Origin of the sequence: Solirubrobacter phytolaccae, assembly GCF_027587195.1 — a bacterium.
GTDB classification, from domain to species: Bacteria; Actinomycetota; Thermoleophilia; order Solirubrobacterales; family Solirubrobacteraceae; genus Solirubrobacter; species Solirubrobacter phytolaccae.
This window is the reverse complement of the sequence record NZ_JAPDDP010000058.1, coordinates 1-48910: the sequence shown is the minus strand read 5'-3', so window position 1 is coordinate 48910 and position 48910 is coordinate 1. Positions and strand designations below refer to the sequence as shown.

Annotated in this window: 47 protein-coding genes and 1 riboswitch; of the genes, 27 read left to right on the top strand and 20 right to left on the bottom strand. The window is 71.8% G+C overall.

Annotated features, from left to right (window positions below):
• The first annotated feature begins 141 nt into the window (after nt 1–141).
• Together OJ997_RS25500 and OJ997_RS37830 are read left to right on the top strand one after the other, a co-directional pair.
• Nucleotides 142–1068 carry a universal stress protein gene (locus OJ997_RS25500; protein ID WP_270028112.1) on the top strand — a complete coding sequence of 309 codons (927 nt, stop codon included), beginning with the start codon at nt 142–144 and terminating at the stop codon, nt 1066–1068.
• A gap of 231 nt (nt 1069–1299) precedes the next feature.
• Complete coding sequence (locus tag OJ997_RS37830) at nt 1300–2658, top strand: S8 family peptidase (RefSeq protein ID WP_270028111.1); 1359 nt, start codon at nt 1300–1302, stop codon at nt 2656–2658.
• Here OJ997_RS37830 and OJ997_RS25490 read toward each other — a convergent pair.
• Nucleotides 2655–3017 carry a response regulator gene (locus OJ997_RS25490; protein WP_270028110.1) on the bottom strand — a complete coding sequence of 121 codons (363 nt, stop codon included), beginning with the start codon at nt 3015–3017 and terminating at the stop codon, nt 2655–2657. The genes OJ997_RS37830 and OJ997_RS25490 overlap by 4 nt on opposite strands.
• 34 nt (nt 3018–3051) lie before the next feature.
• Entirely contained in the window at nt 3052–5643 is a 2592-nt protein-coding gene (locus OJ997_RS25485) for an EAL domain-containing protein (RefSeq protein WP_270028109.1), read from the bottom strand.
• A gap of 147 nt (nt 5644–5790) precedes the next feature.
• Between OJ997_RS25485 and OJ997_RS25480 the strand changes: the two genes are divergently transcribed.
• Nucleotides 5791–6516, top strand: coding sequence for a phosphotransferase family protein (locus tag OJ997_RS25480; protein WP_270028108.1), 726 nt, complete (start codon nt 5791–5793; stop codon nt 6514–6516).
• A gap of 13 nt (nt 6517–6529) precedes the next feature.
• Here the strand turns inward: OJ997_RS25480 and OJ997_RS25475 are convergent, their stop codons facing one another.
• Nucleotides 6530–7600 carry an ROK family transcriptional regulator gene (locus OJ997_RS25475; RefSeq protein ID WP_270028107.1) on the bottom strand — a complete coding sequence of 357 codons (1071 nt, stop codon included), beginning with the start codon at nt 7598–7600 and terminating at the stop codon, nt 6530–6532.
• A gap of 87 nt (nt 7601–7687) precedes the next feature.
• Here OJ997_RS25475 and OJ997_RS25470 point away from each other — a divergent pair, with 87 nt between their 5' ends.
• Nucleotides 7688–8971: a DUF1479 domain-containing protein gene (locus OJ997_RS25470; RefSeq protein ID WP_270028106.1), complete on the top strand. Its 1284-nt coding sequence runs from the start codon at nt 7688–7690 to the stop codon at nt 8969–8971.
• Here OJ997_RS25470 and OJ997_RS25465 read toward each other — a convergent pair.
• Nucleotides 8925–9788 carry a class II glutamine amidotransferase gene (locus OJ997_RS25465; protein ID WP_270028105.1) on the bottom strand — a complete coding sequence of 288 codons (864 nt, stop codon included), beginning with the start codon at nt 9786–9788 and terminating at the stop codon, nt 8925–8927. The two genes, OJ997_RS25470 and OJ997_RS25465, sit on opposite strands and share 47 nt — an antisense overlap.
• A 69-nt stretch (nt 9789–9857) precedes the next feature.
• Between OJ997_RS25465 and OJ997_RS25460 the strand changes: the two genes are divergently transcribed.
• The gene (locus OJ997_RS25460) at nt 9858–10547 is read left to right on the top strand and encodes an SDR family oxidoreductase (protein ID WP_270028104.1); all 690 of its coding nucleotides are present in this window, start codon (nt 9858–9860) and stop codon (nt 10545–10547) included.
• On the opposite strand, the gene OJ997_RS25455 is transcribed toward OJ997_RS25460, so the two are convergent.
• Entirely contained in the window at nt 10544–11635 is a 1092-nt protein-coding gene (locus OJ997_RS25455; RefSeq protein ID WP_270028103.1) for a helix-turn-helix transcriptional regulator, read from the bottom strand. The genes OJ997_RS25460 and OJ997_RS25455 overlap by 4 nt on opposite strands.
• Nucleotides 11636–11799: 164 nt before the next feature.
• On the opposite strand from OJ997_RS25455, the gene OJ997_RS25450 reads away from it, so the two are divergent.
• The gene (locus OJ997_RS25450; RefSeq protein ID WP_270028102.1) at nt 11800–13134 is read left to right on the top strand and encodes an FAD-binding oxidoreductase; all 1335 of its coding nucleotides are present in this window, start codon (nt 11800–11802) and stop codon (nt 13132–13134) included.
• Nucleotides 13135–13137: 3 nt separating this feature from the next.
• Here the strand turns inward: OJ997_RS25450 and OJ997_RS25445 are convergent, their stop codons facing one another.
• The gene (locus OJ997_RS25445) at nt 13138–14382 is read right to left on the bottom strand and encodes a hypothetical protein (protein ID WP_270028101.1); all 1245 of its coding nucleotides are present in this window, start codon (nt 14380–14382) and stop codon (nt 13138–13140) included.
• A 90-nt stretch (nt 14383–14472) separates the two neighbouring features.
• Here OJ997_RS25445 and OJ997_RS25440 point away from each other — a divergent pair, with 90 nt between their 5' ends.
• The 4 genes from OJ997_RS25440 to OJ997_RS25425 are packed head-to-tail and all read left to right on the top strand — an operon-like array spanning nt 14473 to nt 16916.
• On the top strand, nt 14473–15006 hold the full coding sequence (locus OJ997_RS25440; protein WP_270028100.1) for a YceI family protein: 534 nt from the start codon (nt 14473–14475) through the stop codon (nt 15004–15006).
• Between the two features lie 4 nt (nt 15007–15010).
• Nucleotides 15011–15556, top strand: coding sequence for an NADPH-dependent FMN reductase (locus tag OJ997_RS25435; RefSeq protein ID WP_270028099.1), 546 nt, complete (start codon nt 15011–15013; stop codon nt 15554–15556).
• The gene (locus OJ997_RS25430) at nt 15553–16011 is read left to right on the top strand and encodes a MarR family winged helix-turn-helix transcriptional regulator (protein WP_270028098.1); all 459 of its coding nucleotides are present in this window, start codon (nt 15553–15555) and stop codon (nt 16009–16011) included. The genes OJ997_RS25435 and OJ997_RS25430 overlap by 4 nt, the downstream gene beginning before the upstream one ends.
• Nucleotides 16008–16916, top strand: coding sequence for a VOC family protein (locus OJ997_RS25425; protein ID WP_270028097.1), 909 nt, complete (start codon nt 16008–16010; stop codon nt 16914–16916). The genes OJ997_RS25430 and OJ997_RS25425 overlap by 4 nt, the downstream gene beginning before the upstream one ends.
• Here OJ997_RS25425 and OJ997_RS25420 read toward each other — a convergent pair.
• Entirely contained in the window at nt 16913–17461 is a 549-nt protein-coding gene (locus tag OJ997_RS25420; protein WP_270028096.1) for a TetR/AcrR family transcriptional regulator, read from the bottom strand. The genes OJ997_RS25425 and OJ997_RS25420 overlap by 4 nt on opposite strands.
• Before the next feature lie 42 nt (nt 17462–17503).
• Here OJ997_RS25420 and OJ997_RS25415 point away from each other — a divergent pair, with 42 nt between their 5' ends.
• Complete coding sequence (locus tag OJ997_RS25415) at nt 17504–18226, top strand: SDR family oxidoreductase (RefSeq protein WP_270028095.1); 723 nt, start codon at nt 17504–17506, stop codon at nt 18224–18226.
• On the opposite strand, the gene OJ997_RS25410 is transcribed toward OJ997_RS25415, so the two are convergent.
• Nucleotides 18223–19488, bottom strand: coding sequence for a branched-chain amino acid ABC transporter substrate-binding protein (locus tag OJ997_RS25410; RefSeq protein WP_270028094.1), 1266 nt, complete (start codon nt 19486–19488; stop codon nt 18223–18225). The genes OJ997_RS25415 and OJ997_RS25410 overlap by 4 nt on opposite strands.
• Before the next feature lie 11 nt (nt 19489–19499).
• Nucleotides 19500–20810 carry a histidinol dehydrogenase gene (gene hisD, locus OJ997_RS25405; RefSeq protein WP_270028093.1) on the bottom strand — a complete coding sequence of 437 codons (1311 nt, stop codon included), beginning with the start codon at nt 20808–20810 and terminating at the stop codon, nt 19500–19502.
• Nucleotides 20811–20881: 71 nt separating this feature from the next.
• Between hisD and OJ997_RS25400 the strand changes: the two genes are divergently transcribed.
• The 4 genes from OJ997_RS25400 to OJ997_RS25385 are packed head-to-tail and all read left to right on the top strand — an operon-like array spanning nt 20882 to nt 23841.
• Complete coding sequence (locus tag OJ997_RS25400) at nt 20882–21808, top strand: LysR family transcriptional regulator (protein WP_270028092.1); 927 nt, start codon at nt 20882–20884, stop codon at nt 21806–21808.
• Between the two features lie 17 nt (nt 21809–21825).
• Complete coding sequence (locus tag OJ997_RS25395) at nt 21826–23187, top strand: hypothetical protein (RefSeq protein ID WP_270028091.1); 1362 nt, start codon at nt 21826–21828, stop codon at nt 23185–23187.
• 24 nt (nt 23188–23211) lie between these two features.
• Nucleotides 23212–23667: a Fur family transcriptional regulator gene (locus tag OJ997_RS25390; RefSeq protein WP_270028090.1), complete on the top strand. Its 456-nt coding sequence runs from the start codon at nt 23212–23214 to the stop codon at nt 23665–23667.
• Nucleotides 23668–23682: 15 nt separating this feature from the next.
• The gene (locus OJ997_RS25385) at nt 23683–23841 is read left to right on the top strand and encodes a hypothetical protein (RefSeq protein ID WP_270028089.1); all 159 of its coding nucleotides are present in this window, start codon (nt 23683–23685) and stop codon (nt 23839–23841) included.
• Here OJ997_RS25385 and OJ997_RS25380 read toward each other — a convergent pair whose 3' ends face one another.
• Nucleotides 23842–24615 (bottom strand): TIGR03943 family putative permease subunit, encoded by a 774-nt coding sequence (locus tag OJ997_RS25380; RefSeq protein ID WP_270028088.1) that lies wholly within the window; start codon nt 24613–24615, stop codon nt 23842–23844.
• Nucleotides 24612–25919: a permease gene (locus tag OJ997_RS25375; protein ID WP_270028087.1), complete on the bottom strand. Its 1308-nt coding sequence runs from the start codon at nt 25917–25919 to the stop codon at nt 24612–24614. Before OJ997_RS25375 ends, OJ997_RS25380 begins: the two co-directional genes overlap by 4 nt.
• A 186-nt stretch (nt 25920–26105) precedes the next feature.
• Here OJ997_RS25375 and OJ997_RS25370 point away from each other — a divergent pair, with 186 nt between their 5' ends.
• The 5 genes from OJ997_RS25370 to OJ997_RS25350 all read left to right on the top strand — a co-directional run bounded on the left by OJ997_RS25370 (nt 26106) and on the right by OJ997_RS25350 (nt 31969).
• Nucleotides 26106–26909: a metal ABC transporter permease gene (locus OJ997_RS25370; RefSeq protein WP_270028086.1), complete on the top strand. Its 804-nt coding sequence runs from the start codon at nt 26106–26108 to the stop codon at nt 26907–26909.
• Nucleotides 26910–26923: 14 nt separating this feature from the next.
• Nucleotides 26924–27913, top strand: a complete 990-nt coding sequence (locus OJ997_RS25365) for a metal ABC transporter substrate-binding protein (protein ID WP_270028085.1) — start codon at nt 26924–26926, stop codon at nt 27911–27913.
• Nucleotides 27910–28560 carry a metal ABC transporter ATP-binding protein gene (locus OJ997_RS25360; protein ID WP_270028083.1) on the top strand — a complete coding sequence of 217 codons (651 nt, stop codon included), beginning with the start codon at nt 27910–27912 and terminating at the stop codon, nt 28558–28560. Before OJ997_RS25365 ends, OJ997_RS25360 begins: the two co-directional genes overlap by 4 nt.
• Before the next feature lie 68 nt (nt 28561–28628).
• Nucleotides 28629–29450 (top strand): metal ABC transporter permease, encoded by an 822-nt coding sequence (locus OJ997_RS25355; RefSeq protein WP_270028081.1) that lies wholly within the window; start codon nt 28629–28631, stop codon nt 29448–29450.
• Nucleotides 29451–29530: 80 nt separating this feature from the next.
• Complete coding sequence (locus OJ997_RS25350; RefSeq protein ID WP_270028079.1) at nt 29531–31969, top strand: M6 family metalloprotease domain-containing protein; 2439 nt, start codon at nt 29531–29533, stop codon at nt 31967–31969.
• Nucleotides 31970–32282: 313 nt separating this feature from the next.
• Here OJ997_RS25350 and OJ997_RS25345 read toward each other — a convergent pair whose 3' ends face one another.
• From OJ997_RS25345 to OJ997_RS25335, 3 genes are read right to left on the bottom strand one after another with little or no spacing between them, the layout of a single operon-like run.
• The gene (locus OJ997_RS25345; protein ID WP_270028078.1) at nt 32283–32918 is read right to left on the bottom strand and encodes a bifunctional 4-hydroxy-2-oxoglutarate aldolase/2-dehydro-3-deoxy-phosphogluconate aldolase; all 636 of its coding nucleotides are present in this window, start codon (nt 32916–32918) and stop codon (nt 32283–32285) included.
• Between the two features lie 50 nt (nt 32919–32968).
• Nucleotides 32969–33916: a M48 family metalloprotease gene (locus OJ997_RS25340; protein WP_270028077.1), complete on the bottom strand. Its 948-nt coding sequence runs from the start codon at nt 33914–33916 to the stop codon at nt 32969–32971.
• Nucleotides 33913–34293: a BlaI/MecI/CopY family transcriptional regulator gene (locus OJ997_RS25335; protein WP_270028075.1), complete on the bottom strand. Its 381-nt coding sequence runs from the start codon at nt 34291–34293 to the stop codon at nt 33913–33915. Before OJ997_RS25335 ends, OJ997_RS25340 begins: the two co-directional genes overlap by 4 nt.
• Nucleotides 34294–34491: 198 nt before the next feature.
• Here OJ997_RS25335 and OJ997_RS25330 point away from each other — a divergent pair, with 198 nt between their 5' ends.
• Nucleotides 34492–35640: a putative RNA methyltransferase gene (locus OJ997_RS25330; protein WP_270028073.1), complete on the top strand. Its 1149-nt coding sequence runs from the start codon at nt 34492–34494 to the stop codon at nt 35638–35640.
• A gap of 83 nt (nt 35641–35723) precedes the next feature.
• Here OJ997_RS25330 and OJ997_RS25325 read toward each other — a convergent pair whose 3' ends face one another.
• The 3 genes from OJ997_RS25325 to OJ997_RS25315 all read right to left on the bottom strand — a co-directional run bounded on the left by OJ997_RS25325 (nt 35724) and on the right by OJ997_RS25315 (nt 38782).
• Entirely contained in the window at nt 35724–36935 is a 1212-nt protein-coding gene (locus OJ997_RS25325; protein ID WP_270028071.1) for an MFS transporter, read from the bottom strand.
• Nucleotides 36932–37675, bottom strand: a complete 744-nt coding sequence (locus tag OJ997_RS25320; RefSeq protein WP_270028069.1) for a DeoR/GlpR family DNA-binding transcription regulator — start codon at nt 37673–37675, stop codon at nt 36932–36934. The genes OJ997_RS25325 and OJ997_RS25320 overlap by 4 nt, the downstream gene beginning before the upstream one ends.
• 102 nt (nt 37676–37777) lie before the next feature.
• A complete protein-coding gene (locus tag OJ997_RS25315) occupies nt 37778–38782 on the bottom strand; it encodes a DUF892 family protein (RefSeq protein WP_270028067.1) in 1005 nt (334 codons plus the stop codon).
• A gap of 237 nt (nt 38783–39019) precedes the next feature.
• On the opposite strand from OJ997_RS25315, the gene OJ997_RS25310 reads away from it, so the two are divergent.
• Both OJ997_RS25310 and OJ997_RS25305 read left to right on the top strand, forming a co-directional pair.
• Nucleotides 39020–39784, top strand: a complete 765-nt coding sequence (locus OJ997_RS25310) for a SigB/SigF/SigG family RNA polymerase sigma factor (RefSeq protein WP_270028065.1) — start codon at nt 39020–39022, stop codon at nt 39782–39784.
• A gap of 10 nt (nt 39785–39794) precedes the next feature.
• Nucleotides 39795–40181: a Na-translocating system protein MpsC family protein gene (locus OJ997_RS25305; protein ID WP_270028063.1), complete on the top strand. Its 387-nt coding sequence runs from the start codon at nt 39795–39797 to the stop codon at nt 40179–40181.
• Here the strand turns inward: OJ997_RS25305 and OJ997_RS25300 are convergent.
• Nucleotides 40150–40554 (bottom strand): Na-translocating system protein MpsC family protein, encoded by a 405-nt coding sequence (locus OJ997_RS25300; protein WP_270028061.1) that lies wholly within the window; start codon nt 40552–40554, stop codon nt 40150–40152. The genes OJ997_RS25305 and OJ997_RS25300 overlap by 32 nt on opposite strands.
• On the bottom strand, nt 40541–41287 hold the full coding sequence (locus tag OJ997_RS25295; protein ID WP_505011402.1) for an STAS domain-containing protein: 747 nt from the start codon (nt 41285–41287) through the stop codon (nt 40541–40543). The genes OJ997_RS25300 and OJ997_RS25295 overlap by 14 nt, the downstream gene beginning before the upstream one ends.
• 445 nt (nt 41288–41732) lie before the next feature.
• On the opposite strand from OJ997_RS25295, the gene OJ997_RS25290 reads away from it, so the two are divergent.
• Nucleotides 41733–42662, top strand: a complete 930-nt coding sequence (locus OJ997_RS25290; RefSeq protein WP_270028058.1) for an alpha/beta fold hydrolase — start codon at nt 41733–41735, stop codon at nt 42660–42662.
• On the opposite strand, the gene OJ997_RS25285 is transcribed toward OJ997_RS25290, so the two are convergent.
• The gene (locus OJ997_RS25285; RefSeq protein WP_270028057.1) at nt 42659–43150 is read right to left on the bottom strand and encodes a beta-class carbonic anhydrase; all 492 of its coding nucleotides are present in this window, start codon (nt 43148–43150) and stop codon (nt 42659–42661) included. The two genes, OJ997_RS25290 and OJ997_RS25285, sit on opposite strands and share 4 nt — an antisense overlap.
• A 277-nt stretch (nt 43151–43427) precedes the next feature.
• Between OJ997_RS25285 and OJ997_RS25280 the strand changes: the two genes are divergently transcribed.
• From OJ997_RS25280 to OJ997_RS25270, 3 genes are all read left to right on the top strand, one after another.
• On the top strand, nt 43428–44351 hold the full coding sequence (locus tag OJ997_RS25280) for a DUF559 domain-containing protein (RefSeq protein WP_308213589.1): 924 nt from the start codon (nt 43428–43430) through the stop codon (nt 44349–44351).
• Between the two features lie 9 nt (nt 44352–44360).
• Nucleotides 44361–44476: riboswitch (cobalamin riboswitch) on the top strand.
• An 88-nt stretch (nt 44477–44564) separates the two neighbouring features.
• Nucleotides 44565–45653: a ribonucleotide-diphosphate reductase subunit beta gene (locus OJ997_RS25275; protein ID WP_270028054.1), complete on the top strand. Its 1089-nt coding sequence runs from the start codon at nt 44565–44567 to the stop codon at nt 45651–45653.
• A gap of 3 nt (nt 45654–45656) precedes the next feature.
• A complete protein-coding gene (locus tag OJ997_RS25270) occupies nt 45657–48830 on the top strand; it encodes a ribonucleoside-diphosphate reductase subunit alpha (protein ID WP_270028052.1) in 3174 nt (1057 codons plus the stop codon).
• Nucleotides 48831–48910: the final 80 nt, after the last annotated feature.

Genomic DNA, 48910 nt, shown 5'->3' with positions numbered 1-48910 from the left:
CGGTATCCCGGCTCGGCGATTCGACCTTGCCGCGCGGAGCCCGGGAGGCGCTGAGCCCGGGCGTGCGGGCGGCGCCCCAGCTCCCTTCCCCCTCGATGGCCGTCCGTCTCAGCCCGCCCACCTCCGTGTAGGTTGAAACCAATGCTCGCCATCGCCTTCGACGGGTCGCCCAGCGCGGCCCTTGCCGTCCGCGCAGCGGCCTCGTTCTTCCCCAACGCCACGGCGACCCTGATCACCGTCCCGGCACCCCCACCGCCCGGCGCAACGAGCGCCTCGCGCTGGCTGATGAACGTCCCTTCAGGCACGCTCGAGCACGCCCTCGCCGAGATCAACGCCGAGGCGACCGAAGAGGCGAGCGAGCTCGCTGCCGAAGGCGCCGCGCAGGCCGGCGCGTCCGGCCTCACCGCCACCCCTCTCGTCACCAAGCCCCACGCGCCCTCGTGGGAAGCGCTCCTCAACGCGGCCAAGACGGCCGGCGCCCAGGCCCTTGTGTGCGGCGCACGCGGCCGCGGCGAGATCGCCCGCGCGGTCCTCGGCTCGACCTCGATCAGCCTGCTGCACCACGCCGACCTGCCGCTCCTGATCGTCCCGGACGACGCCGTGCCCAGCGACGGCCCGGTGCTGATCGCGTACGACGGCTCACCGGCCGCCGATCACGCCATCGACGTCGCGGGCGCCCTCCTGCCCGGCCGCACCGCGACCGTCGTGCACGTGTGGGCCTCCCAGTACCGGCGGAGCCGCGCGGTGTCGGCGATCGCGCGCGGTGAGATCAGCGACGTGGTGTCCGTCCTCGACCAGGCCCTCGCGGACGAGGCCGCTGCGATCACCGCCCAGGGCGCCGAGCGGGCATCCGCCACCGGCCTCGACGCGATCGGGGAGACCGTCGAGTCGCGCTCCGGCGTGTGGCGCACCGTGCGCACCCTGGCGGCCGACAAGCGAGCTTCGCTCGTGGTCACCGGCGCGCGGGGGATCGGCGGAGCGCGGTCCGCGCTGCTCGGATCGGTGTCCTCGGGGCTGGTGCACAACGCGGACACCCCAGTGCTCGTGGTGCACGCCGAGGCACCCTAGGCACCCCAACATAGGGGTAAGGATTGGGGTAGTCCCTGATGTAAGGGGCGCCCTGGGGCACCAGTATCCGGGTCATGCTTTCGCTGCCCACCCGGATGGTCCCGCCGCGCCGCCTGCGCACGCCGGGTCATCGTGTTCCGGAGCCCTCGGACGAGGCGCCCGTCATCACCCCAACGTCGCGCCAAGAAGCGCCCAACCGGACGCCAAGGCGTTGACGACAGGCTGCCCACCGTGACCAGGCGACAGAACATCCCGGTGGGCCAGCAGATCGTGCGTCGTGTCGTGCTTGCAGCGGCGGTGATCCTCGCCGCGCTCGGCGTGAGCACCGGTGCAGCCTTCGCCGCGGAGCTCCCGAAGCAGTGGGACCCGAGCAAGGTCGCAGTCAACCATGACCCCAGCAACACGTTCCTCCTGCGCCCCGGCCAGGTCCTCGTCGGCCCGGGCGACGCGGCTGACGTCCAGCGCGTGCTCAAGGACTACAAGGCCGCCGAGCAGCGCCCGTTCGGCCTGACGCTCCTCATCACCAAGCCGCGGACCACGGACCCGGCGCGTGAGGTGCTCGACGCGCTCGCCCGCGTGCGCAAGGCCACCGCCGGCCGCCCCGAGGGGCCCGCGCAGGTCGCGCCCAACTACGTCTTCGTCGGCGAGGCCGCCGGTGACGCCATCAACTTCCACGGCGAGCCCCGCATCCAGGGCGGCCCCGGCTCGACCGTCCGCCCCGCCACGCTCCCCGCTACGCTCCCGCAGCGCGGCGCCCTGTCCACCGACGGCGCGGGCGCGAAGATCGCCGTCCTCGACACCGGCCTGTTCGACCACGAGTGGCTGCGCACCGTCCAGCGCGCTCCCGGCAGCGCCGACACGTGGGACGCGGACGCTGACGGCTACGGCGACGCCGAAGCCGGCCACGGCACGTTCATCGCCGGCCTGATCCGCCAGGTCGCGCCCGCCGCGGACATCTACGCCGTCAAGGTGCTCGACTCGCACGGCGTCGGCGACGACTTCGGCGTCGCCGCCGCGATGGCGCAGCTCCCCACTGATACCGACGTGGTCAACCTCTCGCTCGGCGGCTACACCGACCGTGACCAGCCGCCGCTCGCGATCCTCAACGCCATGCGCCAGATGGGCGGCAAGCGCGCCGTCGTCGCGGCCGCCGGCAACCACGCCTCCAGCCGCCCGTTCTGGCCCGCCGCGTTCGGTCCGGTGCTCAGCGTCGGCGCGGTCGAAGGCGGCGAGACCAAGTGGGCCCGCGCGTCGTACAGCAACCACGGCAAGTGGGTCGACGCCACCGCCCGCGGCACCAACCTGCAGTCCACCTTCACCCGCGCGAAGACGCTGCTCGCCCTCGGCAGCGCGCCGAGCCCCGCCGACCCGACGATCGCGTTCGACGGCTGGGCGCGCTGGGACGGCACCTCGTTCGCCACCCCGATCGCCGCCGCCATGATCGCCCGCACGATGTCCCGCGCCGGCCTGGCCTCGGGCGCCGAGGCCGAGTACAAGCTCGTCGCGAGCGCCCCGCCCGTGCCCGTCTCGGAGTTCCCCCGCGCCGTCCTGCTGGACGAGCTCGAGGGCAAGGCCGAGCCGAAGAGCTAACCGGCCGAGGCCGCGACCGCGCGGAGCACGCTCGTGACCCGCGCGGACTCGCCCTTGCCGAACCAGTGATCGGCGTCGTGCTCGTCCTCGGGCGGGTGGCTGGAGACGACGATCACCGGGATCGTGCTCAGCGCGACGTTCTCCCGCACGCGCTTGATCAGCCCGAGGCCGTCGAGCTTGGGCATGTCGATGTCGGTGACGATCACCGCGGGCCGCAGGCCGGAGAGCAGGATCCGGTGTGCCGCCAGGCCGTCGGCGGCCGGGGCGGGTTTCAGGCCGGCGCCGCTCGCCCAGGCGGACAGCAGCATGAGGGAGACCGGGTCGTCGTCGACGACCAACGCGGACGGGAGCTCGGGCATGCCCGATGCATCGTCAGCGGACCTCGCGGTCCGCTCAACCGCGGGTCAAGACACGGTCAAGCCGCGGCGCGGCGGCGCGCGGCATCGGCTCGGGGCGGCCGTAGTGGTAGCCCTGGGCGTGATCGACGCCCAGCTCGCGCAGTCGCGTCGACGTCTCGGCGTCCTCCACGAACTCCGCGATCGTCTTCAGGCCGAGCCCCTGCGCGATGTCGACCATCGCCTTGACGACCACCTCGTCGGTGACGCTGCTGGTGAGGCTCTTGACGAAGTCGCCGTCGATCTTCAGGTAGTCGAGCGGCAGGTGCTTGAGGTAGTAGAAGGACGCGAAGCCGGCGCCGAAGTCGTCGAGCGCGAACCGGCAGCCGAGCTGCTTGAGCCGCTCCGCGAACGCCTGCGCGTCGCGCATGTTGGTGATCGCGGCGGTCTCGGTGATCTCGAACACGAGCCGCGCCGGGTCGATCCCGGTCAGCTCGATCTCACGCTCGATCAGCTCGGGCAGCTCCGGATCGCCGATCGAGCGGCCGGAGAGGTTGACCTCGATCCGCAGCCCGTCGGCGACGCGGCCGTCGGCAAGTGCGTGGATGGCGTTCTTGACCACCCAGCGGTCCAGCTCGCCGATCAGCCCGAAGTGCTCGGCGGGCTCGATGAACGCGCCCGGCGGGATGATCTTCCCGTCGGGCGAGACCATGCGCAGCAGCAGCTCGTAGTGCGTGGCCTTGCCGCTGCACAGCTCGACGATCGGCTGCCAGTACAGGACGAAGCGGTCCTCGTCGAGCGCGCGGCGCACCTGGTCGGCCCAGTCGAGTCGGGCCTGCATGCCGGCGACGCGCTCGTCGTCGCGGTCGGTGACGTGGAAGCCGTCACCGCCGAGTTCCTTGGCGGCGTACATCGCGAGGTCGGCGGCGGCGAGGATGCCCTCCGCCTGCAGGTCGTCGTCGCCGAACGGCACCACGCCGACCGAAGCGGTGATCGAGACGGCGATCGTCCCGAGCGTGAGGCGCTGCTCGCGCACGGCGCTGACGACCGCCACGGCGGCGCGTTCGGCGGCCTCGCGATCGGCGCTGTCGAGCAGGACGGCGAACTCGTCGCCGCCCAGGCGCGCGACGACGTCGGTCTCGCCGACCACGGTCCGCAGCGCGGCGCCGATCGTGCGCACCATCTCGTCGCCCGCGGTGTGGCCGTGGACGTCGTTGATGTACTTGAAGCGGTCGAGGTCGAGCAGCAGGACGGCGCCGGGGTCGCGCCGCTTGGTGTAGAGGGCGAGCTCCTCCTCGAAGCGGCGGCGGTTGAACAGCCGCGTCAGGTGGTCGTGGTCGGCCTGGTGACGCAGCTGGGCCTCGAAGCGGCGGCGCTCGGTGACGTCGCGCAGGATGCAGGTGGCGACGGCGTCCTCACCGTCGGCGACCGGGCCGAACGTGATCTCGAGCGGGAACTCGTGCCCGTCCTTGCGCCGGCCGGTCAGGTCGACGCCGGGGGCCAGCGGCAGCTCGCGTGAGTTCGGGGCGAAGAGCTCCTGCACCGGACGGCCGACGAGCTCGCTGCGGCCGTAGCCGAACAGCTGCTCCGTGCGGGCGTTGGCGAGCACGATGTTCCCGTCGGCGTTGACCTCGACGATCGGGTCCGGGGCGGTCTCGAGCGCGCGCGCCTGCTCCTCCGCCCGGGAGCGGTCGGAGATGTCGCGGATGATGCCGCCGAAGAAGCGGCCCTCGTCCTCGTCCCACGAGGAGATCGAGAGCTCGATCGGGAACTCGGTGCCGTCGGCGCGCTTGCCGACGACCTCGACGGTGCGGCCCATGATCCGCGCCGACTCGGGCTTGGCGACAACGCGGCGCAGGCCGGCGTCGTGCGGCGCGCGCAGACGCTCGGGCATCAGCACCGACAGCGGGCGGCCCATGACCTGCTCGCGGTCGTAGCCGAACATCCGCTCGGCGGCGGAGTTCCAGGAGACGATCAGGCCCGCGCTGTCGGCGGTGATGATCGCGTCGCTGGTGGACTCGCGGAAGGAGGTGAAGCGGTTCTCGGCGGCGCGCAGGGCGGTGGCGCTGCGCATGCCGGCGAGCCGGCGGCCGACCTGGCGGCCGATGTGCGAGGCGACCTCGAGCAGGCGGTCGTCGGGGGCGACCGTGCGCGTCGAGAAGCACTCGATCACGGCCTCGATCTCGCCGGCGCTGGAGATGGGGAAGGAGAACGCGCCGCGCAGCCCGGCCTCGGCGGCGACGGCGTTGCGGGGGAAGTTGGCGTCACCGCTGAGGTCGACGATCCACTCGGCGCGCTCGCTCTCGAGCACGCGGCCGGGGAGGCCGACGCCGCGGGTCATCGGCATCCGCTCGGTCTCGGTGCGGAAGCCGGCGTAGCGCGCGACGTCCCCGAGGTACCAGAGCGAGGAGGACAGCAGGCGGTCGCGGTCCTGCGGGTCCGCGATGTAGACGTGCCCGACGGGCCAGCCGGTCCAGCGGCAGATCTGGTCGACGCAGGCGCGCAGCACGGCGTCGGTGCTGTCGGCGCGGTCGGTCGCCTCGGCGACGCGTTCGATCAGGCCGACGAGCGCGGAGTCGCCGGACACGGGCGGCGTCGGCGTGGACTTGCGGGTCCGGCTGAGCGAGATCGCGGCGGCCCCCGCACTCACCGCGGCCGCGAGGGCAGCGACACGGGCTTCTGGGGCGGGGGACCGAGGCATTGCTCTCTGACATCGGCAGCTGAGCACACGCCTGAAGCGGTGATATGTCTTGTGTTTGACCGATTCACGCCTTACCGATGCGTAGGCTCGAGACCGGTGCGCGAACACTTCGAGGTGATCCGGAGGCTGGTCGGCGAGGTGCCGGTGACGCCGCTCGCGACCGGGCTGGACCATCGCGTCTACGCCGTCGGGGACGGCCTGGTGGCGCGGTTCGGCCCTGGAGCCGGGGAGGAGGCGGCGCTGCTGGCCGCGGTCGCGCCGCGGGTCCCGCTGCCCGTCCCCGTGCCGCTCGCGGTCGACGCGGCCGCCGGCTGCCTCGTCCTGCCCCGCGTGTGCGGCGTGTCACTGCTCGAACGTCCATCCCCCGAGCGGGGGAGGTTTGCGAGCGCGATGGCAGATTTTGTTGCGGCCGTGCACGTTCTCCAGTGGCCGGCGCCGCTGGACGAGACGCCGCCGAGCGCGTGGCTGGCGGAGGCCCGCGAGACGTGGCCGCGCGTCCGCGATCTCGTCCCAGGGTGGGTCGAGGCGTTCCTGGAGAACGATGCTCCGGCCTCCGTGGCGCCGTGCTTCATCCACGGCGACCTCGGCGCCGAGCACGTCTTCGTCGACGGCGACGAGATCACCGGCGTGATCGACTGGGGCGACGCCGCACTCGGCGACCCCGCGGTCGACCACGGCCGCCTGATGCGCGACTTCGACCTCGACTTCGGCGAACGCGCACGGTTCTACGCGATCTGCACCGCGCTGGAGGACGTCGCGTACGGCCGCGAGCCGTACGTCACGAACGCGGTCGCGGCGCTCGAACGGCTCGCCCGAACCTAAAGCCCCAGGGCCTTTAGGTTCGTTGCCTCGCCGCGGCGACGATCGCGTCGCGCAGCTGCTCGAGCGCGGACGCGCGCGCGGCCGTGAGCGCCGGCTCGTCCGTGACCGTGGCCGGCTCGATCGGGACCGCGCGCGGCGTGGCGGCGACCACGTCCGCCAGCGCGGGCAGGATCGCCGCGCCCCACGGGCCGCCGACGCGCACGGCGCGCGGGTTCACGAGCGCGACCACCGCCGACAGGACGCCGGCCAGCGCGCGGGCGAGCGCCGCGTGGCTCTCCAGGCCGGCCAGCAGCTTGGGGACGTCGATCGCGGTCGTCCCCGCGCGGCGCAACCCGAGCGCGGCGAACACGTCGGTCAGGCGCATCGCCGAGCCGTCCGGGCCGGTGGTCAGCACGTGCGCGATCTCGCCCGCCAGGCCCGCGTGGCCGCGGCGGACCTCGCCGTCGCTCACGACCGCGAGGCCCAACCCCTCGCCGAGGTACAGGTAGGCGAAGTCGCGACCGGCATCCTCGGCGCGCGCGGCCCAGTTGACGTCGTTGTCGACGACCACCGGGCCGTCCACCAGGTCGGCGAGCACCGCCGGCGCGTCCAGCGCGCCGAGCAGGAAGGGGAGATCGGGCAGCTCGACGAGGCGGCCGGTCTCGCGGTCCACCGGGTCGGCGGCGCTGACGACCGCGAGCCGGAACGGCCCTTCGGCCACCTGCGCGGCGACGTCGCGCAACGCACCCTCGACGCCCGTGGGCGGCACGTCGGCCACTACCCGCGCGACCACGTCGCCGTACGCGTCCACCGCCTCGGCCACGAGCCCGGACGGCGCGAGGCTGACGACCAGCGCCCGGCCGCTCGTCGGCCCGAGCGCGTAGTAGGTCCCGACGCGGCCACGGCCCGTCGTGCGCTCGCCCGTGTCGATCACCGCGCCGGCCTCGCTCAGCCGTCGCACGGATTCCGACACGGTCGGCTTGGACAGCCCGGTGAACCCCGCGAGCTCCGCGCGCGTCGCCCGCTCCGCCTGCATCAACGCGCGCAGGATGTGCTCGCTCGACAGGGAGCTGAGCAGCTCGAGGGTCGGCTTCACCGGGGCCACGCGAACATTTTAGGAAGGAGCCTTGCCTAAAGCGAGCGTGATCGCTATCTTGCCGTTCTAGTAAGTAGTCCTGCCTAGAGGAGAGACATGACGACCGCCACTGAGCTCCCGCACTGGGAGGCAACGCCCGAGGACCTGAAGGCCGCGACCCGCGAGATCAAGGCCGCGATCCGCGCGCGCATCGAGGCGTCGGGCCGCACGGTGGAGGAGATCTGGGAAGTCGTCACCGCCCAGCTGACGGAGAAGGTCGAGGAGATCGAGGCGGCGAAGGCGCGCGGCGAGAACGTCTGGCCCGTGATCGAGTACACCGACATCGAGGCCGGCACGGTCACGCCCGAGCAGCTCGCGTATTTGAAGTCGCGCGGCTGCGTCGTCATCCGCGGCCACTTCCCGCGCGAGCAGGCGCTGCAGTGGGACCAGGACATCGTCGACTACGTCGAGCGGAACCACTTCTTCGAGGACTACAAGGGCCCGGCGGACGACTTCTTCGGCAGCGTCGGCTCCAAGCCCGAGATCTTCCCGGTCTACTGGTCACCCGCCCAGATGCAGGCGCGCCAGAGCGACCGGATGGCGAACGTGCAGTCGTTCCTGAACCACCTGTGGACCTACGAGTCCGAGGGCAAGCAGTGGTTCGACCCGGACCGTGACTCGCTGTATCCGGACCGGATCCGCCGCCGTCCGCCCGGCGCGAGCTCCGGCGGCCTCGGCGCGCACCTCGATCCCGGCACGCTGGACCTCTGGATGACCGAGGCCTACCAGCAGGCGTTCCGGCACCTGTTCGACGGCTCGGTCGAGGCCTACGACCCGTGGGACGCGTCCTTCCGCACGGACGGTCCGCAGTACCCGGGCACGACGATGTGCTCGGTGTTCCGCACCTTCCAGGGCTGGACGGCGCTGTCGGACATGGCCCACGACCAGGGCGTGCTGCACACGGTGCCGATCCCCGAGGCGATGGCGTACCTGATGCTGCGCCCGCTGCTGGACGACGTCGCCGAGGACGACATGTGCGGCACCACCGTCAACCAGGTCTTCCCGGCGATCGAGCAGTGGCACCCGCTGCTGATGCGCGCCCTGGTCGGCATCCCGGACGTGCAGGCCGGCGACTCGGTGTGGTGGCACTGCGACATGATCCACAGCGTCGCGCCGGTCACCGACCAGCAGGGCTGGGGCAACGTCATGTACATCCCGGCCGCGCCGTGGTGCGGGCGCAACGCGCGCTACGCCGACAAGGTCCGCGCCGCCTTCGAGGCCGGCGAGAGCCCGAGCGACTTCCCGGAGGAGCACTACGAGCGCACGTGGCCGGACCGCTTCCAGCCGTCCCAGCTCAATGCGACGGGCCGGCGTGGGCTAGGGATGCCGCCACAGGGCTGAACGGCACCTGCTCGTCGGCGCCGGGCTGGATGATCAGCGCGGTCGCCTCGGGCACCTCCTGCCACACCCCGGGGAGGTCCTCGTTGAGCGGCTCCGACACCACGATCCGGTCCTCGTCCGTGAGGTGCTGGAAGCGCGCGTTGTCCGGGTACAGCGCGCGCACGGCGGCGGCGTCGCAGGACACGTACAGCGTGCGCGACTGCCCGAGGCTCGAGTACCGGATCGCGTAGAGGCGCTCTCCGTCGCTGATGCCGAGCGTCATCTGGATCGGATGCTCGATGCCGTGCGCGTGGCCGACCTGCTCGACGAACCCGACCGCCCGCTCGACCGCGCCGAGCGGATCCGTCTCGAGCCCGAACGTCAGCGCGAGGTAGAACAGCGTCTCGGAGTCGGTGGAGCCATGGATGCCCTCGAACAGCGTCGGGTCCACGGCGAGCAGCAGCTCCCGGCGGGTCGTGTGGAAGTCGGTGATCACGCCGTTGTGCACGAACAGCCACTTGCCGTGCTTGAACGGGTGCGAGTTGACCTGCTGCACCGGCGTGCCGGTGGTCGCGCGGATGTGCGCGAGGAAGAGGGGAGACCGGATCTCCGCGGCCAGATCCTGCAGGTTCTGGTCGCTCCACATCGGGTTCAGGCTGCGGTAGCGGCGCGGAGCTCCGCCGTCCGCCGGGTACCAGCCGATCCCGAACCCGTCCCCGTTGGTCGTCTCCACGCCCCGCGTCGAGTGCAGGCTCTGGTCGATCAGGCTGTGCTTCGTCTTGAACAGCAGCTCCTCGATGGCGAGCGGCTGTCCGAAGTAGGCATTCCAGCGGCACATGCGCCGAGCCTCCCGGCGCGGCGGGCGGGCGCGCATCACCCGCTCCGGGTGATGCGGTAAGACGGAGGCATGTCCGACTCCCGTGTCTTCGTGATCACCGGCGCCAGCTCCGGCATCGGCGCCGCCACCGCGCACCGCGCCGTCGAGGCGGGCTACCGCGTCGTGCTCGGCGCGCGCTCGAAGGACAAGCTCGACGCGCTGGTCGAAGCGCTCGGCGGCGCCTCGCACGCGCTCGCCGTCACCACCGACGTGACCAAGTGGGAGGACAACGAGGCGCTGATCGCCGCCGCGCAGGACACGTTCGGCAGCGTCGACGTCGTCTTCGCCAACGCCGGCTTCGGCGCCGCCCGCGGCTGGCTGAACGAGACGCCCGAGCACTGGCACGACATGGTCCTCACCAACGTGCTCGGCGCCGCCTACACCGTGCGCGCCGCGATTCCGGCCCTGAAGGCGACGAAGGGCCACGTGCTGCTCACGGGCTCGGTCGCCGGCCGCAAGGCGCTCCCCGGCAGCCTGTACTCGAGCACCAAGTGGGCGGTCACTGGCATGTCGGAGTCGATCCGCCAGGACCTCAACGGCACCGGCGTCCGCACGACGCTGATCTCGCCGGGCGGCGTCGAGACCCCGTTCTTCGACAACCCGTCACAGGACCGCCTGGAGCCCGACGACATCGCGCGCGCCGTGCTGTACGCCGTGTCACAGCCGCCTCACGTCGACATCAACGAGATCTTCGTGCGGCCGATCGCGCAAGAGGGCTAGGCCGCCGCGGCGTGGATCGCCGCGTTCAGCCCCTCCTGGTAGTGGTCGGCGAACATCTTCGCGACGAGCTCGCCGCGGGTGGAGACGCCGGCCTTCTCGTAGACGGACTTCAGGTGGTCGGCGACGGTGTAGCGGGAGAGGTGCAGCTCGGCGGCGATCTCGGTCGTCGCGAGCCCGCGCGCGAGCGCGCGCGTGACGTCCACCTCGCGCGGCGTGAGCTCGTAGGCGTCGACGATCAGCGGCGCGATCTCGCTCGCCTTGGCGGGCTCGATCACGACCGCGGCCTCTTGGCCGTCGTGCAGGCAGGACGCGTGGATCAGCAGCCACACGCCGCTGTGGGTGCGGACGCGCGTGCGTGTGGCGGTGCCGCGGGAGCGAGCTTCCTGCGCGGCGATCGACACCTCGCACGGCACGTCCAGCCCCAGCCTGGGGTCGGGGAGGCGGTACGTGGACTCGATCTCCTCGAACCACGACAGCGCCTCGGGGGTCGCCGAGACGATGCGGTGCTCGGCGTCGACGATCGCCATCCCGGGCGCGCGCCCGGCGGTGTCGCGGCCCGGGTGCGTGACGAGCGAGGCCCGCAGCGCCCGGCCGACGACCGGCGCGATGGTGGCGACGAAGTCCTGCTCGGCCGCGTCGAACCCGTGGGATGCTCCGGCTCGGTTCATGTGCAGGATGCCCCAGCCGCGGCCGCCGGCGTTGAACGTCGCGCGCAGCTCGGCGTCGGAGTCCATCAGCGTCCGCAGCTGGCGCCAGCGCGCGCTGCGCTCCGGCCGGCCGCCGGTCGCGGCGTGCAGGTCGGCCACCTGGCGCGGGCCGCGCGCGAGGTCGGTGAACTTGTTGAAGTCCGGCACCTCGAACTCGTACTCCCAGAACGGCGAGCAGACGGTGTGCGGCATGTCCTGCGCGACGCCCGCGCCGAGCCCCAGCATCGTGTCCGGGTCGGTCGCGGCCAGCACGAGCGCGTCGACCGGCATCGCGGCCCGCAGCTCCGTCGCCACGCCCTCGATGAGCTGCTGGGCGGGCAGCTGCTCGGCGGCGAGGGCATCGATCCGTCGCGCCGCTCGCGCGAAGGGGAACGCTGTCATGGCGCGACGTTACGGCGCGCGACCCCACCCGGGCGATGCGGGTACCTCGACAGCGCGGGGTGGTTGACCGAACGACCCCCCCTGAAATGCGGGGGGAAGCTCGCGTGAAGTCCCCGCGATCGCGGGATCGACGCCGGGCCGCACAAACCGCACCATCCCGGCCCATGCTCTCCGCGACGCTCCCCTCGCTCTCCGCCGCCTTCCTCTATCCGGGTGACCCCGGCTGGGACGAGGCCCGCTCGGCCTTCAACGTCCTGCTCGACCAGCACCCGGCCGCGATCGCCCTGCCCGCCACGGCGCGCGACGTCGCCGCCGCGGTGAGCTACGCCCGCGCCGCCGGCTGGCGCGTCGCGCCGCAGGCCACCGCCCACAATCAGGGCCCGCTCGGCGACCTGTCGGACACGCTGCTGCTCAACGTGCGCGGGCTCCAGGAGGTGCACGTCGACCCGGGCGCGTTGCGCGTGCGGGTGGGGGCGGGCGTGAAGTGGGAGCGGGTCGTGGGGCGGCTGAACGCGTACGGGCTCGCGGCGCTGCACGGCTCCTCGCCCGACGTCGGCGTCGCCGGCTACTCACTGGGCGGCGGGATCGGTTGGCTCTCGCGCAAGTACGGGATGCAGGCGAACGCCGTCACGGCGCTCGAGGTCGTGACCGCCGACGGCACGCTCGTCCGCGCCGACCACGAGCATCACGCGGACCTGTTCTGGGCGCTGCGCGGCGGCGGCGGGAACTTCGGGGTCGTCACCGCGATCGAGTTCGCCGTCCACCCGGTCGAGGACCTGTACGCGGGCGCACTGTTCTTCCCCTACGAGCGCTCGGCCGAGGTGCTGCACGCGTGGACGCGGATGCTCCCGCAGCTGCCGGAGGACCTGATGACGTGGGTGACGCTCGGGCACTTCCCGCCGATCCCGGACGTGCCCGCGTTCGCCCGCGGGCGCTCGTTCGCGATCGTCCAGGGCGCGTTCCTGGGGCACGAGGTGGACGCGTGGGACCTGCTGCGCCCGCTGCGCGAGCTCGGCCCGATCCGCGACACGTTCGCGATGGTGCCGCCGATCGTCCTCGCCGACCTCGCGATGGACCCGCTCGACCCGCTCCCGTTCCACCTCACGCACCACCTGGTCGACGCGCTCCCGGTCGACGCGCTCCTGGAGAACGTCGGCCCGGACCTGTCGCTGATGCAGTTCCGCCACATGGGCGGCGCGCTCCACCGCGCCGAGCCGGGCGCCGGCGTCCGCGCCACGCTCCCGGGCGAGATCTGCGCGATGGCGCTCGGCGTCGTCATGGACGAGCACTCCGACCGCGCCGTGCGGGCCATGCTGAGTGCGTTCGACACGACGCTGGAGCCGCACCGCGCCGGCGACTACGCGAACTTCGTCGAGGCGCCGTCCGACGCGAGCCGCTTCTTCTCACCCGACGACTGGGCCCGGCTGCGCGCGATCAAGCACCGCTACGACCCGACCGACGTGGTCGCCGGCAACCACCACATCCCGCCCGCGAGCTGAGGATCAGGCGCGCACCTCGTCGAACCGCTGCGTGAGCCAGTCGCCGACGGCCTCGTCGAACGGGTGGAGGCCCGGGCCGTCCGCCTCCAGCGCCTGCACGGCCGCCGCGACCATTAAGGCGCGGGTGAGCTGGATGTCGCGCGCCGCGACGCAGTTGACCTGACCGTCGAAGTTGACGGGGAAGCCGCCGTTGAGGAACGACACCTCGCGGTCGACGAACTGCAGGTGGATCGTGGCGTGGAGGTTCTCCCGCGCGAGATCCGGGTTGAGCACGCGGATGTCGTCGTGCTCGTGGGCGTCGGCCAGCTCGATGAACTCCTCGCGTGAGAGCTCGGCGGCCCCCGAGGACGCGCTGATCAGCTGGGCGCCGTCGGCGAGGTGCAGCCGGTCGCCCACGCCGAACGACGTCGTGCCCGAGCAGCCGATGACGACGTCGTAGCCGCCGGGCGGCGGCGCGCTCCGGTCCCAGGTCGCGAAGCCGTGCTCGCGCGCCCGCTCCAGCGGCTCGGCGGCGATGTCGCCGACGTGGAAGTCCTCCCGCGCGAGGCCGAACTCGTCCACGAGCACCTCGCCGATCGGCCGTCCGATCGCGCCGTAGCCGAGCAGGAGCGCGCGGCGGGCCGAGAGGTCGCGGCCGCCGAGCGCGGTCCGGATGCCGCGCACCACCGAGTCGCCGATGAACCGCGGCTCTACGTCCAGCTTCGCCCGGGACTCGGCGACGTTGACGAACGGCACGCCGGCCGCGAACGCGTGGGCGGCGCCGTTGTGGCGCAGCTTGATCATCCCGCGCCGCGTCTGCTCGACCAGCGCGACCCGGAACGGCAGCGCGGCGAAGCACGACGCGGCTTCCGCGAAGTAGCTGCCGTCGTCGAGCACGAGCAGCCGCTCACCGTCCGCGAGCGTCTCGCGCAGCTCCGCCACGAGCTGCGTGACGCGCCGGTGCTGGTAGGGCGCGTAGCGCATGGTCAGGTCGTAGTCGCCGGTGCGCGCGAAGTTGGCCTCCGGGATGCCGAGCTCCTGCAGCGCCCAAGCGACCGTCGCGTTGGCGGTGTAGGGGATGTCCACCCAGTACACCCGCGCCGGGTCGAGCCCGAGCTCCAGGAGCGTCCGCGTCATCGGGACGATGCTGCCGAGCTGGTGCTGGAGCAGGACGGCGGCGTCGGCCCCGAGCCGGTAGCCCGCGGGCAGGTAGTCGGCGACGTAGGCGTCGAGGAGGGGGAGACGAGCCGGGATCGACTGGTCGAGCATCGCTTCCGCGACCGTAACCGAGAAGAGGTAGTTGCATCCGCAAACAGTTGCGCTATAGTTGCTGTCACAACAACTTTGGGAAGGACTTCCATGAGCACCGCAACCACCCCGTTCACCGGCACCTACACCGTCGACCCCGTCCACTCGAGCTTCGGGTTCGCCGTTCGCTACCAGGGCGTCTCCGTCTTCAAGGGCACGCTGGCCGAGGTCGACGCCAAGCTCGTCGACGGCAAGCTCGAGGGCGCCGCGCAGGTCGAGTCGATCTCGATCAAGTCGCCGGCCCAGTTCCGCGCTCACGTGCTGAGTGCCGAGTTCTTCGACGCGGAGAACCACCCGCAGGTCAAGTTCGTCTCCGACGACATCCAGCTGGGTGAGGACGGCACGGCCAAGGTCGACGGCGAGCTGACGATCAAGGGCATCACGCAGCCCGTCAGCGCCACCGGCACCTACGTCGCCCCGGCCGCCGACGCGTTCGGCAACACCCGCGGACACCTGAACCTCGAGGCCCAGGTCGACCGCACCAAGTACGACATGAACTGGAACGCCCCGCTGCCCTCCGGTGGCAAGGCGCTCGCCAACGACGTCACCCTGATCGTCGAGCTCTCGCTCGTCGCGGAGGCCTAATCACATGCGGATCCTGGGGATCTCCGGCAGCGCACGCCGGGACTCGCACAACACCAAGTTGCTTCGGGCGGCGGCGGAAGCGCTGCCGGCCGGGGTGGAGCTGGTCGAGTGGGAGGGTCTGACCGCGCTGCCGATCTTCGACGAGGACCTCGAGGCCGAAGGCCACGAGGCGGTGACCGAGCTGCTCGACGCCATTGCGGGCGCCGACGCGGTCATCATCGCCACGCCGGAGTACAACCACTCGATCCCGGGCGGGCTCAAGAACGCCCTGGACTGGGCCAGCCGTCCGTACGAGACGAACCCGCTCCGCAACAAGCCGGCGCTGGTGATCGGTGCCAGCACCGGCCTGTTCGGCGCCGTCTGGGCGCAGGCCGAGACGCGCAAGGTGCTGGCCACGACCGGCGCGAAGGTGCTCGACACCGAGTTCCCGCTCGGCCTGGCCGACGACGCGTTCGCCGACCACGGCGGGCTCGCCGACCCGGACGCGCATGAGCGCCTCACCGCCGCGCTGGCGGAGCTCCACGAAGCGCGGGAGCTGGTCGCCGCATGACCGCCGTGACCGGCGACCGCCTGACGTCCCTCGAGCTGGCCGCCTGGCGCGGCCTGCTCGAGGCGCACGCCCGGGTGACCCGCGCGCTGGACGCCCAGATGCGCAGCGAGCACGGCCTGCCGGTCTCGTCCTACGAGGTGCTGATGTTCCTCGCCGACGCGCCCGGCCACCGGCTGCGCATGTCGGACATCGCGGACCGCGTGCTGCTCAGCCGCAGCGGGCTCACCCGGCTCGTGGACCGGCTCGAGCACCTCGGCCTCGTGAGTCGCTGCGGCGTCGAGACCGACGGCCGCGGCGCGTACGCGCAGCTCACCGACGCGGGCCTGGAAGAGGCGCAGGCGGCCCGCCGCACGCACCTCGAAGGCGTGCGCACGTTCTTCCTCGACCACTTGACCGAAGACGATCACCAGGCGCTCGCGCAGGTCTGGGAGCGTCTCGACAGGAGCCACGAATGACGCTCGACGGCATGCACCACATCACGATGATCACCGGCGACGCGACCCAGAACGTCGCGTTCTACGCCGACGTGCTCGGGCTGCGGCTCGTCAAGAAGACGGTGAACTTCGACGCGCCCGAGGCCTACCACCTGTACTTCGGGGACGAGACCGGCGCGCCGGGCACGATCCTCACCTGGTTCGAGTTCGCGGGCGCCCAGCCGGGCCGCGCGGGCGCCGGGATGATCCACACGATCGACCTGGGCGTCCCGTCCACGGAGTCGCTCGACTTCTGGTCGGAGCGCCTCGCCGCGAAGGGCTACACGAGCGAGCGCGTCGAGGACACCCTCACGTTCACCGACTACGACGGACTGCGCTTCCGCCTCGTGGTGACCGACACGCCGCGCGCCGGCGCGATCCACCCCGAGGTCCCCGCCGAGCACGCGATCCGCGGCGTCGTCGGCGCCCGCGCCTACCGCGCCCGGGACCTCGACGCCGACCGCGCGCTGCTCACCGACACGCTCGGCTTCACCGAGACCGGCGAGGGCGAGTACGACCTCGGCGGCTTCCGCTGGGCGTATGACCCCGCGACCGAGTACGGCTACCAGGGCGCCGGCACCGTCCACCACATCGCCTGGCATTCCCGCGACGAGGACCACGTCGCGTGGCAGCAGCGGGTGGCGCAGGCCGGCATGCAGGTCACGCCCGTGATCGACCGCGACTACTTCGACGCGATCTACTTCCAGCAGCCGCAGGGCGTGCTGTTCGAGATCGCCACCACCTCGCCCGGCTTCGCCGTCGACGAGGACCCGGATCACCTCGGCGAGGCGCTGCGCCTCCCGAAGCAGCACGAGTGGCTGCGCTCGCAGCTCGAAAAGCAGCTCATCCCGCTGGTCAACCCGCGCGCCGCCGCGCCGACGGCCTAGCGGACCGCCACGAGCTGGCCCCGCACCTCGGCGACGCGCTCGCGCAGCGAGCCGTCGCCGGCGGCCAGCCAGCGGTCGAACGCCACCCGCAGCAGCACGATCGCGACCTCGGCGGACACCTCGGCCTCGCCGGCCGCCACGCCGCGCTCGCGCAACGCGTCCGCCAGCACCTCCGCCGTTGCGGCCTGCTTGATCAGCTCACGTTCCCGCAACGCCGGGTGTGAGGCGATCAGCGCCGCACGCCGGCGCAGGTCGTCACGCCGCGGCTCGAGCTCGTCGGCCACCGCCTCGAGGCCGGCGCGCACGAACTCGTCGCCGGTTGCGTCGGCGACGCCCGCGACCAGCGCGGCCTGCATGGCCGCCTCGCCGGCGAACAGCACCTCGCGCTTGTCGGTGAAGTGGCGGAAGAACGTGCGCTCGGTCAGCTCGGCGCGCGCCGCGATCTCCGCCGCGGTCGTCTGCTCGTAGCCGCGCTCGGCGAACAGCTCGAGCGCGACCTCCTGCAAACGTTCACGGGCGTTGGGCTTCCAGCGGGCGATTCCCACATGATGACAGCGACTGTCATCGAGCGCGCTACCTTGATGTCTGTGACTGACATCAAGAACAGGGTCGTAGCGATCACCGGGGCGAGCAGCGGGATCGGGGAAGCGACCGCGGGGCTGCTTGCGGAGCGCGGGGCGAAGGTCGTGCTCGGCGCGCGCCGGGAGGACCGGCTGCGGGCGCTGGCCGAGGAGCTGGGCGGCGCCTACGCCGTGACGGACGTGAGCAAGCGCGAGGATGTGCAGCGCCTCGTCGACGTCGCGCAGGAGCGCTTCGGCCGGCTCGACGTGCTCGTGAGCAACGCGGGCGTGATGCCGATCGGGCCGTTCGACGACCTCGACGTGGACGCCTGGGAGCGGATGGTCGACGTCAACGTCAAGGGCGTCCTGTTCGGGATCGCGGCCGCGCTGCCCGTGTTCCGCGCCCAGGGCGAAGGCCACTTCGTGACCACCGCCTCCACCGCGGCGTACCGGGTCGTCCCGAGCCAGGCGGTCTACGCCGGCACGAAGGCGGCGGTGCGGATGATCTGCGAGGGCCTGCGCCAGGAGGCCGACGGCACCGTGCGCGTCACGACCGTCTCGCCCGGCTTCGTCCACACCGACTCACCCGGGCACGTGAGCAACCCCGCGGTGCGCGAGCAGATCCGCGAGGCGCGCGACCGCATGGCGATTCCGCCGGACGCGATCGCGCGCGCCATCGCCTTCGCCCTCGAGCAGCCGGGCGAGGTCGACGTCAATGAGATCGTGGTGCGACCGACCGCGCAGACCTAGGCCTTGGCCTCCACGCTGCGGTCGAACACCATCTTGCCGTCGGCGACCTTGTAGACGCCGTACGGGGTGAGCGTGATGTCGCCGTTCTTGTCGATCGAGTACGTCCCGAACACGCCCTCGCGGTCCTTGGTCGCCAGCAGCTGCTCGGCGACGGCCTTGCGATCGCTCCCGTTCTCCCCGGCGCGCTTGATCGCGTCGAGCAGCAGCATCATCGACTCGTAGCCGTAGACGGCGTAGCGGTCCGGGTTCTCCTCGCCGAACTTCGCGGCGTAGGCGGTCAGGAACTCCTTGCCCGCGGGCGGGTACTCCTCGGGCGCGACGCCGGGGATCGTGATCAGCACGCGCGAGGCGACGTCGGCGGGGAGGCCGCCTTCCTTCGGGTCGAAGAACCCGGTCTCACCGACGCCCTCCGGGCCGAGCAGCGGCGCGTCCGGCAGCGCGACGGCGATGTCCTTGAAGATCTGGACGGCGTTGTTGGCCGTGATCCCGCTGTAGATGAAGCACTCGGCGCCGGTCGTCTTGATGTTCGCGGCGACCGAGCGGTAGTTGGCGGCGTTCTTGTCGATGCCCTCGTTGCCCTTGATCTCCAGCCCGACCGTCTTGGCCGCGAGCTCGACGTTCTTGGCGAGGCCGGCGCCGTAGACCTCCTTGTCGTTGAGGATGAAGGCCGAGGCGCAGCCCTCTTCCTTGGCGAGCGTGGCGAGCGCGGCGCCCTGGTAGGTGTCCTTGGGCAGGACGCGGGCGTAGGTGCGTACGCCGGTCGGGTAGTACTTGTCCGGCTCGCCGGGCTCGGCGCCGGGATCGTCGGACGTGATGCCGACCGCCGTGTTGCCGGGGCTGACCTGCGCGATCCCCGCTTCGTTGAGGATCGGGAGCGAGACCGCGGTCGCGCCGGAGTTGAACTCGCCGATGTAGCCGATCGCGGAGTCGTCGCCCGCGACCTTGAGCGCGTTCGCGGACGTCACGCCCGGCTCCCAGCCGCCCTGCTGCGCGGTCGAGTCGTCGAGCGACTCGTACTTGATCGTGAAGTTGCCGGCCTTGCCGCCGGCCTGCTCGAGCGCGAGCTTGGCGCCGTTGACCGCCGCCAGCGACTGCGTGCGCGCCGCGCCCTGCAGCGGCAGCGACGAGTAGATCGTCAGCGTCTCGGCGGACCCGCCGCCGTCCCCTTCCGCGCTGCCGCTCCCGCTGCTTCCCTCGTCGTCGCCGCAGGCGCCGAGCGCCAGCGCCGATCCTGCCAGTAGAACCGCGAACGTCCGCTTCATGTCCTCCCCTTTCATCGCACGCCAACGCGCGCGAGACGCTTCGCCGCCGTCGCCCCGTGCGCGGCCAACCCCTCGGTCGCCGAGATCGCGACGACGGCTTCCGCGATCGGCGTGGTCGCCGCGTCGTCCTCGATCCGCTGGTACGTCAGCGGCTTCAGGAAACGCGCGACCGACAGCCCGCCCGTGTATCGCGCCGCGTGCCCGGTCGGCAGCACGTGGTTCGTGCCCGTCACGCCCTTGTCCGAAAACGCGACGGTCGCCCGCTCGCCCAGGAACAGCGAGCCGTAGTTGCGCAGCCGGTCGTGGAACCAGTCGTCGTCGGCCGTCTGCACCTCGAGGTGCTCGGGCGCGAGCTGGTCGCTGACCGCCGCCGCGGCCTCGCGGTCCGGGGTGACGATGATCGCGCCGTGGTCGCGCCACGCCGCGCCCGCCACGTCGGCGGTGGCGAGCTCCTCGAGCTGGCGCGTGACCTCCGCGCGCACCGCCCGGCCGAGCTCCTCCGAGGTGGTGACGAGCGCCACCGGTGAAGTCGGCCCGTGCTCGGCCTGCCCGAGGAGATCCGCGGCGACGAGCTCGGCGTCGGCGGTCTCGTCGGCCAGCACGGCGACCTCCGACGGGCCGGCCAGCAGATCGATCCCGACGCGCCCGTAGAGCTGGCGCTTGGCCTCGGCGACGTACGCGTTGCCCGCGCCGACGACCATGTCCACCGGGTCGATCCCTCCGAGCCCGAAGGCCATCGCCGCCAGCGCCTGCACGCCGCCGAGGGCGAAGATCCGGTCGGCGCCGCAGATCGTCGTCGAGTAGACGAGCGACGGGTGGATGCCGCCGCCGTCGCGCTGGGGCGGCGCGCACGCCACCACGGTCCCCACGCCCGCGACCTTCGGCACGAGCACGGTCATGAACGGCGAGGCGAGCAGCGGCACGCGGCCCGCGGGCAGGTACGCGCCGACGCTGGAGACCGGCACGAGCCGGTGCCCCGCGATGACGCCCGGGGCGACCTCTACCTCCAGGTCCTGCAGCGTGGAGCGCTGCGCGCGGGCGAACGCCTCGGTGCGCTCGCGGGAGCGCTGCAGGTGCTCGCGGAGCGTCTCGGGGACGAGCGCCTCGGCGGCCTCGATCTCCCCGCGCGTGAGCTCGAAGTCGCCTTCCCAGCCGTCCAGCTCCCGCGCGTACCGGCGCAACGCGTCCTCGCCGCCGCGCTCGATGTCCAGCAGGATCGCGCTCACGCGCTCCACGATCGCCGGGTCCTCACCCACGCGCTCGACCTCCGGGCGCTTGAGGAACAGCAGCTCCGGGTCGTCGAGCAGTTGCCTCGTGATCATGGCCACGATCGTGTCGAGCGGTGACGTTCGGCACAATCCTGTTTTGCCATTGACGAACGAAGGCTGAGCCTTTGACCCTGCAGCAGCTCCGGTACTTCCTGGCCACCGCCCACCACGGCTCGTTCGCCGGCGCGGCGGACGAGCTGCTGCTCAAGCAGCCGTCCGTGGCCGAGCAGATCCGGCGGCTCGAAGGTGAGCTGGGCGTGCCGCTGTTCGCGCGCACCAAGCGCCGGATGACGCTCACCGCCGCGGGCGAGGCGCTGCGCCCGTACGCCGAGCAGGCGCTCGCGACCTGCCGCGACGGCGCCGACGCGGTCCGCGCGCACCGGACGCTGCGCGGCGGCGTCGCGTCCTTCGGGCTCCCGCGCAACGCGGAGCTGTACGCGCTGACCGACCTGGCGGCGGAGATGCACGCGCGCCACCCGCTCGTCGGGATGCGCCTCATCGGGCAGAACTCGGTCGAGGTGGCGGAGGCCATCCGGGCGCGTTCGCTGGAAGCCGGGCTCGTCGTGCTCCCGGTCGACGACGAGGGCCTGGACATCGAGCCGGTGATCCGCGACGAGGTGCTGTTCGCGACCGCGGACCCCGAGCGGGCGGCGACGCCGATGACGATCGAGCGCCTGCGCGACCAGCGGCTCGTGCTCTATGACGCCCACTACGGCAACGCCGACCCGACCCGCCGCCAGCTCAACGAGCGCCTGCAGCAGCACGGCGGGCGGCTCGCGCCGGACATCGAGGTCGAGTACCTGGCGGGCGCGCTGCGGCTGGCGGCGCAGGGCGTGGGGGACACGATCGTCGCGCGCGCCGCGGTCGACGGCGGCTACCTGCCCGACGGCCTGCACACCACGCCGTTCGCCGAGCCGCTGTACGACACGCTCGCGGTCGCCAAGCAGCGCAACCTGCCGCTCTCGCCCGCCACGCGCGAGCTGGTCTCGATCGCGCTGGAGCGCCTCGCGGCCTTCGACCGCGCCCGGAACCGGTCCATTTCGCCCGCGTGAATGCAATGCTCTCGGGCATGTCGTTGAGCCGGACCCTGCTCCTCACCCTGGCGGCGTGGGCCGCACTCGCCACGTCCGCGCACGCGGGCAGCATCTCCGCGTCGGGATCCACGATCACGTTCCGGGCCGACTCGGGCGAGGCGAACTTCTTCACCGTCAACTGGGGCAACTCGGGCGCCGGGGCGGACTGGGTGCCGACGTTCGACGACCACGTGGACATCCGCATCGGCGCCGGCTGCGAGGACTTCGCCGGCGGCGTCGCCGTCACGTGCACCGCGGCCGGCACGAACCCGACGATCCTCATCTACCTCGGGGACGGGAACGACATCGCGCAGTCGATCAACGACCGAGCCGTCGGCCACAGCGTGACGTTCTTCGGCGAGGACGGGGACGACGACTTCGACAGCGACGGCAGCTCGGACGTCCTCGACGGCGGGCCGGGCAACGACGAGTTCTCGCCCGACGACAACGACGCCGGTCCCGGCGACGTGGTGCGCGGCGGGCCGGGCATCGACACGCTGCAGACCGGCAACCCGACCGGCGGGATGGGGCCGATCACGGTCGCCTTCGACGACCAGCCCAACGACGGCTATCCCGGCGAGGGTGACAACTACGCGAGCGACCTGGAGAACCTGTCGGCCACTGCGTCGTCGCCGCCCGTGCACTTCACCGGCACCGAGGGGCCGAACAGCGTCCAGCTGCGCAGCGAGTCGGCCGACATCGTGCGCGGCCTGGGTGGCAACGACTTCATCGACGCGGCCAACGGCAACGACCAGATCGACGGCGGCGACGGCGACGACACGATCTACGGCGGCGGCAACGACGACACGATCGTCGGCGGGCCGGGCACGGACTCGCTGTCGGGCGAGGGTTCGGGCAGCGGCATGTTCGTCTCGGTGCCCGGCAACGACACGATCGACGCGCGCGACGGCGTCCGCGAGGCGATCAACTGCGGGCTGGGCGCGGACACGGCGATCGTCGACGCGCTCGACATCGTCCCGCAGGACCCGGGCTCCCTGTGCGAGGCGGTCGACCGGCCTCCGGTGCTCGCCGCGGCGACCGTGCGCTCCTCCAAGCTCAAGGTCCAGAGCAAGAAGCGGGTCTCGGTGAGCCTGGCGTGCCCGAAGGACGTCGCGACGTGCACCGGCAAGGTGACGCTCAAGACGGCGTCGAAGGTGCGCGTGGGGAAGCGGCGCAGCGTCGTGACGGTCGGGTCGGCCTCCTATTCCGTGGCCGCCGGCACGTCCAAGAACGTCCGCGTGAACCTGAGCTCGAAGGCCCGAACGCTGCTGCGCAAGAGCAAGTCCGTGCGCGTGCGGATCACCGTCGCGCCGGCGTCCGGCGCGGCCGTGACCAAGACGGTCACGCTGCGTCGCTGACGGCCGCGGCTACCATCGAGCGCCATGCCCAGCGCCGAGGCGCCGCGATGGACGGCCTACGCGAACGAGCGCCTCGCCGGCGAGGGATACCGGCGCGGCGGTGGCCGTGCGGCCGTTATCGACCTGCTGGACGCGCAGAACTGCGCGCTCACCGCGCAGGAGATCGAGGACCAGCTGCGCGACGGTGAGCGCCGGGTCGGCCGGGCGACGGTCTACCGCGTGCTCGACGAGCTCGTCGCCCTCGACCTGCTCGCGAAGGTCGAGATCGGCGACGGCCTGACACGCTTCGAGCGCGTGTTCCCCGAGGGCACGCACCACCACCATCACTTCGTCTGCCGCAACTGCGGCAAGCTGATCCCGTTCGAGGACGACGAGCTCGAGCGGGTGCTGCGCCGGATCGCGCGGCGCGAGGGCCTCGAGATGGAGGGCCACGACGTGACCCTCCGCGGCCTCTGCGCCGACTGCTCTGACAGCGTGTAGGACTACACTGGTCGCATGTGCGCGACCTGTGCCTTCACCGCCGCGGCGGGCGCCGCCGGCTTCCGAACCTGGCTGCAAACCCGCGGCTGGGCGTGGCTCACGCCGGCGCGGCTCCGTCGCATCACGATCGCTTCCGTGATTGCGACGTTCGCCGGCGTGACCGTTACGTTCTGATCAGCTGTAGGGATTAGAGGGCTGCGCGACCTTCTCGACGGCGGTCGCGGCGACCTTCAGGTTCTTGCCGGGCGTGCCGGTCAGCACGCCCTTGACCTGCACCCACGTGTCGATCGGGAGCGCGGGAGCGCCGACGAGCTTGACGCTGAACGCGTTCGCGTCCGCCGCGCAGCAGCCAACCATGAACCGCGACACCTCGAGCTCCTTCGCCTTGTCGAGCTCGTTGGACACGAACGCGACGAAGTCCACGGGCGTGCCCGCGGCGAGCTCGTTGTAGGAGGCGTACTCGGCCGACTCCGCGGCCCAGGCGATCTCGTACAGGCGGACATCGCCCTCGATCGCGGTCTCGAGCGGCGCCGCGACGTTCTTCGTGCGCTTGTTCTCGACGGCCAGCGCGCCGAGCGAGGGCGCCGGGACCATCAGCGTGAACAGGATCGGGGCGACGAGCAGGCCGTTCGCGCCGAGCTCCCGGATCGTGGGGGAGCGCTTGCGATTGCGCGCCCCTGACAGGTAGGCGAGCGCGACCAGCGGCAGCGTCAGCGCGCCGAGCGCCACGACCCACCAGGTCTTCGGGCCGATGTACGTCGTCGCGCGGCCGCTCACCCACAGGTAGACGAAGAAGCCGCCCCAGGCCGCGATCGCGACGGCGCGCATCGTGCGCGTCCAGTCCCAGCCCTTCTGCGCGGGCTCGGCGTCGTGGGCGTGTGAGTGCCCGTGGTCATGGTCGTGGTCGTGCGTTTCGCACGAGCCGTCGTGACACGAGGTTTCACTCATGAGATCACCGCCTGGAAGAGCATGGAACCCGCCACCACGACGGGCACGATCACCAACGCCAGCTTCAGGACGAAGGCACGTCCGAAGGTGCCGCCGTAGAGCAGCACCAGCTTCGTGTCGAGCACCGGCCCGGCGGCGAGGAACGCGAGCTGCGGCCCGACCGGGAACTGGATGAACGACACGGCTACGAAGGCGTCGGCCTCCGAGCACAAGGACAGGAAGAACGCGAGCACGATCATCAGCAGCGCGCCCACGAACGGGGACGTCAGCACGCCGGTGAAGACGCTCTGGGGCACGATCGTCTGCAGCGCCGCGGCCAGCGCCGCACCGAGCACGATGAACTTGCCCATCAGCAGCAGGTCCGACATCAGGTGGTCGACGAAACCGCGCAGGCGACCGTCGCTGTGGTCGTGGTCCTTCGAAGGCTCCGACTTGCGCGCGTTGGCGACGAGGTTGCCGCCGCCGTTGCGGGCGATGATCGTGCCGGCGATGATCGCCAGCACGAGGCCGAGGCTCAGGCGGCCGAGGACCATCTCGGTCGCGCCGCGGCCCGAGTAGGCGACCGCGGTCGAGAACAGCACGATCGGGTTGATGACGGGTGCCGCGAGCATGAAGGCGATGCCGGCGGCGGGGTGGACGCCGCGCACGATCAGCCGGCGCGCGACGGGGACGCTGCCGCACTCGCACACCGGCATGGCCACGCCGGCCATCGCGACGGCGGGGATCTGCAGCGGCAGCGGCAGCCGGGCGATCCGCTCGAACCAGCGCGCGGGGACGAAGATCTCGATCGCCGCGGAGACCGCCGCGCCCAGGAGCACGAACGGCAGGGCCTCGAGCGCGATCGACGTCCCGATGACGAGGAACGTCTGCATCCGGTCGGTCTCGCCGACGTCGCCGACGCGCCCGCCGATGATCACGAGCGCCAGCAGGGCGACCACGGCCACGACCAGCGGGCGGCTGACCTTGCCGCCTCCGCGTGGGTGAGCGCGCAAGCCCCAGGCGCCGATGATCGCGAGCGACAGCAGGCCGGGGAGCGCGAGCCCGATCCGCTCAGAGCCGTCGTCGAAGGCCTGGGTCAGCTCGACCGTGGCCACGGTTCCGGCGACGAGCGCCGCCGTGAACGCCGCGCCGCCGAGGCGGCCCAGCTTGCCGGCGGTGAACGCCAGCACCAGGAACGGCAGCCAGCACCACAGGTGGAACGGGATGAAGCCGGGCGCGAAGCCCGTGGCCCTCCACGTCTCTTGCCACACGTACGGCGACAGCACCGTGACCGCGCCCAGCAATGCGATTCCCGGCGCAAGCACGTGTGCTCGCCGGCCGACCCTCATCGAAATACTCCCCATGACCGCCGGCGAGCCTAGTCCGACAACATGTAGGGGTCAAGGGTGCGCGTCCTGAATATGGACGTCTGTACGGGCTAGGTCGTGTTCCTATGGCGCGTCGGAGACAATTTCTGGCGTTCTCGCGCGTCACTCGCTAGCGTAGTAGGAATGAGTCTCATCGCAATGTACCCGTTCGAGCAGCGTGCGTTGCTCGAGGTGCTGCTTGTCAGCGTGGGTGCAGGGCTCCTCGGCACGTGGATCGTGCTGCGGGGGCTGGCGTTCTACACGCACGCCGTGGCCGCCGCCGCGTTCCCGGGTCTGGTGCTCGCGGCGGGGTTGTCGTTCCCACCCATCGCCGGTGCCCTCGGGACGGGTGCGGTCGTCGCGGCGGGCGTCGGTGGGCTCTCGACGCGCCGGCGCGAGAGCTACGACACGGCGACGGCGCTCGCGCTCGTCGGGGCGCTCGTGGCCGGCGTCGTGCTCGCCTCGAACGTGTTCCACTCGGGCTCGGAGGTGGACTCGCTGCTGTTCGGCAGCCTGTTCGCGCTCTCCGACGCGGATCTCGTCCTGGCCGCGGTGGCGTCGGTGCTCGCGCTGGTCGGCACGCTCGCGCTGGGGCCGCGCTGGCTCGCGGTGGGCTTCGACGCGACCGGGGCGCGAGCGGTCGGCGTGCGGTCGCGGGTGCCCGACCTCGTGCTGCTCGCCCTCGTCGCGTTCGCCTCGGTGGCGACTTTGGCGGCGGTCGGCGCGCTGCTCGCGACCGCGCTGCTCGTCGTTCCCGCCGCGACGGCGCGGCTGTGGACGAACCGGCTGGTCCTGTGGCAGGGCCTGAGCGTCGTGCTCGTGGCCCTCGAAGGGCTCGCCGGCGTGTGGCTCTCCGTGCGTACGAACGCTCCGCCCGGCGCGACGGTCGCGTCGCTGGGCGGTGCCGTGTTCCTGTTGTCAGTCCTTACAAAGAAGATTGTGTCTTGAAGATGCGTAAGCCAGTGGTGTTGCTCCTTGCCCTCCCGCTCATCGTCGCCGCCTGCGGGGGTGAAGACGAGGGTGGCGCGCCCGCCAAACAGGCCGCCGTCGAGCGCCCGGTCGTGGTCGCGACGACGACGCAGCTCGGGGACATCGTCCGCCAGGTGGCGGGTGACGGCGCCGAGGTCCATCAGGTCCTGCAGGCCAACACCGACCCGCACGAGTACGAGCCGCGTCCGGACGACGTGAAGGCCGTCGCGGGCGCGAAGGTCGTCTTCGAGTCCGGCAACGAGATCGACCACTGGATGGAAGAGATGGTCGAGCAGGCCGGCGGCGCGCCCACCGAGATCGCGATCGCCCCCGACCACACGCCCCAGAAGGTCGAGGGTGAGCACCACGAGGAGGGCGAAGAGGAGGAGGGCGGCGACGAGCACGGGCACGAGGAGTCCGAGTTCGATCCGCACTGGTGGCACGACCCGCGCAACGTCGAGGCGGCGATCCCCGTGATCGAGGCCAAGCTGGCCAAGGCGGCGCCGGCCAACGCGGCGCTGTACAAGACGAACGCGGCTGCCTACCTCAAGAAGGTGCAGACGCTCGACCAGGGCATCGAGACCTGCATGCTCACGGTCCCGCCGGCCGACCGCAAGCTCGTCACGAGCCACGACGCGTTCGGCTACTTCACGGCCCGCTACGGGATCAAGGTCGTCGGCGCGGCGATCCCGTCGCAGTCGACGGAGGCCCAGCCTTCGGCGGGCGAGATCGCCAAGCTCGCGGACGTCATCCGGCGCGAGGGCGTGAAGGCGATCTTCCCCGAGAGCTCGATCAACCCGCAGCTGGCCGAGACGCTCGCCCGCCAGACCGGGGCGAAGGCCGACTACGTGCTCTACGGCGACTCGCTCGGCGCGGAGGGCACGCCCGGCGCGACCTATCTCGGCATGGAGGCGGCCAACGCCGACGCCATGGTCAAGGGCTTCACCGGGGGCGAGCGGGGATGCACGATCGCCGGCCTGTGATCGCGGCGCGCGACCTCGCCGTCGGCTATCCCGGCGGGCCGGTCGTGCTGTCGGAGCTGACGTTCACGGTCGCGCCGGGCGAGCGCGTCGGCGTGCTCGGCCCCAACGGCGGCGGCAAGACGACGCTGATGCGCGCGCTGCTGGGTGAGCTCGAGCCGCGCGCGGGCACCTTGATGGTCGAGGGCCGCCGCGGCACGGTACCCCAGACCGAGCGCTCCCGGCTGGACTACCCGGTCTCCGCGCTCGACGTCGTGCTCATGGGCGCGCTGGCCCGCGGCGCTTGGTGGCGCCGTCCGGGCCGCGCGGAGCGCGCGGCGGCGCACGAGGCGCTCGAGCGCGTGGGGCTCGCCGACCGCGCGAAGACGACCTTCGGCGAGCTCTCCGGCGGCCAGCGCCAGCGGGTGCTCGTCGCCCGCGCGCTGCTCCAGGACGCCGACATCGTGCTCTTCGACGAGCCGTTCACGGGCCTGGACACGGCGAGCGCGACGCGGCTGATGGCGCTGATCGACGACCTCGCGACCGAGGGCCGCTGCGTGCTCGTCTCCACCCACGACGTCGCGCAGGCCCGCGGCTGGGACCGCGTCCTGCGCGTGGACCGCCGCATGCTCGACTACGGCCCGCCCGAACCGGTCCTCGCCCATGCCTGACGGCGCCCCCGACCCCGTGGGCGTGCCGCGTCCCGCCGCTCACCTTCGGCCGACCCCCGGTGCGGCCCATGCTTGACGCCCTGCTCGAGCCCTGGCACGAGCCGATCCTGCGCGAGGCGCTGCTCGAGGTCGTGTTCGTCGGGCTCGCGTGCGGCGCGCTCGGCGTCTGGGTCGTGCTCTACGGCCGCGCGTACAGCGCGGAGTCGCTCTCGCACGCGATGTTCCCTGGCCTCGTGGTGGCGGCGCTGATCGGCGTGCCGGTCGTGCTCGGCGGGGCGGTCGGGCTCGCGATCGCCGCGCTGGCGGTGGCCGCCGCCGGACGCGTGCGCACCCTTGGCGCCGACAACGCGGTCGCGGTGGTGATCACGAGCCTGCTCGGGCTCGGCACGTTGCTCGCCCTGTCCGCGGACTCGCCGCCGGGGCTGCAGGCGCTGCTGTTCGGCGACGTGCTCGCGACGAGCCCGTCCGGGCTCCTGCTCGCGGGCGGGCTCGCCGCGCTGGTGCTCGCGGGCTCGTGGGTCGCGTACCCGCGGCTGCTCGCGGTCGGCTTCGACCCGACGAGCGCACGGGCGATCGGCATCCGCGCGTTCAGCGCCGAGGCCGCGCTCGCGGTGCTGCTCACGCTCGCGGTGCTCGTCGGCGTGCAGGCGCTCGGAAACCTGCTCGTGGTCGCGGCGCTGATCGCGCCGGCCGTGGCCGCGGCGACGTTCACGAAGCGCGTCCCGCCGATGATCGTGGCGGCCTGCGCGATCGGTGTGGCGTGCGGCGTGGGCGGGCTCTACCTCTCCTACTACGCGGGGATCGCGGCGGGCGCGGCGATCGCCGGGCTGCTCGTCGCCGTCGCCGCGCTGGCCGCGGCGTGCAGGCAAATCCACACCGCGACCCCCTAGCGCCCGCGCGCGACGGTGGGTGACGATCCGGCCAAATCCGAACGGAAAGGGCCGTTTTGAGGGGGATTCTTCGCGCGACTTTGATCGCGTCACTGCTGCTTGCGCCACCGGCGCTCGCGCAGACACCGGCGCTCGCGCCACTGGATGCGCAAAGTCCGACGTGGCCGGACGACGCCACGTGGAACGACTACAAGGCGCTGCCGGGCACCAACTACGCGGACCCGACGGTCCAACCGACCGTCAAGAAGTGGAAGGTCGCGCTGGTGCTGGCCGACTTCCCGGACCGTGAGTACGCGGTCACGCAGCCGGCGGGGTCGACGATCTACGGCAACCCGACGACGGAGGCGCACAGCGTTCCGCGTGCCGAGGTGCCCGCGTTCTACCGCGACTTCCTGAACAAGCCATCGGCGCTCAACCACGAGCAGACGCTGAACCGGTACTGGATGGAGAACACGTACGGCAAGTACGGCGTGGAGCTCACGTCGTTCGGCGTCTACCGGATGCCGTTCCGCGCGTACCAGTACTTCCAGCAGCAGTACGGCGCGGCGAACCAGTGCCCGACGCCGACCGAGACGCCGTGCAACAAGAACTTCCGCAACGACATCCGCGCGGCCTGGGCCGCCGAGGTGGGCGACGCGGTCATCAGCTCGTTCGACAACGTCTTCTACGTCGCGGCCGGCCAGGACCAGAGCTCCACCTGGCAGGAGTTCGGCGAGATGCGCTTCCTCAACCAGGACAGCGTCGGCGACGCGTTCGGGCCGAAGGCCTACGACCCGTCGCTCGCCAACTGGGGGCGCACGCGCTACATCCCGTGGACCGCGTGGGCGGCCTCCACGAACATCTGGCCGAACGCGGTCATCACCGGCCCGCCGCCGCTGAACTCGACCGAGGGCGAGAGCTCGGGCATGGCGACCTACGCCCACGAGCTCACCCACAACCTGGGCATCCTCGACAACTACAACAACCCGTTCAACACGATCCCGCAGCGGGCCGCGACCGGCCCGTGGGACATGATGAGCCGCGGCTCGTTCAACGGCCCGGGCGGCACCCACACGCGCTGGATGATCCCGGCGACGCAGGGCGGCTCGCTCGGCTCCCAGCACAACCTGCGCAACAAGCTCAAGCTCGGCTTCGTCGAGAACAAGAACGTCCTCCAGCTCAACCGCAACGGGCTCGCGCAGTCCGGCATGGCGGTCGCGGACGTGACCGCCCGTGAGACCGACCCGGGCAACGGCCTGGCCGGTGTGCGGATCGCGCTCGACGGCACGGTCGGCGATCAGGCCGCGCCGTGCGACGTCAACACCAACCCGCTCTGCGACGGCGTCCGCCGCCAGGGGACCGGCGTCACCGGCAAGTACAACGCGTTCACCGTCGAGGCCGTCCAGCAGATCGGCTCGGACTCGTTCGTCCCGAGCCAGGGCGTCCTGATCTCCAAGATCAAGACGAGCGAGAGCCAGTCCTGCGGCACGTTCAACTGCTTCGTCTGGATCATCGACGCGAACCCGCAGGACGTCAACAAGGTCGACTTCACGCGTCCCGACGGCAGCGTGTCGAAGGTGACGATCGGCGATCCCCGCCAGCTCGTCGACGCGACCTTCAACGCGGGCGTGAACTCCGGCTCCCAGTACGAGTGGGTCGACGAGGCCAACCGCCTGCACTTCTACGTCGTCGACCTGCGCACGGACGCCAGCGGCATCGTGCACTACAAGATCGCCGTCCGCTCGCTGGACGGCGCCGGCCCGCAGACCCGCGGCGTGACGCTGGCCTCCGCGCCCGCCGAGCCCGTCGGCGAGGGCCAGTGGGCGACCTGCACGTTCCCGCTGCGCAACACCGGCGTCGCCGCCGCGACCGCGGCCGGCCTGCACCCGCAGGACGCGAACCCGTGGCTCGGCAGCGACGTCTACCGGCTCTCCGCCTCCGCCACCGGCGAGGGCTGGACCGCTCAGCTCAAGAACGCGCTGGCGGCTGTGCCGTTCGGCGAGACGGTGCGCGTCCCGGTCTACGTGGCCCGGGCCGCCGGTGCGGCCGCCTCCGGCTCCGTGACGCTGAAGGCCGTCTCCGAGAGCGATCCGTCCAAGTCGGCGACCGCCGTCTGCGGCGTGTCCACGGGCAATGTCGGTGGGACCGTGCCGGCGACGCTGTCGCTGGCCCTGGACGGCCCGACCGCGCTGGGTGTGATGGTCCCGGGCTACGGCCGTGACTACACGACCACGACCGACGCGCACGTGACGTCGACGGCCGGCAACGCCGCGCTGTCCGTGGTCGACCCGTCGACGGTGGCCGCGGGCCGCCTGGTGAACGGCACGTACGCGTTGGCGCAGCCGTTGCAGCTCAACGCTCGCGGCGGTGCGTACACGCCGCTCGGGTCGTCGCCCGCCTCGCTGTTCTCATGGAGCGGGCCGGTGTCGAACGACCTGGTGACGATCGGCTTCAAGCAGCCGATCAGCGCCAACGAGCCGCTGCGGACGGGCAACTACGGGAAGACGGTCGTCTTCACGTTGTCGACGACGGAGCCGTAGGGCGTAACCGCGATCGAGGGGGAAGGGAGCTGTCGCGCCCTTCCCCCTCGGCCGTCCCGCCTGGGCTCGGCGTGATCGCTTTCCGGTCGGCGAACGGGCGTGGGGAGGGGGTGCCGCACAAAAGCGTCCCCACAGGACGCTTTTGTTCCGCACCCCCTTTGTTCGGAGCGCGGTCGTGCGCGACCTTGGTCGACCGGACGTGGAGCGGACCAAAGTGATCACGAACGCTCCTCGGCCTCTCCGGTGCCCGTAACTCCTCGATGGCCGTTGAACGACGCGCCCTCAACCCGAGGCGCGCCACCCGAGCTGAGCGCTAGCGCCGCACGACAACCCGCGCCGCCTCGCGCGCCATCCACTCGATCCGCTCGCCGTTGCGCGCGCGCAGCAGATCCCCGCGCACGATCCCGCCGGCGCTCACGGCCAGCACGGACCCCAGGCCGAGCAACGGCCGCAACGCCTCCGGCCCGATCCCACCCGCCGGGAAGAGCCGTATCTCCGGGCACACGGAGGCCAGCGCGGAGACGAACGCCGCCCCACCGAGCGGCATCGTCGGGAACACCCGCACGGTGCTCACTCCGAGCAGCGAGAGCCGTTCGACCTCGCTCGGCGTCGCGGCGCCGGGGAAGAACGGGAGCTGCAGCTCGCGGCAGGCCCAGATCACCTCGGTGTTGGTGACGGGCGAGGTGGCGAAGTGCGCGCCGGCGCGGGCGGCGAGCTCGGCCTGCTCGGCCGTGCGGACGTTGCCGGCGCCCACGAGGAGGTCCTCCACGCGACGGGCGGCGCGGATCAGCGTCGGGACGGGCTCGGTCAGCTCGAGGCTGGTGATCCCGCCGCGCATGAGGGAGGCGCCGGCGTGCTCGGCGAGCGCGGGGGTGTCCGGGGCGGCGAGCGCGACGACTCTGGCGCGCTGGAGGCGCTGCGTCACGTGGACCTCGGTGAGCACCGGCATCCCACGAAGTGTAGGAGCAAATGCGACGGCGTTCGACCAGGCCTGAGCGCCTACGCGGCGTCTGAGGCGTGGCACGTGTGCGGCGTGCCGAGCCGGTGCTTCTCGTGATAGCCGGCGTGGGCCGCGAAGGGGAGGGCGAGCGCCGCGCCGACGACCAAGACGGCCATCGCGGGGGCCAGCGCGACCAGGCCGGGGTGGGGGCGCGGCGGCTTGGCTTCCGGGTCCGCCTCGAGCAGCAGGCGGGCGCGGCGCGTGACCACGCCGCCGCCGAGGGAGAGCGCGGGCGCGGCGAAGGCGCCGCGCGCGGCCTTGCAGATCGCGCTCGCGAGCACGGCGGGCTCGTGGCGGCGTGACAGCGCGTAGCTGTCGGCGTGGCGTTCGAGCGCGAAGGTCAGCTCCCGCGCGGCGGCGGACGTGCCGGGCAGGAAGCGCCCGACGGCGCGGGCGAGCTCGCCCGCCACGAGCAGGTACCGGTGGCGCAGCGCGATGTGGCCGCGCTCGTGGTCCAGGCCCGCGCGCAGCTCGGCCTCGTCGAGCTCGACGAGCGCACCCGCGGACACCACGACCTGCGGACGTCGCAGTCCGGCGACCGCGACGAGCAGGGCGCCGTCGGAGAGCACGATGCTGCCGCCCGGGCCCGCGCCGATCGCGGTGTCGCGGACGAGTCCGCGCACGCGCCGCGCGGCGACGAACAGCCCGCCGACGCTGAAGAGCAGCGAGCCGGCCAGCGCCAGGGCCGGCAGGCCGAAGACCGCGTCCGTGACCGTGTGGCTCGACAGCGCGCCCGCGCACCACGCCCCGAACGGCTCGAGCAGGCCCGTGATCGGCAGGTAGACCTCCGCCGCCACCGCGACGCCGACCGACGCGAGCGCGCGCAGTAGCAGCGCGCTCAGCCAGATCGCGCTCGTGAACCCAGCGGGCGCGCGGTCCAGCTTCAGCGCGTGCGGCAGCGCGATCGCGGCCGCGAGCAACACGCCGGCGACGACCAGGAACGTCACTTGCGCTGGTCGCGCGCCTCGCGCGCCAGGTCCTCGAGCTCGGACAGCTCATCGGGGCGCAGGCCGCCGATGATGCTGGCCAGCGCCGCCTGGCGCGCGCCGCTCGAGGCACCCGCGAGCGTGCGGCGGATGCTGCCGGAGAGATATTCGGCCTCGGTCACCTGCGGCCGGTAGACGAACCCGCGGCCTTCACGCTTGCGCTCGAGCAGCCCGCGCGTTGCGAGCCGGTTCAGCACGGTCTGCACCGTGTTGTACGCGCCCTGGTACCGGGGCGGAAGCTCCTCGCGGACCTGCTCGACCGTCCCCGAGCCGACACGCCACAGAGCGGCCATCACCTGACTCTGCAGCTCACCCTGGATCGACTGGGAATCGGACACGCCCCGAGTATAAGTCCTACGCCCTGTAGACCCTCCGTGGACATCCGTCCACTCACCCTTGAGACCTACAACTTGTAGGACTACCATCGGTCGCGACCGGGTGACTTGGAACCCCGCTCGGTCACAGACCCGTCTACGGGCTGCGCTCGACCCGACCTGAGCGCAGCCCGTGGACCCCCAACCGCTACGCTCGCGGCCATGGACGTCCCGGCGCCGCTGGTGCGCGGCGCCGCACTGCTGCGGTGCCCGGTCTGCTCGGCCCCGCTCGAGCTGCACGAGCGCTCGCTCGTGTGCGACCAGCGCCACACGTACGACATCTCCCGCCACGGCCACGTGACCCTGGCCCGAGCACCCGCGCCGGGGGACGACGCCGCGATGGTGGCCGCCCGCGCCGCCGTGTTCGACGCGGGCCACTACGCACCACTGACCGCCGCCCTGGCCCGCGCGGCAACGTCGGCGGCGAGCGACGGCGACGCGGCCACGGCGACCGACGACGAGACGCTCGAGGGCGGCGCGGCCGCTGGTGGCGACGCGGCCGGCGGCGGTGAGGCAGCCCGCGGCGACGCAGCCACGGCGACCGGCGACGAGGCCCAGGCCGGTGAGGCCGCCGCGGCCGGCGACGTGCCCCAGCCCGGCGAGGCCACCGCGAGTCGCGACGAGGCCCGGTCCGGCCAAGCGGGAGCGGGTGACGACGCGGCCCGGCCCGACGAGGCCACCGCGAGTGGCGACGCGGCCCGGCCCGGCCAAGCGGCGGCGGGTGGCGCCGCGGCCGGCCCCGGCGCGGCGTCGGTCGTGCTCGACATCGGCGCCGGCACCGGGCATCACCTTGCGGGCGTGCTCGAGGCACGGCCCGGCGCGCTCGGGATCGCGCTCGACACTTCGCGGCCCGCGCTCCGGCTCGCCGCCCGCGCGCATCCCGACATCGCGGCGGTCGTCGGCGACGTGTGGGAGGCGCTGCCGCTCCAGGACGGTGTCGTCGACCTCGCGCTCGTCGTGTTCGCGCCCCGCAACGGCGGCGAGATCGCGCGCGTGCTCAGGCCCGGCGGGACCGCGCTCGTGGTCATCCCGACGCCGGAGCATCTCGCCGAGCTCGCGCATCTGCACGCCGTGCAGGTCGACCCCGAGAAGCCGGAGCGACTCGAGCGCACGCTCGGCGCACACCTCCAGCACACCGGGACCGAGGCCGTCCGCTGGACGATGCAGCTCTCCCAGCAGGACGTCGAGCACGTCATCCGCATGAGCCCGGCGGGCGCGCACCGGGGCGAGGCCGAGGCGCACGCCGCCACCGTCACGGGCTCCGTCGAGCTCCGGACCTACCGGTCACCAGACGTCGGCGGCGGCGGCTGACTTCGGCCGCGTGATCTCGCGGACGACGGGGGTCGAAAAAGCGTGGCCGGTCGGCAGGCGGCGGGCGATGGTGGTGACGACGGTCATGGTGGGCTCCGATCAACTGGGGGTTCGGAGACAAGACGACCGGCGCCGGCGGAACTCATCGGCTCCGGCGCGCGCAACGCGCCCGAGACGAGCAGGCCGAGCGCGACGAGCCCGCCGGTGACGGTCAACGCGCGCAGGGTGCCGACATCGTCGGCGAGGAAGCCGATCAACGGCGGCCCGGCCAGGAACGCCACGTAGCCGACCGTCGCCACGACGCTCACGCGCGCGGCGGCGTGGGTCGGCTCGTCGCTCGCCGCGCTCATCCCGACCGGGAAGCCCAGAGCGGTGCCGATGCCCCACAGCACCGCGCCCGCCATCGCCACCGGCAGGCTGCCACCGAAGACGACGAGCGTGAGCCCCACCAGCGCCGTCAACGAGAGCACGCGCAGCGTCGCCACGCGCCCGTAGCGGTCCAGCACGGCCGGCCCGAACCAACGGCCGAGCGTCATCGCGGACAGGAACAGCGCGAACGTGAATGTGCCGAGCGCGTCCGCGGCGTCATAGCCGTCGATCGTCGCCACGGCGAGCCAGTCGTTCCCGGTGCCCTCGGTGAACGCGGCCGCGAACACGAACACGCCGATCAGCAGCGTGCGCGGCTCCGTCCACGCCGCGAGGGGATTCCCGCGGCGCTCCTCATGTTCCTCTGGCGCCGCGATGGCCAGGAACGACCGGACCGCGGTGGGTGCCGCCACCGCGACGAGCACCGCGACCGCCGACAGATGAACGCTGGGGGACACATCGAGCGCGACCATTCCCGAGCCGATCAGCGCGCCCGCGACCGTGCCCACGCTGAACCCCGCGTGGAAGCGTGGCATGATCGCCTTCCCGAGCTGCTGCTCGACCGCCGAGCCCTCGACGTTCATCGCCACGTCCCAGGTGCCGTTGCCGGCCCCGAACAGGAACAGCCCGATCGCGACCGGCAGGACGCCGATCGACTGGCCGAACCCGGCCAGCGCCAGCCCGGTGGCGCCGAGCAGCGCCATCAGCGTGATCGTCCGTGCCGTGCCGAAGCGGCCGACGACCACGCCCGCGAGCGGCATCGCGATCACCGACCCGACGGCCATCGCGAGCAGCACGAGCCCGAGCGATTGCGGCGAGAGCTCAAGGCTGTCGCGCACGGACGGGATCCGCGAGGCCCAGCTCGCGAACGCGAACCCGCTGAGGATGAAGACGGCATAGACGGCCCGCGTGGCGGCCGGGAGGTTCACGGCCGCACCAGCTCGATGCCGGCGCGCTCGTACGCGGCGAGCGCCGACGCCGACGCGTCGCTCACGAGCACGTCGACCCGCTCGGAGACCACGTAGGGGGCGGCCGTGCCCAGCTTCTCGGTCGTGGCGAGCGCGACGACCCGCCGCGACCGCTCGACCAGCGCGCGCATGACCTGCGCCTCTTCACGCTCGCGCATCGTCAACCCGAGCTCCGGGTGGATCGAGCAGGCGCCGACGATGCACGTGTCCGGGCGCAGCGTCTGGATCTGCGCGACGGTGTCCGCGCCGACCAGCGTCTGGCTCGTGCGGTCCAGCCGGCCACCAAGCACGATCACGTCGACCTCCGGCAGATTCCGCAGCCCGATCGCGACGTCGGGACTCGCGGTCACGAACGTCGCCGACAGCTCCGGCGACAACCACTGCGCGAGCTCCAGCGTCGTCGTCCCGCCGCCGACGGCGACGACGTCACCGCGCTGCACGAGCCGCGCCGCAAGCGCACCGACGACCGCTTTGCCGCCCGGGTCCTGATTGACCCGATCCGTGAAGCGGCGCGGACCCGGCGCGTGGCTGACGGCGCCGCCGTGGACGCGCCGCAACCGCCCGGCGCCTTCGAGCTCCAGCAGATCACGCCGGACCGTGTCGACGGACACGCCGAGCTGCTCCGCGAGCTGACCCGTCGCGACTGTGCCGTGGTGGCGCAGTGTGCCGAGGATCGCTTCGTGGCGGGTAGGGGCGAGCATTCCGGCAGAGGCTAGCAGTATCATGCAGATATGCGCAAAAACCTGCATGATCCTGCACCGCGCCCGCTGGCAACGACGGGCGCGGCTGTGCGACCGACGGAGCTAGACGGTCGTGAGCTGGCGCTCAGCGGCGTCGAGCACGCCGGCGCGGTTCTTGTGCGCGCGCTCGTACTCACGGACCTGCTTGACGCGCTCGTCGTCACCCTCCGAGAGCACCGAGCGCACGTCGGCCACGTTCAGCTCGTCGTAGCCCGCCCACGGCTCGTTCCCGCGCAGCGTGCCGATCCGGTCGAGCACCGTCGTGCGCTTCTGGTTGCGGCGCTCATAGCTGTCGACCTTCGCGAGGTCGATCTGCGAGAGCTCGGGCAGGCGGCCGGAGATCTCCTCGGCCGTCAACGAGTCGTAGCGCGGGATCGCGAGGTCGCTCTCGTCCGCGACGGCACCCTTGACCTGACCCTCGGCCTGCGCGACGCCCGGCACCTTGCGGGCCGTCCGCGCCGCGCGCTTGGCCGTCTTGACCGCGGCCTTGACCGTCTCGCCCGCGCCGGTCTCGGCGACGTCGAAGGACGGCTCGCCGTCGATGTCGGCACCGACGACGGCGCTCGTGAGCTGCGGGATCTCCCGCAGGACGCGCTGGAGCATGCGCTCCTCGTCCTCACGAATCGACGCGGCCAGCTCGGCCGTCGTCTGGTCGCCCACGGCGCGCGCGAGCCGCTCGATCGCCGTGTAGGTCGCGATCTCCAGCGCCTCCGTGGCGGCGGCGTCCTTGGCGTTCTTGAGCACCTTCTCCTCGCCGCCGGAGCCGCGGAGGAGGTCGACGGGCGTCTTGGCCAGCGCGAACACCTGGCCGACGGCGGTCTCGACGGCGCCGAAGACGATGCTCGCCGGGCTCGAGCCGTGGCCGAGCGACTGCAGTCGACGCTGGACGCGGTCGGCGTGATCGCGGGTCTCCACGAGGTGGGACTCGAGCGCCGATCGGTAGGAGCCGCGGGGCGTCATCGCGATCTGCGACTGCAACACCCGGACGAGGGCCAGCTCGGTCGCGTGCGCTTCATTGAGGTAGGCACGAACCTTGCTCTTCTGCGTTTCGTTCTTGGACTGACTCATGGAGTGAGTCCTCCGATCCGATTGCGGGGCGAGTCTTTCGCCTACCCAGGCCGCGAGCGCGGACAAACGGATGTTCGTGTTCGTGTGACCCTACACACACGCGAACCTACGTTCGTTCACACGCTCGGCGCTTTACGGCGTAGAATTCGTTGTGCGGAGGGCACCACGACGCGGTCGGCGAACACGCCGGCACCGGCTCCTGACTTCCCGAGTACCTGCCCCACTGGAGGTCCGAGGATGCCCAGCGTCACGATGGTTCACCCCGCGGTTCGCCGCGAACCCGAACGCGAGTTGTTCGCGCGGCTCCGCGCCGGCGACGAGGAAGCCCGAGAGGCGATCCTCCACCGCTTCCTGCCACTCGCCTACAAGCTCGCCCGCGGCTACCACGGCGGCGCCGAGGCCGACGATCTCGACCAGGTCGCCGCGATCGGCCTGCTGAAGGCGATCGATCGCTTCGACGCCACCCGTGGGCTCGCGTTCTCGACGTACGCGTTCCCCACGATCGTCGGCGAGCTCAAACGCTACTTCCGCGATCGTGCGTGGTCCGTACGCGTCCCGCGCTCGGTGCAGGAGCTCGCGCTGCGGGTGGAGCGCGGGTCCACCGACCTGACCGCCACGCTCGGCCGGACGCCGACGGTGGCCGAGCTCGCCCAGCACACCGACTCGACCCCGGAGCAGGTGCTCGACGCGCTGCGGACCGGCTCCGCCCGCCGTGCGGACTCCCTCGACCGGCCGCGCGGCGACGGCGACAGCGACCTCACCGTCGGGGACCGTCTGCCCTTCGAGGACCCGTCCTTCGCCTGCGTCGAGGACGGCCTGGTGCTCAACGACCTGCTGAGGCAGCTGCGCCCGCGGGACCGGCAGATCGTCACGCTGCGGTTCAGAGAGGATCTCTCGCAGTCGCAGATCGCGCGGCGCGTCGGGCTCTCGCAGATGCAGGTGTCGCGGACGCTCCGAGACGCGCTCGCGCAGTTGCGAGACGCCGCCGAAGCGGTGAGCTAGGCTGGCGCCAGTGCCCCCGGATCACGTTGACAGCCTCCACCTGGCCCATGGAGATGTGCTCACGGCGATCTCCGACGGCCTCGTCGGGCTCCTGAAGGAGTTCTACGGTCGCGGGCCGACCCAGGCGAAGACCTACTACCAGGACGATCTGGTCGTGTGCCTGCTCCGCGGTGGCTTCACGCGCGTGGAGCAGACGCTGCTCGACGGAGGTCGCGGCGAGTCCGTGATCGAACAGCGGATGGCGTTCCAGGAAGTGATGCGCGAGCGGTTCACCGCGGTGGTCGAGCACGCCACCGGCCGGCCCGTGATCGGCTTCATGAGTGGCAACCAGCAGGACCCCGACCTCATCTGCGAGGTCTTCGTACTCAGCCCGACTGACCTGGTTCCGGGTCACTAGCCGCCGGCTTGCTGCCGTCGAGCCAGAACAGCTCGACGGCGAGGTCCGGCCCGACGTGGTGGTTGGAGATGAAGGCGATCACCGTGCGGCCGGACAGCCGCTCCACCGCCTCGACGAACTTGTGGCGCATCGCGTGCTGGAACTGCCCGCGCGTGTCATGGACGGAGCCGCCGCGCCCCAGCTCGATCATCGTCTTCTCGACGTCCGTGTAGATCCCGCCCAGCACGCAGGCGAGCAGGTCCCCGCCGAGCAGCTGGGTCTTCGCGCTCGCGGGGGTGCGGTGGTAATAGCGGACGTGCAACGCCACCATCGCGTCGGTGACGGCCTCGAGCAGTGCGTCGCCGAAGAGTGGGCTCGGGTCAGGCAGGGACAAGAGGGCCCGCGCACGTAAGGCAGTGCTCGTCGTGCGCGACGAGCTCCGCCGGGGCGGGGGTCCGCCAGACGAGCCCACAGCGTCCCTGACAGCGAAGGCCCGCGTCAGGGTCCGGCATGTCCGCGTCGCTCAGCCGGCGTTGGTTGATCGCGAGCCCGGAGGTGTGGTCGTACCAGCCGTTCAGGCTGCCGATCGCGTCGAGGTAGACCTCGACCGAGCGCCCGGCGAGCGTGACCGGCGGGACCGCGGGTGGCACCCAGGCCCGGCGCAGCGCGCCGTCCGCGTCGTGGAGCCACAGCTCGGCCGCCGGCACGTCCATCACGCGCGCCGACACGATGCGCGCGTTGACCGGGTTGTCGGGCGGCGCGTGCTCCGCGGCGGCCGTCGGCGGAGCGCTCTCCAGCCACGCGACGCGCCCTTCCGTGATCGCGGCGGAGAGCGAGGCGTCGCTGACCTGAGGTGGGCCTATGACCAGCAACCGCTTTCCCGCCTCTCGAGCGCGAACAGAGGCCGCGATGATGACACGCGCGGCCGCGCCGTCCGCGTCGTCGGTGTCCTGGACATCCAGGAGTACGAGGCGGGCGGCCTCGAGCGCGGCCTGCAGCGTGCCGTCGAGCAGCAGCGCAGAGCTTGCGTCGAGCGGTCCCGATGCGCGCACGGAGGCGCTCGCTTCGCCTTCGCGCTTCCAGGCGCAGGCGAACGGCGCGGGTTCGTCTCGGGGATCAGCGGACATCGGGACTCCGGGTCGTGGGGAACACCCATTGCTCGAAGTCCACGCCCGGCTGCCCCCGCGTTGCGGCGACGTCCCGGCCAAGCCCTCTCCACGAACCTTACCGTTCGCACGCCCTGGTTCGAAATCGGACCACCTCGCTTGGCGTATGCCGTTCGATCGGGGAAAGCTGAGCCTGGAGGGCATCGCAGGCGTGGTCGGACCCGGCAGCGCTTACTGACTTCCAGATCGATCTCATCGAGCATCCATCTGGAGGTACCGCTGGTGCGAAGAGCATTGAAGTCCCGGACTCAGCGCTTGCGTCGTCTGCTCTCACGTCGGCCGGCGTCCGGTCCCGAGCCCGCCGACGGACCGACGCGCCGGCCCACGGGATGGTCGAACTGACGCGGTCGTTCTACGCTTCGCAGCCCTGCTGACCGGAGGATTGCCGTTGCGAGGGCTCGACCTGGTGTTGCTGCATCGCGCGCGCGGCGCCGACGAGCCGTTGTTCGAGCCGTCCCGGACGATCGAGCTGCACGGCCAGACCGTCAGCTACGTCGAGGCGGGCAGCGGCCCCGTGCTCGTGCTCCTGCACGGGATCACGTCCAGCTCGCGGACCTGGGGCGCCGTCCTGCCGTTGCTCGCCGAGCAGCACACGGTGATCGCACCGGACCTGCTCGGGCACGGCGCGTCGGGCAAACCGCGCGGCGACTACTCGCTCGGCGCGTACGCGAGCAGCATCCGCGACCTGCTGATCGCGCTCGGCCACGAGCGGGCGACCGTGCTCGGCCACTCCCTGGGCGGCGGCGTGGCGCTGCAGTTCGCCTACCAGTTCCCCGAGCGACTCGAGCGGTTGATCCTGGTGTCCAGCGGCGGGCTCGGGCGTGAGGTGAGCATCCTGCTGCGCGCGGCGACGCTCCCGGGCGCGGAGTACGTGCTGCCCGTCATCTCCGGCCGGCCGGTGCGCGAGGCGACGACCACCGCGCTGCGGGCGCTCGGCAAGCTCGGGATCCGGCCCAACGCGGACGGCGTCGGGATCGGCGAGGGCTTCGGCTCGCTCGGCGACGTGGAGGCCCGGCGGGCGTTCCTGCACACGGCGCGCTCGATCATCGAGCCGTCTGGCCAGCGCGTCAGCGCCGCCGACCGGCTGTACCTCGCCGCCTGGCTGCCGACGCTGATCGTCTGGGGCGAGCGCGACCGGATGATCCCGGTGGCGCACGGCCGAGCGGCGGCCGCGGCGATGCCCGAGAGCCGGCTCGAGGTCTTCGAGGAGGCGGGCCACTTCCCGTTCAACGACGACCCTGGGCGGTTCGCGAGCGTGGTGTCGGACTTCATGGCCACGACGGAGGCGCCGCCGTTCGACGCGGAACGCCTCCGCGAGCTGCTCCGGCCCCGTTAGACAACCTCGCGCAGCTTGCCCGTCTCGACCGCGTAGACGAACCCGCGGATCGCGTCCCGCTTGGGGACGAACGGGCTGGCCTTGATCCGGGCGATCGACTGCTTGATGTCCTCGTCCAGGTCCGGGAACGACTCGGGCGCCCACTCGGGCTTGATGCCGGTCTCGTCCTGGATCGAGCGCTTGAACGCGTCGTCGGTGAACGTGAGCATCCCGCAGTCCGTGTGGTGGATGAGGATGATCTCCTCCGTTCCGAGCAGGCGCTGGGAGATCGCGAGGCTGCGGATCTCGTCGTCGGTCACGACGCCGCCCGCGTTGCGGATCACGTGCGCGTCGCCGGGCGCGAGGCCGAGGATCGCGTGGACGTCCAGCCGCGCATCCATGCAGGCGACGACCGCGAGCTTCTTGCCGGGAGGCAACGGCAGCTCGCCGTGTTCGAAGGAGGCGGCGTAGGCCTCGTTGTTGCGCAGCAGCTCGTCGGTGACGGTCATGCCGCGCAAATTACCTCAAAGCGGGTCGGATTTGCATCAGTCCGGTGCCGGTTGGGTGGATCGCCCCATTGGCGTGGCCGGACCGAAGCGCGATGGTGTGTCGCGTGTTCCGACCCCGCGAGCAGCCGTGACCGTCCCGTCGCCACTGCTCGCCTGACGCCGGCGGGGACTCCCTCGAGCTGGGGAGCTGCGAGGTGCTCCCCGCCGTGCGTCGCTTTTGTGTCGGTTTTGGCACGGATCCGTTGCGATTCGCGTCTAGATCCGTTGCGGCGGGGGCGTGCAATCTGGGGGTGTGTCCCCAAAAGTCCGCCACACGGGAGTTTCCGGACACACCCCCTCGCCCGATCAGCGAATTCGCGGCGTGGCTGCGCGCCAGCGCGACCTCGTCACGCTCACGCAACTCCGCCACGCGGGCCTCACCAACGGCGGCATCGCGCGCCGCGTCGACGACGGCGTCCTGCGACGTGTCTTCCGCGGCGTCTACACGACCAGCCAGGCCGTTCTGTCGCCCGAGACGCTCGGGCTTGCGGCGACGATGGCGTGCGGCCCCGGCGCTGGACTCAGCCACTACGCCTGCGGAACCTTGTACGGCATTTCTCGGTTCCGCTCTTCTCTCATCGATGTCGTTTCCCCGCGAAAGCGCACCCTCGAGGGCGTTCGGGTCCACCGATCACGCACGCTCACCTCGTCCGACATCACCTCGATCCGAGGCATCCCCGTGACCACCGTCCCGCGCCTGTACGTCGACTTCGCCGACGTCCTGACCCCGTTCCAGCTCGCCAACGTCATCCACGAGGCGGCCTACGAGAACCTCTCGACCTCGCTGCCGGAGGCCGCAGGTCGCCACAACCAGAAGACGCTGGCCAAGGCCTTCGAGCTCCATGCGCAAGGCAGCGCCGGCACGCGGAGCCCCGCCGAGGACGCGTTCCTCGACCTTGATCTGCCCGAGCCGCTGGTCAACGTCGTCCACCTCGGCTTCGAGGTCGACTTCCGCTGGCCGGAGCAACTCGTCGCCGTCGAGGTCGACGGCGGTCAGCACGTGCGCCGTCCGTACAGCCGCAACGCCGACGCCCGCCGCGACGAAGTGCTCCGCGCGCACGGGTACACGGTGCTCCGCTTCCCGGCCAAAGCCGTGCTGTACCGGGGTTCCGAGGTGGAGCGGCGGGTGCTCGACACCCTTTCCGTCCGACCCGCCCCATAGCTTCCCCAATCCGAACATACGGCCCGCAGTCAAGGAGAAGCCCGGTGAGAGTCCGGCGCTGTCCCGCAACGGTAATGGCATCTCGAAGCCTAAGCCCGATCACCTGCTGTGGAGCCCGTTGGATCGTCCCTCGGTAGAAGGGCAGCCGACGCTCGTACGCGTGTGAACGCGTGCGTCCTCAAGGCCTCCTCCCACCGATCGACAGGAGGCCGAATGCAGACCACTTACACACTTGGATCACGCACGTTCGTGCTCGATCGCGCGAAGGCGGAGGCCGCGCTGGCGGCCAAACGCGTCGTCGGCGGCCGCGAGACGCTGAGCTTCAACCTGCTCCCGCTGCGGTACGGCTGGGCGTACGAGCTGTACCGGACGATGAAGGCCAACCACTGGGAGCCGGAAGACGTCCAGATGGGCAAGGACATCGAGCAGTGGCGCGATCCCCGCGCGCTGAGCGACATCGACCGCTGGATCGTCCGCATGGGCATCGGCTACTTCTCCGCCGCGGAGGGGATCGTCGGCGACAACGTGATCGGCGTCGTGCGCGAGCTCGTCACGGCGTCGGAGCTCAAGCTCGTGCTCGGCCGGCACGCGCACGAGGAGAACATCCACGCCGACTCGCTGCTGTACATGATCGCCTCGCTGGGGATCGACCCGCACGAGTGCGAGGCGATGTTCGACGACATCCCGACGATCGTGGCCAAGAACCGCTTCGTCACGGACGTCTCGCACGCGCTGCGCCGTGACCTGGACATGGCGGACCCAGAGGCGCTGCGCCTGTTCGCGCGCAACGTGTTCGTCTACGGCCAGTGCATGGAAGGCACGCAGTTCTATGGCCTGTTCGGGATGATCCTGTCGCTCTATCGCCAGGGCAAGCTGCCGGGCGTCGGGACGATGTTCCGCTACACGCTGCGCGACGAGTCCAACCACATCGAGCTGTTCCGCCGCCTGCTGCTCGAGCTCGTCGCCGAGAACCCGGGCATCTGGACGCCCGCGTTCCGGGAGGAGCTGCGCGAGCTGATGCGCGAGGCCGTGGAGCTCGAGCAGCGCTTCATCGCGGATTGCCTGCCGGTCGAGGCGGTCGGCCTCAACGCCGAGGACTTCTCGACGTACATCGACTACGTCGCCGATCGCCGGCTCATGAGCGTGGGGCTGGAGCCGCTGCGGGACGTCGCGCTGGAGAACCCGCTGCCGTGGCTGGCCGAGCTGATGGACGTCCGCCGCGAGCAGAACTTCTTCGAGGGCCGCGTCACTGAGTACCAGAAGGCGTCGTCGCTGGCGCTCGTCGCGGATGAGGAGCTCTAGGCCATGATCATCGAGTTCGAAGAGATCCTGCGCGACCTCGAGCTCAAGCGCGCCGCCGCGGTCGAGACGCTGCCGGCGATCGGCCTGCCCGAGCTGGAGTCGCCGCCCGTCCGCGTGGTCGGCGAGGACGGGGGCGAGGCACCGCTGGGTGCCGCGCTGCCCGCCGGCATGGTCGCGGACGCCCTCGCCGTGCTGGCCACGGCCGACGGCGAGGAGGCCGACACCACCGCCGCCCGGGCGATCGTCCGCGCGATCACCGCGGACGTACTCGCCCGCCTGGAAGGCGCCGCGACGGTCAGCGTGCACGACGTCTCCACGCTGGTCGAGGCGTCCCTGATCGCGGCGGGCTACGTGGACGTCGCGAAGGCGCTCGTGCTGCGGCGCGCGCTGCCGACCGGGTCCACGCGCGCGAGCGTGCGGCTCATCCGTCGCTCGGGCGAGATCGCCCCGTGGGACACGGTGAAGATCGAGCGGGCCATCCGCAACGCGTTCCTGTCGCTGGCGCTCGAGTCCGAGCCGGCGACCGCGCTGGCGGCACGCGTCGAGGAACGCGCGCACGCGCTCGGGACCGCGTACGTGCCGATCGAGACGGTGCAGGACATCGTCCAGGAAGAGCTCGTGCTGGCCGGGCACATGCGCGTGGCCGAGCGCTACATCGTCTACCGCGCCGAGCGGGCGATGCTGCGCGCGCGGGAGCAGACCGTGCCCGCGGCGCCGCCGGCGATTCCGGTCGTCGAGGGCGACGGCCACGAGACGCAGTGGACGGGCGCCGACCTGCGCGAGCGGATCGCGTTCGCGTCGATCGGGCTGGATCTGCCGCTGGACGCAGCCGCGCTCGAGCGGGAGCTCCGTCGTGCGGTGCGGCCCGGGATCGCGCGGGCCGACCTGCAGCGGCTCGTGGTGCTCAACGCGAAGGCGCTGATGGAACGGGACTCGGAGTTCTCGCGGTTCGCCGGGCGCATGCTGATCTCGTACGTGTACGAGGAGACGCTCGGGTGGGACATCGTGCGTGACGGCGTCGGCGCGCTGAAGGCCGCACACGAGCGGGCGCTCGCCCCGACGCTGCGGCACGGCGTGAAGATCGGCCGGATCGACCCGCGGCTGCTCGAGTACGACCTGTCGCGGCTCGCGGCGGGCCTGGACCCGACGGCCGACCTGGACTTCGACTTCCTCGCGCTGCAGACGCTCTACGACCGCTACCTGATCGTGGACAAGACCGGGGCGCGGCCGCGGCGGCTGGAAGCCCCGCAGCTGTTCTGGCTACGGGTCGCGATGGGCGTGTGCCTCGCCGAGCGCGAGGAGGAGCGCGACACGCGGGCGCTGGACCTCTACGGCCTGTACCGGCAGCGGCGGTTCTGCTCGTCGACGCCGACGCTGTTCAACGCCGGCACGCCGCACTCGCAGCTGAGCTCTTGCTACGTCTACAAGATCGAGGACACGCTGTCCTCCATCGTCGGGCGCGGCATCGCCGAGAACGCGATGTGCTCGAAGTGGGCCGGCGGGCTGGGCGGGTCATGGACCGCGGTGCGCGGCACGGGCAGCCACATCGAGTCCACGAACGGCGAGTCGCAGGGCGTCGTCCCGTTCCTGAAGATGCACAACGACCAGCTCGTCGCCGTCAACCAGGGCGGCAAGCGGGCGGGCTCGGGCTGCGCGTACCTCGAGGTCTGGCACAACGACATCCGCGAGTTCCTGGAGCTGCGGCGCAACACGGGCGACGACCGCCGGCGCACGCACGACATGAACACCGCGTGCTGGATTCCCGACCTGTTCATGCAGCGCGTCGAGTCGCGCGGGCAGTGGACGCTGTTCCGCTCCAACGACGTGCCGGACCTGCACGAGACGTACGGGGCCGAGTTCGAGCGCCGCTACGTCGAGTACGAGCGCCGGGTGGCGGCCGGGGCGCTGCACGGGGAGACGATCCAGGCGCTGGAGCTCTGGAAGCAGATGCTCAAGATGCTGTTCGAGACCGGGCATCCGTGGCTGACGTTCAAGGACCCGTGCAACGTGCGCAGCCCGCAGGACCACGCGGGCGTGATCCACTCGAGCAACCTGTGCACGGAGATCACGCTCAACACGGGCCCGGACGAGACCGCGGTGTGCAACCTCGGCTCGGTCGTGCTCGACCAGCACCTCACGCCGGCGGGTGAGATCGACCACGCGAAGCTGCGCGAGACGGTGCGGATCGCCGTCCGCGCGCTGGACTGCGTGATCGACATCAACTTCTACCCGACCGACCCGGCCGCCACCGCGAACGGGCGTCACCGGCCCGTCGGGCTGGGGATGATGGGCCTGCAGTACGCGCTCTACCGTCGTGGCGAGGCGTTCGCGTCGCCCGAGGGCGTGCAGTTCTCGGACGAGGTCGCCGAGGCCGTCGCGTACTACGCGTACGAGGCGTCGTCGGACCTCGCGGCCGAGCGTGGCACCTACCCGTCGTACACGGGCTCGAAGTGGGACCGTGGGCTGCTTCCGCACGACACGGTGGACCTGCTCGAGCGCGAGCGCGGTGAGGCGATCGAGGTGCCGCGTGGCGGCCGCCTGGACTGGGAGCCGGTGCGGGCGAAGATCGCCGCGCAGGGCATGCGCAACTCGAACGTGCTCGCGATCGCGCCGACCGCGACGATCGCGAACATCATGGGCACCTCGCCCTGCATCGAGCCGACGTACAAGAACCTGTTCGCGAAGTCGAACCTGTCGGGGGACTTCGTCGTCCTGAACCCGTTCCTGGTGCGAGACCTGAAGGCCGCGGGCCTGTGGGACGCGCGGATGGCGGAAGAGCTCAAGGCGCGCGAAGGTGACGTGAGCCAGATCGCGGCGGTGCCGGCCGAGCTGCGCGAGCGCTTCCGGACCGCGTTCCAGATCGAGCCCGACTGGCTCATCGACGCCGCGGCGCGGCGCCAGAAGTGGATCGACCAGTCGCAGTCGGTGAACCTGTTCCTCGCGTCGCCGGACATGAAGGCGATGAGCCACATGTACCGCCGCGCGTGGCACGCGGGGCTCAAGACGACGTACTACCTGCGCACGCTGGGCGCCTCGTCGATCGAGAAGGCGACGGTGGCCGCGCCGGCCGCGACCTCCGTCGCCGGACCGGCCGTGGCGGAGCCCGTCAGCGCAGCGGCGCTGGCGTGCTCGATCGAGGCCATGCGCAACGGGGAGGAGTGCGAAGCCTGCCAGTGACCTGCGCACAGGCCGCCCGCCCGCCGCGCACGCCGCGCACGCCTGCCGCGCACGCCGCGCACGCCCGCCGCGCGGGCGGC

Coding starts and splice junctions, on each gene's coding strand:
- OJ997_RS25490 (WP_270028110.1), bottom strand. CDS start 3,017: ATGCCCGAGCTCCCGTCCGCGTTGGTCGTCGACGACGACCCGGTCTCC.
- OJ997_RS25470 (WP_270028106.1), top strand. CDS start 7,688: ATGACGACCGCCACTGAGCTCCCGCACTGGGAGGCAACGCCCGAGGAC.
- OJ997_RS25435 (WP_270028099.1), top strand. CDS start 15,011: ATGCGGATCCTGGGGATCTCCGGCAGCGCACGCCGGGACTCGCACAAC.
- OJ997_RS25315 (WP_270028067.1), bottom strand. CDS start 38,782: ATGAGTCAGTCCAAGAACGAAACGCAGAAGAGCAAGGTTCGTGCCTAC.
- OJ997_RS25370 (WP_270028086.1), top strand. CDS start 26,106: ATGAGTCTCATCGCAATGTACCCGTTCGAGCAGCGTGCGTTGCTCGAG.
- OJ997_RS25500 (WP_270028112.1), top strand. CDS start 142: ATGCTCGCCATCGCCTTCGACGGGTCGCCCAGCGCGGCCCTTGCCGTC.
- OJ997_RS25320 (WP_270028069.1), bottom strand. CDS start 37,675: ATGCTCGCCCCTACCCGCCACGAAGCGATCCTCGGCACACTGCGCCAC.
- OJ997_RS25440 (WP_270028100.1), top strand. CDS start 14,473: ATGAGCACCGCAACCACCCCGTTCACCGGCACCTACACCGTCGACCCC.
- OJ997_RS25295 (WP_505011402.1), bottom strand. CDS start 41,287: ATGTCCGCTGATCCCCGAGACGAACCCGCGCCGTTCGCCTGCGCCTGG.
- OJ997_RS25455 (WP_270028103.1), bottom strand. CDS start 11,635: ATGACAGCGTTCCCCTTCGCGCGAGCGGCGCGACGGATCGATGCCCTC.
- OJ997_RS25270 (WP_270028052.1), top strand. CDS start 45,657: ATGATCATCGAGTTCGAAGAGATCCTGCGCGACCTCGAGCTCAAGCGC.
- OJ997_RS25460 (WP_270028104.1), top strand. CDS start 9,858: ATGTCCGACTCCCGTGTCTTCGTGATCACCGGCGCCAGCTCCGGCATC.
- OJ997_RS25355 (WP_270028081.1), top strand. CDS start 28,629: ATGCTTGACGCCCTGCTCGAGCCCTGGCACGAGCCGATCCTGCGCGAG.
- hisD (WP_270028093.1), bottom strand. CDS start 20,810: ATGATCACGAGGCAACTGCTCGACGACCCGGAGCTGCTGTTCCTCAAG.
- OJ997_RS25425 (WP_270028097.1), top strand. CDS start 16,008: ATGACGCTCGACGGCATGCACCACATCACGATGATCACCGGCGACGCG.
- OJ997_RS25330 (WP_270028073.1), top strand. CDS start 34,492: ATGGACGTCCCGGCGCCGCTGGTGCGCGGCGCCGCACTGCTGCGGTGC.
- OJ997_RS25310 (WP_270028065.1), top strand. CDS start 39,020: ATGCCCAGCGTCACGATGGTTCACCCCGCGGTTCGCCGCGAACCCGAA.
- OJ997_RS25450 (WP_270028102.1), top strand. CDS start 11,800: ATGCTCTCCGCGACGCTCCCCTCGCTCTCCGCCGCCTTCCTCTATCCG.
- OJ997_RS25410 (WP_270028094.1), bottom strand. CDS start 19,488: ATGAAGCGGACGTTCGCGGTTCTACTGGCAGGATCGGCGCTGGCGCTC.
- OJ997_RS25395 (WP_270028091.1), top strand. CDS start 21,826: ATGTCGTTGAGCCGGACCCTGCTCCTCACCCTGGCGGCGTGGGCCGCA.
- OJ997_RS25345 (WP_270028078.1), bottom strand. CDS start 32,918: ATGCCGGTGCTCACCGAGGTCCACGTGACGCAGCGCCTCCAGCGCGCC.
- OJ997_RS25445 (WP_270028101.1), bottom strand. CDS start 14,382: ATGCTCGACCAGTCGATCCCGGCTCGTCTCCCCCTCCTCGACGCCTAC.
- OJ997_RS25390 (WP_270028090.1), top strand. CDS start 23,212: ATGCCCAGCGCCGAGGCGCCGCGATGGACGGCCTACGCGAACGAGCGC.
- OJ997_RS25430 (WP_270028098.1), top strand. CDS start 15,553: ATGACCGCCGTGACCGGCGACCGCCTGACGTCCCTCGAGCTGGCCGCC.
- OJ997_RS25285 (WP_270028057.1), bottom strand. CDS start 43,150: ATGACCGTCACCGACGAGCTGCTGCGCAACAACGAGGCCTACGCCGCC.
- OJ997_RS25385 (WP_270028089.1), top strand. CDS start 23,683: ATGTGCGCGACCTGTGCCTTCACCGCCGCGGCGGGCGCCGCCGGCTTC.
- OJ997_RS25380 (WP_270028088.1), bottom strand. CDS start 24,615: ATGAGTGAAACCTCGTGTCACGACGGCTCGTGCGAAACGCACGACCAC.
- OJ997_RS25465 (WP_270028105.1), bottom strand. CDS start 9,788: ATGTGCCGCTGGAATGCCTACTTCGGACAGCCGCTCGCCATCGAGGAG.
- OJ997_RS25275 (WP_270028054.1), top strand. CDS start 44,565: ATGCAGACCACTTACACACTTGGATCACGCACGTTCGTGCTCGATCGC.